We start from the raw sequence: 57,671 nt of genomic DNA, 5'->3' as shown, positions 1-57,671 counted from the left end.
CGTCGCGAAAGACCACGACACCCTCTGGACCAAAGACTCCTACGGCGACTTCATTCTCGATCTCGACTTCAAAGTCGAAAAGGAGTCCAACAGCGGCATCTTCCTCCGCTCCGGTAACATCAAGGACGTCCTCTCCGCCCTCGAAATCCAGGTCCACGACTCCGCAGACGGCAGCAAATACGGCATGGTCGCCGCCATCTATGACGCCATGCCCCCCAGCAAGAGCATGGCCAAGCCCGTCGGCGAGTGGAACCACTTCACCATCACCTGCAAAGGCCCCCTCGTCAGCGTCGTCTTCAACGGCGAAGAAGTCATCAACGCCAACCTCGACAAATGGTCCGAAGCCGGCAAAAACCCCGACGGCACCCCCAACAAATTCAAAAAAGCCCTCAAAGACTACGCCCGCACCGGCCCCATCGGCCTCCAAGGCCTCCACGGCAAAGCCCAGGCCCCCGTCTACTACCGCAACATGAAGATCAAGGTGCTGGAGTAAAACCTCGCGCACTTCCCGACCACTCGGTCAAAGCCATGACAGCACTGCTTTCCGAGTGGTCCCCCAGCCGCCCCGACTGGTTCCGGGACGAGCATCAGCTTGAGCGGGTCCTGGGCGCTCTTCACTCAAGATTCGCGGACGTTCGTGATCAGGAGGAATGTCGTTACCTCATGCGGCTCTGGTGGCACCTGGACTCTCTGTGTCAGCAAGTCTCTTATAAAGAGTTGCATGAGTTTGTGTCGGCACAAAAAATGCGAAGACTCGACCAGCTCTTCGACCTGATGGCCGCAAGAAACTATGACGCCATCGACAGTTGGGTTGCCCGGTCAACCCGGGAAATGATCGAGACACTCGATCGATAAATCCGAAATCCGGCTGTCTCCGCATTATCAATGCCGGCCCAAAGCTGGCCGCCCCGTGTTCGGTGCTCTCCAGCGTTCCAGCCTGCCACACAAATCTCCGGCCATTCCCTTGCTAATACCGGTGCCTCCTTTTTCTCCAAAGGCTCACCCCCCGCACGCCGCCTTGATCTCCTCCAGCTCCGCCCACCGCGCAAACTTCCCCTCCAGTTCATGCTTCTTCGCATCGAGCTTCGCGATGTAGTCATTCGTCCCCGCCCCCAGCTTCACAAACGTCTCCGGGTTGCTCAGCTCGGCCTCCATCGCCGCGATCTCGCTCTCCAGCGTCGCCATCGCCGCCTCCACCTCCGCCAGCTCACGCTGCTCCTTTTGCGACATCTTCTTCGGCTTCGCGTTTCCGCCCGCCGCAGCAGCCGCAGGCTTCTCCTTCTTCACCGCCGCGTTCACCAGCGCCAGCTCCGCCGCCGCTTTCGCCGCACGCTTCTCCTGGTAGTAGCTGTAGTTCCCCGCGCATTCATGGATGCGCCCCTGGCCCTCAAACGCGATCAACCGGTCGCACACACGGTCCAGGAAATACCGGTCATGGCTCACCACCAGCACGCATCCTTTAAAGGATAAGATCGCCTCCTCCAGCACCCGCATCGTCTGCAGATCCAGATCATTTGTCGGCTCATCGAGAATCAAAAAGTTGCCTCCGCGTCGCAGGATCTTCGCCAGCAGCACCCGGCTCTGCTCCCCGCCGCTCAGCTCCTTCACCCGCATCGTCACCCGTTCATCCGTGAAAAGGAAGCGCCGCAGGTACGTCCGCACATGCAGCTTCTCCGGACCAAACTGCACAAACTCAGACATCGGCCCCGCCACCTCCTCCATCACGCTGTTCTCCGGATTCAAAAGCAGCCGCTGCTGGTCCACGTAGTTAAACACCGTCCGCTTGCCGATCGTGACCTTCCCCTCGTTCGGCTCCTGCTGCCCCATCAGCATCCGCAGCAGCGTCGTCTTGCCCAGTCCGTTCCGGCCGATGATCCCCGTGCAAGTCCCCGCTTCAAAGCTCAGGTTCAGATGGCTGAACAACCACCGGTCGTTGATGTGCGCGCCGATCTCCACCGCATCGATGATCGTGTTCGCCAGCGGCGCAGCCGGCGGGATGATCAAATCCATCACCAGCTCCGCTTCCGGCGCATCCATCGCCGCCACCCGCGCATACTCATCCAGTCGTGATCTCTGCTTCGTCCGCCGCGCGCTCACACCGGCCCGTACAAACTCCAGCTCATGCTTCAGAAAGCTCTGGCGTCGTCTCTCCGAGTTCGCCTCCACACTCTCCCGGATCGCCTTGCTCTCCAAAAAGTCACTGTAGTTCCCCGGATGGCTGTAGATCCGGCTGTCATCGATCTCGATGATCCGCGTCGCCACCCGGTCCAAAAAGTACCGGTCATGCGTCACAAACAGCACCGCACCCGTGAAGTCCCGCAGGAAAATCTCCAGCCACTCGATCGACTCCGCATCCAGATGGTTCGTCGGTTCGTCCAGCAGCAGCAGATCCGGCTGCGACACCAGCGCACGCGCCAGCGCCACACGCCGCTTCTCACCCCCGGAGAGTCCTTTCACAATGCGATCCGCCGCCGGCAGCCCCAGCTCATTCATCGCCGTGCTGATCCGCGTCTCCACCCCCCAGCCATCATGCAGTTGGATCTGGTGCAGCAGCTCCTCCTCCTGGTCCCCCTTGTAGTCGCCAGTCTCGTAGCGCTCCACCATCTCCAGCAGCGCCGCAGCACCCGCACGCACGTTGTCCATCACGCTCGCCTCCTCATCCAGTACAAACTCCTGCGCCAGATGGCTCACAATAATCCCGTTCCGCCGCGAGATCGTCCCGCTGTCCGGCTTCTCCGTCCCCACCAGGATGCGCATCAGACTCGTCTTTCCCGAGCCATTCCGCCCCACCAGCCCCAGCTTCTCCCCTTCATGGATGCTCATCGTCGCATCATTAAACACCTGCTGCAGCCCAAATTGCAGGCGCAGGTCTTTGGCAGAAATAACAGCAGGAGTGATCGGAGACATAATGGGGCCGTTGAGATAGCACCATCTCCTCTGCACTGCGAAAGATTAGACTTTAAATCCCCCACTTTCCCCCCTCCGCATCAGATCACCAATTCACACGACATCTCATTCCATTGAGGAATCCAGGCCGCATCGCCTCCACCTCACCCGATCCCGGAGAGCCGTAGCGAAGCGGAGACAGCCGAAGGCAAATCATCGAGGGTAGCCAGGGGGCGCAGACCCCTGGAAAACAATCCCTCCCCCACGCTTTCTAAAAGGTCGCATCCCGGAGGGATGCTAGCACCTGGCATCTTCTAGACGTCCGCCTTTGCCACCCCCGAATACAGGTCTTTCACCATCTCCCACCCCCCTCCGACCAATTTAAAATTCTCAGTTTTCAGTTCCCAGTTTTCAATCCCCACACACCACGCCGCCACTTCCCCAGACACACCGCAAATCCACTCCGGCTTCCGTGCATTCCGCGTATTCCGTAGGCCCATTCAGCCCCTCTCTGCGTTCTCCAAATCTCTGCGGTGCAAAATCATTGTCCCCACATCCTCACTTCCCCAGCGCCTCTCTCACCATCACCGGATCATCCGTCGTGATCCCATCCACCCCCAGCGCCGCAAACCGCTTCACATCCGCCGCCTTGTTCACCGTCCACACATACAGCCCAAAGCCCGCGTCACGCACCTGCTTCACCATCGCCGCATCCCACGGAAAATCCGTCATCCCCAGGTCCAGCCCGTCCAGCTTGTCCGCCTTCGTGTCCGCAATCAGCTGCGTCAGATCCGTCAGCTTCTTCTCCTTCGTCTTCCCAGACGCCAGCCGGTAAACTTTCATCCACGGCATCGCCTTCTTCGACTCCGCCGCCGCCCCGCGATTGAACGCGATGATCACCAGCTGCGCCGCGCGATCCTTCATCGGCTCCAAAATCCGCTTCAGCTCCGGCACGATCTCCGCCCCGCACTTCACCTCGATGAAAAAGCGCTGCTTCCCCTTCGGCATCGTCGCCAGCGCCTGTTCCAGCGTCGGGATCTTCTCATTCGCCCACTCCTTGCCCTTCCACGATCCCGCATCCAGCGCCGTCAGCTCCGCCTGTTTCGCCGTCGCCACATCCAGCTTCACGCCCGTCGTCCGCTTCGCATCCTTGTCATGGATCACCGCCGTCTTGCCGTCTGCCGTCAGGTACACATCCAGTTCGCACGCATCCGTCTGATTCTTCCACGCCAGCTCAAACGCGCCCAGCGTGTTCTCCGGTGCACGCGCGGAAAACCCGCGATGCGCGACGATTTCGACAGCATTGGCGGACATGGCGGTGAGGAGAAAAAATGCGGCGAACTTCATGGGGGAGAAAGCAAACGCCGCAAGCGCTCGTAACCATTCGCCCCAAATGAAATTTTGTTTCCTGCTCGTCATCAGCATCATCATCGTTCGCACGCTGACTTCCTGCTCCAAGTCGCCGTCCGCCGACCCCAAAGACCAGCACGTCATCCTCATCAGCATCGATGGCTTCCCCGCCTGGCTCTGGAATGACGAATCTCTCCAGATCCCCAATCTCCGCAAGCTCGCCGCCGAAGGTGCCAGCACCAAGGCCATGACCGTCAGCAATCCCTCCATCACCTGGATCAATCACACCACCCTCGTCACCGGTGTCGAGCCCCGCAAGCACGGCGTCCTCTTCAATGGCCTCCTCGTCCGCCAGGGAGACAACAAGCCCCCCAAGATCGAGCAGTGGGCAGATAAAACCAGGCTCGTCCATGCCCCCACCCTCTACGACGTCGCCCACGACGCCGGCCTCACCACCGCCGAGTCCGACTGGGTCGCCGTCACCAAGGCCAAGACCATCGACTGGAGCTTCGCCGAGCTCCCCGAAGCCGAAGGCAAAGTCGAAAAAGAAATGATCGCCGCAGGCCAGATCAAGCCCCAGGACATCACCTGGATGCAGCTCGGCCCCCAGCGCAAAAGCGTCACCTTCCTCGACAACATGTGGACCAAGGCCGCCATCCACATCTTCAAGGCTCACAAGCCCAATCTTCTCCTCTATCACACGCTCAATACCGACTCCACCCACCACACCTACGGCCCCGGCTCCATGGCCAGCTACACCGCGCTCGCCTACGCCGACCGCCTCGTGGGAGATCTCGTCAAAGCCGTCGAAGACAGCGGCCTGCGCGACAGCACCACCTTCGTCATCGCCACCGATCACGGCTTCAAAAAAGTCACCAAGATCATCCTCCCCAACGTCGAGCTCAAGAAAGCCGGACTCGCTCAAGGCCTCGGCCCCACCATCAACACCTGCGACGCCTACTCCATGACCCAGGGCGGCATGGCCTTCGTCTACGTCACCAATCCCGCCCGCAAAGCCGAGCTCATCCCGCAGCTCAAAGAAAAGTTTGCCAAAACCGAAGGCGTGGACCGCGTCATCGAAGGCAAAGACGGCCACACCCTCGGCATGCCCACTCCCGAAGAAAACCAGGGCATGGGAGATCTCGTCCTCTATGCCAAGCCCGGCTACGCCTTCAAAAACGACGCCGGCGGAGACTCCACCGTCACCCCCTCCGTCAACTACGCCGGCACCCACGGCTATTTCAATGGCGACCCCGAACTCGACGGCATCTTCATCGCCAGCGGCCGCGGCATCAAAAAAGGCGTCGTCCTCGATCGCATGGCCAATCTCGACGTCGCCCCCACCATCGCCAAACTCATGAGCCTCCAGCTCCCCCAGCCCGACGGCCGCGTCCTCGAAGAGATCCTCATCTCCGCAGAGAAGAATTAGATTCCTGCATGGGCCATAGCCGCGGCTCCTCATCAGGTTGTTCTCGAATAAAGGAGCACACATAGGGAGCGGTCTGCGCGCTCGTAGGATGGGTGTGGCGACAGCCCGCCCGTCCATCAGCGCATGGCAACGTCCATGTCGCTCAGCCTCCCAGAGCCGGTCCGTTCGGCGCAACAATCCATGGATGATAAGAAATCTCCAGACCGCCAAATACCAAACCCACATTTAGAGCAGGCTCGCTATCACCGAACCAGTCTATTCCAAGACAGCAGGTCATATCAGGTATGGGCTCCCGGAGGGAGCAGAGAAATTAGCCGGTGGTGAAGCGAGGCTCGGCGAGCGAGAACCACCGGACCAGCCCCACGACGTTATTTCCTTCTAGGTGCGCATGCCGAAGGTATGCGAGAAGCATTCTTCGTCCCACCGCTCACCTTGGAGTTTACGCACGCTTCATGCTGCTTCTCATAGCGCCTCCCCAGCCGCTCATTGCTGGGAGCGCCGATGTCCACATCGGCTCCGGCCGCACGTCCCACCAGCACCCCACGCGACGCAACGGCCTGCCTCCGCACCCCGTTCATTTCTCCCATCCCCCCGGGTGCATTTTGGATACATCATGGTGCGCGCTGAATCATCATGCGCAGACAGATTCAAAAGGCAGGCCTTGTAACCTTCGTGGTCACACGCAAGAAACCCGTCTGCCACCACGTTTCTATCCCTGCAAACACTTTAGCATATAGAAAATGCCTGCCACTCGCTCACCCCGCCGCCAGCCCAGGACAAAACCAAAACCCAAGGCCCCCGTCCAAGACTCCGGCTTCAGCACCCCCAGTCTCGACCGCGCCCTGGCCGTGCTCCAATGCCTCGGCGGAAACCCTCACGGCCTCACGCTCTCCGAAATCGCCGAGTCCCTCACCCTCTCCGTCAACTTCGTCTATCGCGTCACCCAGTCCCTCGTCTCTCACGGCTACCTCGTGCGCGATGCCGAAAAACGCTTCAGCGTCGGCTCCGCCATGCTCAAACTCTGCCAGCCCGTCATCGATGACGTCCCCCTCACCGAGGCCGCCCTTCCCGCCATGCGCTGGCTCAGCGATCAAACCGGCGAAGCCGCCCACCTTGGCATCCTCAGCGGCTCCGAAGGCATCGTGCTCGAGCGTGTCATCGGCCGCGCCATGATCAAATTCTACGTCGAACGCGGCACCCGCTTCCCCCTCCACACCAGCGGCCCCGGCAAAGTGATGCTCGCATTCAAACCCGAATCCGAGCGTGACGACATCATCGCCGGCATGAAGTTCGAACGCTTCCATCCCTGGACCATTTCGAACCGCAAAGACTTCCTCCAGTGCCTCGACCAGGTTCGCAACACCGGCTTTGCCACCGACGTCGGCGAACACCTCGAAGGCCACCACTGCCTCGCCGCCCCCATCTTCGATGCCGAAGGAAACGCCATCGCCTCCCTCTGGATCACCGGACCCAGCCAGCGCTTGAGCGAAGAGCGCATGCTCAAACTCGCCGCAGTGGTGAAAAAAGCCGGTGCCATGGCCACCGCAGCCCTGCGTGGAGGCGCCCTCGCCGCATGAAGCACAATCACCTCATCTCCATCCTGAGCCTCAGTGCTCTTCCCATCCTGGCGCACGCGCAAAGCGCACCGCCCCAGATCCAGCAAAGCTGCATCGAATGCCACGACAAGGACACCACCAAAGGCGGCCTCGACCTCACCTCACTCACCTTCGATCTCACCAACCCCGCCACCCGCGACCGCTGGATCCGCATCTACGACCGCGTCGAAAAAGGCGAGATGCCACCCAAGCCCGAAGACCTCCCGCAGCCTGAGCGCACCGCCCTCGTTCAATCTCTCGCCACCTCCATCCTCACCGCCGATCGCGCCGACATCCTCGCCCACGGTCGCGGCCCCCTCCGCCGCCTCAATCGCGACGAGTACGAACAGAACCTCCGCGACATCCTTCAGCTCCCCGATCTCGACATCCGCGACATCCTTCCCGAGGACCGCGAAGGCCACCGCTTCAATAAAACCACCGACATGCTCGACATGTCCCGCGTCCAGCTCGTCGCCTACTTGGACGCCGCAGAGGCCGCGTTGCACACGGCCATGACCACCGAACCAGCGCCACCGACGATGGTCAAATACCGCGCCGTCGGCACCGACCTCTTCCCCGGTACCGGCACCTTCGGCAATCGCGAGGCCATGTTCTTCACTCGCGACAGCAAGGCTATCGAGTTCCGAAGGAAAAACGACAAAGGTAAAGACGAATCCACCGAAAAGGACTTCGCCAAAGATGACACCATCGAGATGGCTCTCTTCCGCGCAGCCAGCTGGCCCTACCTCGGCACACCCAAACACTTCACCGCCAAACGCACCGGCAGCTACAAAGTCCGCTTCTCCGCCCGCGCGGTGCTTCAGCAGCCCGGCTACGTGATCACCCCGGCCACGAAGCCCCTGCCCATGACCTTCCGCACCCGCAAGCCCGCCGGCGTTGACATCATCAATGAAGTCCATGACACAGGCGGCATCATCGACATCCAGCCCGAAAAGCGCGTCTATGAAACCACAGTGCGTCTGCGCGCAGGCGAGGCCATCGAGTACAGCCTTCTCGGCCTGCCCATGCCGCTCGCCATGAACCCCAACGGCTCCGCTCCCTCCTACCGCTACCCGCCGTTCCCTGAGGGCGGTCAGCCCGGCCTCGCCGTGCAGTGGCTCGAAATCGAAGGCCCCATCGAATCACAAACCTGGCCCCCAGCCTCCCACCGCGTCCTCTTTGACGACCTCGGCATCGAGGTCAAACCCAAGGACCCACAGCAAGAATCAAAGCGCCTCCTCCGCCGCTTCGTCAAACTCGCCGCACGCGAGCCCATCCCCGAAGAAGACCTCAAAAAATTCGACGACCTGATCCAGCAACGCCTGTCCAAAAACGCCTCCTTCGCCGAGGCCATGCTCGCAGGTTACAAAGCCTTCCTCGCCTCCGGCGACTTCATCTACGTCCGCGAGCCCATCCAGGCAGACGACCACTTTGCCATCGCCTCCCGCCTCTCCCACTTCCTCACCAACTCCCGACCCGATGCGCAGCTCATGCAGCTCGCGCAAAACAAGCAGCTCCGCGATCCCCAGACTCTCCGCGCCGAAACAGACCGCCTCATCGCCAGCGCAGGCTTTGATCGATTCGTCAAAAACTTCACCGACTGCTGGCTCGGCCTCCGCCACATCCGCCGCGACGACCCCGACATCCGCCTCTTCCCCGAATACCGCTTCGACGAGTACCTCGTCGAAAGCATGGAGCGCGAAACCCGCACCTTCTTCACGTCGATGATCCGCGAGAACCTGCCCGCCAGCGTGCTGGTCAAAACAGATTTCGTCTTCGCCAACGACCGCCTCTCCAAGCACTACCAGCTTCCACCACTCACCGGTTCCGCCATGCGCAAGGTCAGCCTGCCCAAAGACAGCCCGCATGGCGGCCTGCTCACTCAGGCGGCCATTCTCAAAGTCAGCTCCAATGGCACCACCACCTCCCCCGTCGTTCGCGGCGCCTGGGTCATGGAGCGCCTCATCGGCCAGCCGCCTCCACCACCACCCGCCAGCGTCCCCGCCGTCGAGCCCGACATCCGCGGCGCCAAAACCATCCGCGATCTCCTCGCCCTCCACACCAAATCCAAATCCTGCGCCGCCTGCCACGCCCGCTTCGATCCCGTCGGCCTCGCCCTCGAAAACTTCGACATCCTCGGCGGCTGGCGCACCCACTATCGCGGCCTTGAAGAAGGCCAGCGCATCACCGGCATCGACCGCGCCGGACACAGCTTCAGCTACACCATCGCCTCCCCCGTGGACACCAATGGCAAACTCCTCGACGGCCGCACCTTCGCCAACATCAACGACCTCAAAACCCTCCTTGCCGCCAATCCCCGCCAGCTCGCCCGCAATCTCCTCCACCAGTTCACCATCTACGCCACCGGCACCCCCGTCCGCTTCTCCGACCGCCCCGAAATCGAATCCCTCCTCAACTCCTCCGCCAAAAACAACTACCCCATCCGCGACCTCCTCCACGCCCTCATCCAAAGCCCCATCTTTTTGGGACAACCATGAACTCCCCTTACATCGCCAAATCTCATTCTCGTCGCCGCTTTCTTCATGGAGCCGGCGTGACGCTTGCCCTCCCAATGCTGGAGTGTTTGAAACCCGTTTTTGGCAGAGCGGCTCAAGTGAAGTCTCCTCAGAGACTACTCATCATCTCCAACAACCTCGGCTTTTTGCCGAAACCCTTCTTCCCGAAGAACGCCGGACGCGACTACGAACTGTCGCCAACGCTTTCGCCGCTCAATGAGGTGAAGAACGAGTTCACCCTCTTCAGCGGCCTGTCCCACCCCGACGTCAACGGCGGCCACAGCGCCGAAAACTGCTTCCTCACCGCCGCACGCGGCCCCACCAAAAGCGGCTTCCGCAATCAAATCTCCCTCGATCAATACATCGCCGAAAAACTCGGCCAGCAGACACGCTACCCAACACTCAACCTCGGCGTCAACATCGACAAGGCCAACCGCAGCCTCTCCTGGACCCGTGACGGCGTTCTCCTCCCCGCCGAAGACAGCGCACCCGCCCTCTTCCGCCGCATGTTCGTTCAGGGCGATCCCGCCGCCGTGAAAAAACAGCTCCAGCAGCTCGACGAGCGCGGCAGCATCCTCGACACCCTCCTCGATCAAACCAAGCGCCTCAGCCGCGACCTCGGCAGCACTGATCGCGCTCGCCTCGACCAATACCTCACCTCCGTCCGCGAAGTCGAAGAACGCCTGCTCACCGCCCGCGAATGGGAGCTCAAACCCAAGCCAGTCGCCACCCAGCCCGAGCCCAAAGACATTCAGGACAAAAAACTCATCTTCGAAAAGCTCGACCTCATGCTCTCCATGGCGCAGCTCGCATTCGAGTCCGACTCCACCCGCATCGTCACCCTCATGGTCGATGCCTTCGCCACTCCCGCCTTTCATCTTCACGGCGATGAAAACACCACCGAAGGCTACCACGGCCTCAGCCATCATGGTCAGGCCGAGGAAAAAGTACGCCAGCTTGCCGAAGCCGACCTCGAGCAGATGCGCCTCTTCAAAAAGCTCATCCAAACCCTCGCCTCAAAACGCGAGGACGACGCCCGCCTCCTCGACCGCACCATGGTCCTCTTCGGCAGCAACATGGGAGACGCCAACACCCACGACAACACCAACCTCCCCATCCTCCTCGCCGGTGGCGGTTTCAAACACGGCCAGCACCTCGCCTTCAAGCGCGACACCAACCTCCCCCTCAGCAACCTCTTCCTCTCCCTCCTCCACCGCCTCGGCGTCGACTCCGACCAATTCGGCTCCAGCACCGGCACGGTTACGGGTCTCGCATAGCGGCCCTGTCCCGCCTTCACGTGGGTTGCACTCATTCCATTGTCGGGAATGGTTCCCTCTTTGAAACCAGCCCTGCTCATCCTCGCATCCATCCTCGCCACCGGTGCTCCATGGTCATGGCTGAACTCCCAGCTCTCCACCCTGGACCACCGCCATTACGAGCTCCAGACCGCGCTATCAAAACTCCCCGCCCAGCCCGCTCCCCAGCCCCTGGAGCACGCCGGCTTTCACAGCGGACTGGCCCCACAAGCCGATTCCGTCCGCTGGGTCCAGATCGACCTCGGTGCCGAGTACCCGCTCGACTCAGTCGTCGTCATCCCCGCCATGCTCGGCGTGGTCGAGGCCTACGGCTTCCCCAGTCATTTCCGCATCGACGCCTCAAACGCCCCCCTTTTTGCCGAATCCGACACACTTTTAGACCATTTCTCCGGCAATAATCCGCCCTCATCCGCACCATGGTTCGTGGCAGGAAATAGAATCAAAGCACGCCACATCCGCTTCACCGCCACCACCCTCGCCGCCCAGCCCCACGGCACCCGCCGCTTCATCTTCTGCCTCGGCGAGCTCCTCGTCTTCAGCCAGGGCCGAAACGTCGCACTCCACGCCCAGGTCCTCGCCCCCAACTCCGTCGAAACCCTCCCCACCTGGTCCCCCCGTCACCTCGTCGATGGCGCTTACTCTCTCGGTCTTCCGGTGCATCCAGATGAAATCAATGGCAACGGCTGGCACAGCGGCATCTCCACCACCGCCGAAACCACCAAATGGGTGCAGGCCGATCTGGGTGCTCCACACTCCATCGACGAGATCCGCCTCATCCCCGCCCACCCCCGCGACTACCCCGAGCGCTCCGGCTTCGGCTTTCCCCGCCGCTTCAAAGTAGAAGCGGATGGCAAAGTAATCTTCGACACCACCTCCGCCGACTTCCCCAATCCCGCCGACACCCCCGTTGCCTTCCCGTGCCCCGGCCTGCGCGCTCAGACCATCCGCGTCACCGCCACGCATCTCTGGGAACGCAGCGGCGACTTCGTCTTCGCACTCGCAGAACTGCAGGCCTTTGAACACGGTCGCAACATCGCGCTCAACTCCGCCGTCACGAGTTCCGACGACACCATCACCGCATCCTGGACCCGCGCAGGTCTCATCGACGCACGCAGCAGCACCGGCGCGCTTGTGGATGAATCCAACTGGCTCGCAGCCCTGTCCCAGCGCCGTCAGATCACCGACGAACTCACCGCCTTGGAAGCTCAGCGCACCCAGGCGCTTGCCATCGCCTACCAGCGCACCGCATGGCTTGGCGGCAGCGTCTTAGGCCTCGCCATCCTCACCGCCTGGCTGGCATGGTTGCGTTCCCGCCGCTCCCGTCAGCAGGAGATGGAATCTCTCCGCCATCGCATCTCCCGCGATCTCCATGACGAAATCGGCAGCCACCTCGGCAGCATCCGCCTCATGTCCGAACTGGCCTTGCGCGACGGCTCCGCGTCGGACTCACTCGAAGAAATCCACCGCCTCGCCGGTGAGGCCGCCGAGTCCATGCGCGGCATCATCTGGCTCGTACGTGAGGGCGATGCGCCTCCTTTGACCAGTCTCGTCGAAGCCATGCGCCAGAGTGCGGCTGCTTTGCTGCAAGGCATCGAATGGAAAATGGAGGCAACGGACTGCCATTTCGCCACCGCTTCGCTTGAATTTCATCGGCAGGTCTTCCTGCTCTTCCGCGAAGCTGCACACAACATCGCCCGGCATGCAAAAGCTGCACAGGTTTGCATCGAAGTGAACTGGAAGGCAAAACACTTCCATCTTCGCATTGAGGACAACGGCTGTGGCTTTGATGTCGCCGCCATCAGCGCTGGCAATGGCCTCGCCAATCTCAGGCACCGCGCCACCGTTCTTGGCGGCACCCTACACATCACTAGCAGCCCCGGTAACGGCACCTGCATCACCTTGGAGGCCGATTTCTCATGAACACACTCTGGATCGTTGAAGACCACGCCGCCTTCCGCCGCACCCTCGTCCGCGTCTTGAATGCCGAGGCTGACTTGAAATGCTCACGCGATTTCGATTCCTGCGAAAAACTGCTCGCCGCACTCGGGCAGCCTGAGGTGCCTGATTTGATTCTTCTCGATGTCGGCCTGCCCGGCATGAGCGGCCTCGATGGCATCCGCCTGATCAAAGAGCGCGCACCCAAGGCGCTCGTTGTCATCCTCACCGTCTTCGAGGACGATGATAAAGTCTTCCAGGCCATCTGCGCCGGGGCCGCAGGCTACCTGCTCAAGACCGGCAGCGGAGCCGACATCACGCAGGCCGTGCGGGATGCCTTGGCCGGGGGATCGCCGATGAATCCGCGCATCGCCCGCCGTGTGCTGGAGATGTTTTCCAAGCTGGCCCCGAAGCAGAACGACTACGGCCTCAGTGAACGGGAGAAGGAGATCTTGCAGCTCATGACCACCGGCCTCATCAAAAAGGAGATTGCCGAAAGACTCACACTCAGCGTCCACACCGTGGACACCTACCTGCGCCGCATCTACGAAAAGCTGGAGGTCAATACCCGCACCGGCGCCGTGGCCAAGGCGCTCAAGGAAGGGCTGGTGTGACTGTCCCGCGCTTGCGTGGCATGAAATGTCCTGTTGAGCGTCGTATCAATCATCCATGCGCCTTCCCGTTCTCCTCATCTTTGCCGCCGTGCCTGCCTTCGCGGTCGATTTTGTGCGGGAGGTTCAGCCGATTTTTGCCAAGCATTGCTATGAATGTCATGGCAGCAAAAAACAGAAGAACGACTACCGGCTCGACATCAAGACGATCGCTCTAACGGGTGGCGAGGATCATGCGCCGAACATTGTTCCGGGCAAGAGCGCGGAGAGCCCGTTGTTTCGTTTCGTGAGCGGTGCGGATGCGAAGATCGCGATGCCGCCGAAATCCAAGCTCAGCACTGATGAGATGGATGTGCTGAAACGCTGGATTGATGAAGGGGCGGTGTGGCCGGAGGGCGTGGATGTGGCCAAGGTGGAGGACCGGCTGGATTGGTGGAGTTTCAAGCCTCTGGCGAAAAAGGATGGAAACATTGACGGCTTTATTCGTGCGAAACTCGCGGAGCACGGCCTCAAGCCAGCGCCCGCGGCCGATGCCCGCACGTTGATTCGTCGGCTGTACTTTGACCTCACCGGCCTGCCGCCTTCTCCTGCGGAGGTGGAGCGCTATGCGGCGCTGCCGTATGAAAAGCTGGTGGATGATCTGCTGGCATCTCCGCGCTATGGGGAGCGGTGGGCGCGTCATTGGCTCGATCTGGTGCACTACGGTGAAACGCATGGCTACGACAAGGACAAGCCGCGCATGAACGCCTGGCCCTACCGTGACTACGTCATTCGTGCGCTGAACAGCGACAAGCCCTATGCACGTTTCGTTGAAGAACAGATTGCGGGGGATGTGCTGCATCCCGGCACCACAGACGGCATCACGGCGCTCGGATTCATCTCGGCCGGACCGTGGGATTTCATTGGGCATGCGGAGGTGCCAGAGTCGAAGCTGGATGGCAAAATCGCGCGGCATCTGGACCGCGATGACATGGTGCAAAACACGATGGGTGCGTTTTGCTCGCTCACCGTCGGTTGCGCGCAATGCCACTACCACAAGTTCGATCCCATCTCACAGGAGGACTATTATTCGCTGCAGGCGGTGTTTGCCGCAATTGACCGCACGGATGTGAATTATTATCCGGATGATGCTTCGATGCAGCGGTTTGTGGATTTGGAGCAGCAACACAAGAAAATCGCCGCCAGCATCAAGGTGGTGGAGGAGCCGCTGAAGGAGAAAGCCGGTGAAGCCTACAAGGCACTCAGCAAGCGCATCGACGGTGCCGCCGACAAGGAGTCCAAGACGAATCCGAATGTGAAGCCGGACTTTGGTTATCACAGCGCCATCGCCATGGATCAAAACACGGTGAAGTGGGTGCAGGTGGATCTCGGCAGGAGCGTGGAGATCCAGCGGATCGTGCTGAAGCCCTGCTACGATGACTTTGGCGGCATCGGCGGTGGCTTTGGTTTCCCTGTGCGTTTCAAGGTCGAGGCGAGTGATGATCCTTCGTTTAAAACCGGCGTGAACCTCATCTGGCGGAAGCATGACGCGACGTTCATGAACGACTTCAAAAATCCCGGTCTTGTGCCGTTTGAAACGGGCACGGCAGAAGATGACGGCGCGCGGGGCCGGTACGTGCGCGTCACGGCGGTGAAGCTGGCGGAACGCAAGAACGACTACATCTTTGCGCTGGCCGAGATGGAAGTCTTTGCGGACAAAAATGGGGTGAATCTGGCGGCAGGGAGGCCGGTGACAGCGCTCGACAGCATTGAGGCCGCGCCACGATGGCAGAAAGACAATCTCACGGACGGCATCGCGCCTGAGGCACGCACGCAGGAGGACAAGCAGCGACTCATCAAAGAACGTGATGCCCTCATGCTCGCCCAGGCGGATGCTGCGACGCGCAAGCAGCTCAACGAGCTACGCAACAAGCGCGGCGTCATTGATGCCGAAATCGCGAAGCTGCCGAAGCCTGGCAAGGTGTATGCGGGAGCCATTCACACGGGAACAGGAGCCTTCCGGGGAACGGGCAACGAAGGCGGGAAGCCACGGGTGATCCAGGTGCTCAAACGTGGCGACATCAAACAGCCGGCGAAGGAAGTGGGGCCGCAGAGCATCGTGGCGCTCAGTGAAGCTTTTCATGATGAGTACCAGCTTGCTGGCGAGGGTGAATCCGCCCGCCGTGCGGACTTGGCACGCTGGATTACTGACAAGAACAATGTGCTCACGTGGCGAAGCATTGTGAACCGCGTGTGGCAGCATCATTTTGGGCGTGGGCTGGTCGATACCGCCAATGACTTTGGCCGCATGGGCGGAAGGCCGAGTCATCCTGAACTGCTCGACTGGCTGGCGGTCACGTTTCGTGATGACCTCGGCGGCAGCTTGAAACGGTTGCACAAACTGATCGTGATGAGCAGCACGTACCGGCAGTCGTCAGACAAAGCGGAGCCGGCGGATGCGAACAACGTCTTCCTCTCCCACCAAAACCGCCGCAAGCTGGACGCGGAATCCATTCGCGATTCCATCCTCGCCGTGAGCGGCAAGTTGGATTTCACCATGGGCGGGCCGAGCTTTCAGGATTTCGTCATCGAGAAGCCGCAGCACAGTCCGCACTACGAGTATCAGCTCCATGATCCGGAAGACCCGAAGTCATGGCGGCGCAGTGTTTACCGTTTTATTGTGCGTTCACAGCAGCAGCCTTTCATGACCACGCTTGATTGCGCCGATCCCTCCATGCGGGTGGAAAAGCGCAATGAATCGCTTAGCCCGCTGCAAGCCTTGGCCATGATGAACAACGGACTCGTCGTCGCCATGGCAAAGCATTTTGCAGAGCGTGTGACGCGGGAAGCGCAAGGGCTTGAGGCTCAGATTGGGCATGCCTTTGTGCTGGCGCTCTCACGTAGTCCGACTGCGGATGAAATGATGCCGCTGCTTGAATACGCGCAACGCGAAGGTTTGGAAAACACCTGCCGGGTGATTTTGAACCTGAATGAATTCAGTTTTGTGAACTGATAGCCTGCGAAGGTGCGAGAGGGCAGTCCCGTGCTGTTGAAAATGCTTGGTTCTGGCACTGAGGTGAAACATATGATGGGGATTTTCCGTGATGCACATCCCTTAACTCCATGACCTGGTCCCAAAACTACGATCCACTCGGCAATCTTGTTCTCTCCTCCTGCATCGCCGCAGTGCCTGTGGTGGTGCTGCTGGGGTTGCTGGCCTTCTGGCATGTGCGGGCTCAGCTTGCGGCGGGTGCCGGACTTCTGACGGCGCTGGGGATCGCGGTGCTTGTTTATGGCATGCCGGCGGGGCTTGCAGGAATGGCGGCGGTGAACGGGGCCGTGTTCGGGCTGTTTCCCATCGGGTGGATCGTGCTGAACGCGATGTTTGTTTACAACCTGAGCGTGGAGACGGGACAGTTCGCCGTGCTGCAGCGGCAGATCGCCAGCGTGTCGGGGGACCGACGCATTCAGGCGCTCCTGATAGCGTTCAGCTTTGGCGCATTCATCGAAGGTGCGGCGGGTTTTGGTGCGCCGGTGGCGATTACAGGGGCACTCATGATCGGACTTGGCTTCAAACCGCTTGAAGCCGCGAAGCTGGCGCTGATCGGCAACACGGCGCCGGTGGCGTTTGGATCACTCGGCACGCCCTTGACGACGCTGGCGGACATCACCCACCTCGATTTGCATCAGCTCAGCGCGATGGTCGGCAGGCAGCTGCCGATTTTCTCGCTGGCGGTGCCGTTCTGGCTGGTGGCGGCCCAGGTCGGCTGGCGAGGCATGCTGGCTGTGTGGCCGGCGTGTTTCGTGACAGGCCTGAGCTTTGGCGTGATGCAGTTTCTCGTGAGCAACTATCACGGCCCGTGGCTGGTGGACATCATCAGCGCCGTGGTGGCGATGGTGGTGCTGGTGCTGTTCATGAAGGTGTGGAAGCCCAAAGATGCGGTGGAGAAGCCCGAGGTGGAGGCAATACCAGCAGGTGCTTCGCAGGCACCCTGGAAGGCGTGGCTGCCGTGGGTGTTTCTGACGGCGCTGGTGTTTGCCTGGGGCATGCCGGCGGTGAAAAACGGGCTGAACGCTGTGTTCAACGCAGAGATCAAGGTGCCGATGCTGCATCTGGCGGTGGAGCGTGTGCCGCCCGTGGTGGAGCATGCAGAGATGGAGAAGGCGGTGTTTAAATTCAATGCGCTCTCGGCCACCGGCACGGCAGCGATGCTGGCGGGGATGCTGGCCGGGCTTTGTCTCGGACTGTCGCCGATGCGCATCGTAAAACTGTATGGCACGACGATCTGGAAACTGCGCGTGCCGTTGCTGACGATCGCGCTGATGCTCGCGCTGGGGTATGTGACACGCTACAGCGGCACGGACACAACGATGGGCCTCATGATGGCCGGTACAGGCATGCTGTTCCCGTTTTTCTCCCCCTTGATCGGCTGGCTCGGGGTGACGCTCACGGGTAGTGACACGGCTTCGAATGTGCTGTTTGGCAATCTGCAGCAGGTCACGGCGAACCAGCTGCATCTCTCGCCCATTCACATGGCGGCTTCGAACAGCTCTGGCGGGGTGATGGGCAAGATGATCGACGCGCAGAGTATTGTCGTGGCTGCGGTGGCAACAGGCGGTCAGGCAGACAGTCCGGACGCTGGCACGGTGCTGCGAAGTGTCTTCTGGCACAGCATCGCGCTGGCGCTGCTCATGGGTGTGCTGGTGATGGTGCAGGCGTACTGGATGCCGTGGATTATCGTCGGCGTGAAATGAGCCGCAGGTTCAGGGCTTCACATCACGCAGATTCACCATGAGCAGGTGCCGCACGCGGGGTGGTTCGGCACCGCGATGAAAATTTTGCACAGCGAGCTCGATGCGCTGGTCCTCCATGGTGGCGCGTTCATGCTGCCGCAGATGCTCGGCCCAGGAGCCGACGAGAAAGGTCTCACGGTAGTGGGTGGGATCTTCGAGATCCGCGAAGAGTGAGCAGCGGAAGGCACCATCACGCAGGCGGACCTCGCGCAGGTGCAGCATGGCGGCGCGGAATGCGGGGGCTTCTTTGGGATCGATGTGATACTCGATGGTGATGAGGACCGGGCCGTCGCTGGGGGCGGGTTCGGTGGTCATCGCGCTGTGAGGCAGCATGTGGCCGGAGGGGGAGAGGTCCAGCTTTTCCACATGGCTGATGGGCAGCAGACGTGCGAGCACGGCGCTGATGAGAAGGCAGCCGGCCGCGATGCCGAGTGTGATAGGCGCATTGAGATGGCTGGTGAGCTGCCCCCAGGTGAGAGCGCCGATGGCAAATGCGCCCTGCATCACGACAAGGTAGATGGCGGAGCTGCGGGCGCGCACCCAGTTGGGGAACACGCTTTGGGAGGCGACGCTGAAGGTGTTCATGCCGCTGATCCACGCCGCGCCTGTGACCATGAGGACGAGTCCCATGGCGAACTTTCCAGGCACCAGCGCGAGGATGGCCGTCATGGCTGCTGAGACCACGCTGGCCCCGAACAGCACGTGATCGAAGGTGAAGCGCTCGCGCAGGCGTGGCAGCCACACGAGAGCCATGAGGATGGCGCCGCCGCCGTAGCAGCCCATGAGGATGCCGAAATCTGCGGCGGCCCATTGGCGTGAATGAACGATGATGGGCAGCAGCACCACGGGAGCCACGGCGGCAAACATGTGGATGCCCCCGCGGTAGAGGACGGCCTGCATGGCGCGGGCATGGCGTGCGTAGCGGATGGCGGCAGCCATGGCGCCCAGCATCTGCTCCTGCTGCGCGCTGCGTGGCGTGGCGATGTAGCTGCCGGTGCACATGACAGCGATCACGGCGACAAAGGAAAGCGCGTTCAGCGCAAACACCGGCGCTGGCCCGAGCGCCGCAAGCAGCAGGCCGCCGAGGATGGGGCCGAGTGAGCGGGCGATGTTGAAGCCCACGCCATTGAGCGCGATGGCGTGGGGGAGCTGCTCGCGGCCCACCACCTCTGGAATCAAGGCCTGCCAGGCTGGCATGGTGAAGGCTGCGGCGACGCCGAGCTGAAAGGTGGCGAGCAGCAGCAGCGTCTGCGTCAGAGCGCCATACCATGCCAGCAGCGCCATGCCCGCCGCGGTGAGGAGGGCGCCTGTTTGGGCGATCAGGATCAAGCGCCGCCGGTCCACCAGATCTGCCAGCGCTCCGGCGGGCAGGGCCAGGAGGAAGAGAGGCAGGCTGGACATCGTCTGCATGAGCGACACGAGGTAGGGCGAACTCGTCATCGTGGTCATCGTCCAGACGGCCGCCGTGTCATTCATCGTGGTGCCGATGTTTGACCCGATGCTGCCCAGCCACATGGCACGATAGACAGAATTGCGGAGCGGTGACCAGGCTGACATGTGTAGGTAGCATAACGTTTTTGCACGGCTGCGCGACTGTGCAATTCACTTCCTCTGAGAACTCGCGCGAATGCGTGACAAGGGATGGCTCGCCAGTGGCGTATGATTGCTTACTGTTCTGCCATGTTTACCCGCCGCCAGCTTTTGCAAACCGCCGGACAAGGCTTTGGCGCGCTCGCGTTTCATTCGCTGGCCAGCGCGGAGACGGCGCATCGTTCCCAAGTCGTGGTGCCCAAGGCGAAGCGCGTGGTGCAGCTCTTCATGGGCGGTGCAGCGAGCCACATCGATCTGTTTGATTACAAGCCGGCGCTGATCAAGCATCACGGGGAGGACGCTGACTTTGGCGAGAAAGTGGAGGCGTTTCAAAACGGGCTCGGGCCTTGGAAGAAACCGGTGTGGGACTTCAAGCCCTACGGCCAGAGCGGCCGCATGCTGAGCGATGCTGTCGCGCCGCTCGGTGCCTGTGCCGACGACATGGCCTTTGTACACAACATGGTGGGCAAGACCGGTGTGCATTCGCAGGGCACGCTGCTGCAGGCCACGGGATTCAATCTGCCGGGCTTTCCGGGCGTGGGCTGCTGGGTGAGCTACGCACTGGGCTCCATCAGCGACAATCTGCCGACGTTTGTCGTGCTGCCGGATCATCGCGGCTTTGCCTCGAACGGGCCCAAGAACTGGGACAGCGCCTTTCTGCCCTCGCAGCATGCGGGGACGATCATTTATCCCGGAGCGGAGACACCCATCGCGGATTTGTTTCCGCACAAGGCCGGGCGCTACATCAGCGCGAAGTCGGATCGTGAAGGATTCGCGCTGCTGGAGCAGCTCAATCGCAAACACATGGCCGCGCATCCGGAAGACTCTCGTCTGGAAAGCCGCATTCAGAGCTACGAACTCGCCGCGAAGATGCAGCTCGCCGCACCGGAGGCACTGGACATTTCGAAGGAGTCCGATGCCATGAAAGCGATGTACGGCATCCAGGAACATCGCAAAGTCTGGCCCACCGAAATCAATCCTGAAGAAGAGGCCGACTACATGGGCCGCAAGTGCCTGGCTGCGCGCCGCCTGCTGGAGCGTGGCGTGCGCTTCGTGCAAATCTGGAGCGGCAATGACAACGGCTTCCCGCGCCGCAACTGGGACAGCCACGAAGACGTCGAGCGCGATCACGGCCCGCTGGCCTGGGGCATGGCGAAGGCGGTTTCAGCGCTGATTCTTGATTTGAAACAGCGCGGGCTGCTCGATGACACCATCATCCTCTGGACCACCGAATTTGGCCGCATGCCAAGCACGCAGGGCGGCAAGGGGCGCGATCACAACCCTTACGTCTTCACCAACTGGCTCTGCGGCGGTGGCATTCAGGGCGGCGTCACTGCCGGCGAGAGTGACCAGTGGGGGTACAAGCCGCTGGATCGCGCGAATCCTACCACCTGCTACGACATTCATGCGACGATGATGCATCTGCTGGGCATTGATCACACGCAGCTCACCGTCCGCCATAATGGCATTGATCGGCGGCTGACGGATGTGCATGGGCAGGTGATCCGGGGGCTGGTGGGGTGAGAAAAGCAGTCCCGTGCTGTAGCTCGTCGGATTGAGCCGCTCATCGAAGAACAAGCTAAAGACCCTGAGTGCTTTTTAACGAAGAACTTGCGCATGCTGTTGCGTAGTGACGTCATGAACAAGTTCCTGATCCTCCTTTCAATGCTGGCACTTCCAGCCTTCGGCGAACCCCTGCGGCTCGCGACGTTTCGTGCGGACATCACGCCGCAGGTTGGCGCGCCTTTGTGCGGTGGGTTGGTGAAACCGGTGGCGGGGGTGAGCGAGCCGCTGCTGGCGCTGGGCGTGGTGATTTTGAGCGATGACAAGCCGGTGGTGCTGTGTGCGGTGGACTGGTGTGAGATTCGTGCGGGGGATCATGTGCACTGGCGGGAGGTGCTGGCGCAGGCGGCGGGAACGACGCCGGAACGCGTGGCGGTGCAGAGTCTGCACCAGCACAATGCGCCGATCGGAGACGCGGCATCGCACCGGCTGCTGGCGGGTTTTGCTTCGCCGCCGAGTGTGATGGATCCTGAGTGGGCGGAACGTGCGCTGAAGGGCGTGGCGGCAAGCCTTGAGGCCGCGGTGAAGAAGGCTGAGCCTCTGACGCACATCGCGTATGGCGAGGCGGGGGTGGAGCATGTGGCCTCGAATCGTCGCATTATGGGTGACGATGGGAAGGTGGCGAAGATGAGGCTGAGCTCCACGAAGGATGCGGCGCTGCAGGCGCTGCCGGAAGGGCTGGTGGATCCGCAGCTGAAGACGGTCAGTTTTTGGAACGGAGAGAAGAAGCTGGCGGTGCTGCACTATTACGCGACGCACCCCATGAGCTACTATGGCGATGGCATGGTGACGTATGACTTCGTGGGCACCGCGCGTGAGCGGCGCACGCAGGACGATGGTGTGCCGCATCTGTACTTCACCGGCTGCGGAGGCAACATTGGGGCGGGGAAATACAATGATGCCAGCAAGGAGGCGCGGGTGCGGCTGGGTGAGAACATTCATGCAGCGATGGTGGCTTCCGAGCAGCAGATGAAACGGGTGCCGCTGACGAAGATGGAATGGCGCGCGCGTCCTGTGGTGTTGAAATCGAATCCTGAGTTTCCCGAGGAGCGCATGCTGAAAGTGTGTGAGAACGCCACGGCTGCGGCCGCGACGCGCATCAGCGCGGCGTTTCGTGTGGGCTTCGCCCGGCAGAGCGCTGCGGGCGTGCCGATCCAGTTCACCAGCCTGCATTTGGGAGATGAGGTGTGCCTCCTGCATCTGCCGGGGGAGACCTTCATCGAGTATCAACTCTTTGCGCAGAAGCAGCGCCCGGGTGGATTCGTCGCCACGGCGAGCTATGGCGATGGCGGGCCGGGGTACATCCCGCTGGAAAAATCTTTCGCCGAAGGCGGGTATGAGCCGACGCAGGCCTTTGCCGCACCGGAGTCCGAAAAGGTGATGCGGGAGACGATTGTCGAACTGCTCCGCGCGAAGTGAGGGGTGGCGATGAGCTTCAGCCTTGAAGCGTCCAGCGACCGAGCTCCTGGAAAGTCTTTCGGTTCTTGATCGCCTTGAGGAGGACGATTTCGCGCACCGTCCAGATCACGGGTTCCACATATTCTTCTTTAACGATGGTATCATCGTACAGCAGCGTGACATGCGGCGTGAAGTGGCCGGCTGGCTTGCCCATTTCGCGTTTCAAGCGTGAGGCGAAAGCTCGCAGGGCTTCATTGCCTTCGCGGTCTGCGAGGACACAGGGAAAATTGGATTTCTTCTCCGAGAAGCTTTTCACCCGGTCAAAGAGCACCTCAAAAGGACTGACACCTTTCACCACTTTGGCCGCGACCATTTGAGCCATTTGAACCGACCTCTCCAACGCATGTGGGGCATGATCGAAAGTATGCAGGGTGACATGGAAGCGACCCGTGGGGCGGGGAACACCCTTCAGCCCGTGTCTGGCCCTCACCTCGCATGCGCAGCGGGCGATCTGCTCTGCAGCCACCTGATCAGGAAGGATGGCTAGAAAGACGCTGGTGACCGGCTGCTCTTCAAGGGCGGCGGGCATGTCGGAAAATAGGAACTGGTCGTTCATGGACAGGTCGGACGAAGGGGCGGAACACTCAGCGGGACTGATGACAATTCAATGCGCGATGAGGCTCTCGGTTCACCTTTGTGCGTTGCACACGGCTCAAGCATGGTGTCGATTTAATGCCTTCTTCTCATGATCCTCGACACTCTTGAAAATTCCGCCCGCTACGAGTCTTTCAATTCGCGTTTCGCGAAGGCCTTTGCCTATCTCCGCACGGTGGACGGCACGCAGCCGCTGGGGCGGTTTGATCTGGACGGGGACCACTGCTTTGCGCTGGTGCAGACCTATGAGACGAAACCGATGGAGAAGGCGAAGTTTGAGGCGCATCGGAAGTACATCGACGTGCAGTTCATCTACAGCGGGCGTGAAACAATCCTCTGGGCGCCGCTGGCGGCGATGAAAGAGGAGACGATGGCCTACAACGAGGAAAAAGAGGCCGCGCTGTGGAAGCTCATCCCTGATGTGACGCCGCTGCACCTGAGCGGCGGGCACTTCGCCGTTCTTTACCCGCAGGATGCGCATGCGCCCTGCATTGAGTGGGAAAAGCCGGAACAGGTGTTCAAAGTGGTCGTCAAAGTGGCGGTGGAGTAATCCGCCGCAAAAACGGGCGTACTGGGGGCGTAGGTTTATTCCCCCCCCCTGATGAAGCTGACGCCTGCTGTTCTCTTTTGTTCCCTCGCCGTGACCGTTCGCGGCGCGGACCGCATGCTCACGTTTGAGAAAGACGTGCGCCCCATCGTGAAGGCCCATTGCACGCACTGCCATGGGGAGGAGGAGAAGCCCGAGGGCGGCGTGGATCTGCGGCTGCGGCGCTTTATGGACCTGAAGCTGGAAAGCGGCAGCCATGTCGTGGTGGCGGGACAACCGGCGCAGAGCGAGCTGGTGCGGCAGATCAAAAGCGGGGAGATGCCGAAGAAGGGCAAGCAGGTGTCCGAGGCGGAACTGGCGATCATTGAGCAATGGATCGCGCAGGGAGCCAAGACCGCGCGGCCTGAGCCGCTGGCACTGGCCCCAGGGCCGATGATTTCAGATGATGACCGCGAGTACTGGGCTTTTCAGCCGGTGAAACGTCCTGCGGTGCCTGCCAATGTGGATGTCAAGAAGGTGCGGACCCCGGTGGATGCCTTCCTGCTCAAATCGATGGCGGACAAGGGTCTCGCTTTTGCGCCCGAGGCTGATAGGCGGACACTGATTCGCCGCGTGACGCTGGATCTCACCGGACTGCTGCCGACGCCGGAGGCGGTGGAGGCCTTTGTGAGTGACAAATCACCGCTGGCCTATGAGCAGCTGGTGGAGCGCCTGCTGGCCTCGAAAAACTATGGCGAGCGCTGGGCGCGGCACTGGCTGGATGTGGTGGGTTACGCGGATTCGAACGGCTATTCAGAGGCTGACTCGGTGCGGCCTCAGGCGTGGCGTTATCGGGATTACGTGATCCGTGCGATGAACGCGGACAAACCTTGGGATGAATTCATTCAGGAGCAGCTGGCGGGGGACGAGCTTGCCGGGGCGACGCATGGAGACTTCCAGCAGGCGGTGCTGGATCCGCATCGGACAGATCAGCTCATCGCCACCGCCTTCCTGCGCATGGCTCCCGATGGCACGGGCGATGCGCCGGATGATGCAAAACTCGCGAAGAACCAGGTGATCGCCGAGCAGATGAAGGTCACGACCTCGTCGCTCATGGGCATGACGGTGGCGTGTGCGCAGTGCCACGATCATCGCTACGATCCGATCACACAGGCCGACTACTACCGGCTGCGTGCTGTGTTTGATCCGGCCTACAACTGGGAGGCCTGGCGCGCGCCGGCGCAGAGGCTGTACTCGCTTTACACTCCTGAGGAGCGCGCGAAAGCGGCTGCGATCGAAGTCAAAGCCAAGGAGATCGAGGCCGAAGCGCGGGCGATGAGCAAAAAATTCCTCGATGAGATTTTTGAGGTCGAGATCAAAAAGGTGCCCGAGGCGGAGCAGGCGGCCTTCCGTGTCGCCCGTGACACGCCGGTGGCCAAACAGACACCGGAGCAGAAGGCGCTCATCAAAAAATATCCTTCCGCGCTCGCGACCTACTCGCTCGATCTCTACGACAAGAAGAAGCAGGACATCGTAGATGCGAAGATGGCCGAGGCTAAAAAGCTGCGGGAAACCAAGCCGGTGGAAGGCTTTGTGATGGCGCTGACGGAAGTGAAGGGCCAGGTGCCGGTGACCAAGCTTTTCAATCGCGGCGACCACGATCAGCCCAAGCAGGCTTTGACCCCCGGTGAACTGAGCATCCTCGCCAGCCCGCAGATCGAGCCCTTCAAACCGGTGCCGGTGAGCAGCGGCTCCAGTGGTCGCCGCCTCGCTTATGCGCAGTGGCTGACCAGCGGCAAACATCCGCTGACGGCGCGAGTGCTGGTGAACCGCTTCTGGATGAACCACATGGGACGTGGCATCGTGAACACGCCGGGTGATTTTGGCCGCCAGGGCGAGCTGCCCACGCATCCCGAACTGCTCGACTACCTCGCCGACGAGTTCGTGAAGAGCGGCTGGAAGCTGAAATCACTGCATCGTCTCATCATGCTGAGCAGTGCCTACCGGCAGTCGTCGGTGAACAACGCTTCGTTGCACAACGATCCTGAAAACAAGCTCTATGCGCGTTTCAAACTGCGCCGTCTGGATGCCGAGACGCTGCGTGACTCCCTGCTGTCGGTTACCGGCACGCTGGTGCAGTCGAGTTACGGCCCGCCGAGTGGCATTGGTCGTGATCCGCAGGGCCGCGTCATCACCGGCATCGACAAAGGAACGATCACGCTGAACAAGGTCGATCCCGGTGGTGCGGACGATTTCCGCCGCTCCATCTATGTGCAGGTGCGCCGCAGCAAGCCCGTCACCGTGCTCGACACCTTTGACGCCCCCGTCATGACGCCGAACTGCGAGTTGCGTGCGCAGACCACTGTGGCTCCGCAATCGCTGCTGCTCATGAACGACACCTTCGTGCTCGACAGCTCGCTCCGCCTCGCAGGCCGCCTGGAGGCTGCGGCCCCTGGGAATCGCACGGAGCAGATCAAGCGCGCCTGGGAACTGCTCTTTGGCAAACCGGCGACGCAGGCTGACGTCACACGCGGCATCGCCTATCTCGATGAGCAGACCAAGGCGCTCGCCCAGTATCACCACGACATCCAGCATCCGAAAGGGGTCGTGCCCAATCCGCCGCAGGAAGCCATGGCCAGTCTTTGCCAGATCCTTTGCAGCTCAAACCGTTTCCTCTACGTCGAATAATGAACCGCCCCAAGCTTTGCTCCCGCCGTCACTTCCTGCACGCCAATGGCTACAGCCTTGGCACGCTGGCCCTTGCCTCGTTGCTTGAGAAGGATGGCCTGCTCGCCGCCCCCGTGAAGCCGGAGAGCTTCACCGGCGAGATACGCTACGATCTGCATCCGAAGAAGCCGCACTTTGAGCCGCAGGCGAAGGCGATGATCTCCATGTTCATGATGGGCGGGCCGTCGCAGATGGACCTGTTTGATCCGAAGCCGATGCTCACGAAGTACGACGGGCAGAAATTTCCTGGTGAGATCAAGTATGACAATCTCGCGCAGGCGTCATCGAAGTGCTTTGGCTCGCCGTGGAAGTTCCAGAAGCACGGTGAGTGCGGCATGGAGATCAGCGAACTGCTGCCGAACCTGAGCAAGGTGGTGGATGAGATCACGCTGATCCGCTCGATGACTTCCGGCGTGAGCAATCACGCGCAGGGTCTGTATGCGATGAACGGGGGGCGTATCACCGCGGGTCGTCCGGCGCTGGGTTCATGGCTGACCTACGGTCTCGGCAGTGAGACGGATGAACTGCCCGCCTACATGGTGCTCTCGCACCCCAACGGTCTGCCCACCTTCAGTGGTGAGCACTTCACCAATGGCTGGCTGCCTTCGCTGTTTCAGGGCACGCTCGTGCGCGCCACTGAGCCGCGCATTCTGAATCTGGATCCGCCACCGTCTCTGGCCGGTGCGCCGCAGCAGCGCCAGCTTGATTTGCTGAAAGCCTTCAACGAGGACCATCTGGCCCTGCACCCTGGCGAGCTTGATCTGCAGGCGCGTATTTCCAGCTATGAGCTCGCGGCCAAAATGCAGGTGGCTGCCAAGGAGGCGCTCGATATTTCGAAGGAGCCTGAGTACGTCAAAAAACTCTACGGTGTCGACAACCCGATCACCAAGGATTACGCCACGCGCTGCATCATCGCGCGTCGCCTCGTCGAGCGCGGTGTGCGCTACGTGCAGGTGCTCAATGCGGGCCAGTCATGGGATCAGCACGGATCGCTCATCACCGCGCTGCCCAAGAACTGCCAGGCCACCGACCAGCCGAGTGCTGCGCTTCTCATTGACCTCAAGCAGCGCGGTCTGCTGGACAGCACCGTCGTCCACTGGGGCGGAGAAATGGGCCGTCTGCCGGTGCTGCAAAACGATGCGGGCCGTGAGAAGTGGGGCCGCGACCACAACACCTACGGCTTCAGCATGTGGATGGCTGGCGGCGGCTTCAAGAAGGGCTACGTGCACGGCGAAACGGATGAATTTGGCCATAAAGCCGTGATCGACGAAGTGAAGCATTACGACTACCACGCCACGCTGCTGAAGACCTTCGGCCTCGATCACACCAAGCTGACCTACAAGCGCAACGGCCTCGCCGCATCGCTCACGGACAACCAGGGTGCGAAAGTGGTGGATGAACTGCTGGCCTAACATTTGACCAGCGATCATCCGACATGACTGCCGCCGCTGATCCCAATCCACTTCATCGTTCGGCGGCTTGGAAGTGGACGATCTGCGGCCTGCTGCTGCTCGCTTCGGCGATCAACTACATGGACCGCCAGACGCTGGCGAATGCGGCGGTGCGCATCACCAAGGAGTTTCGGCTCTCGCAGGAGCAGTATGGCCACATCGAGGCGGTGTTTGCTTACGCTTTCGCAGCGGGTTCCATCGTCTTTGGCTGGGCGGCGGATCGCTTTTCCGTGCGCTGGCTTTATGCCATTGTGTTGACGATGTGGTCGCTGGCCGGACTGGCCACGGGCTTTGTGCACAACGAGCAGGAGCTGCTCTGGTGCCGCATGGCGCTCGGATTTTTCGAGGCCGGTCACTGGCCCTGCGGCATCCGCACCACGCGGGCGCTGCTGGATGCGCGTGAGCGTTCCTTTGGCAACAGCGTGCTGCAAAGCGGCACCTCCGTGGGCGCGATCATCACGCCGCTGATCATGAGCGGGCTCATGACGGCCGAACTGGGAAGCTGGCGCACGGCGTTTCAAGTGGTGGGCATCACCGGCTTTGGCTGGCTGGTGCTGTGGTTTGCACTCGTGCGCAAGGCGGACCTTCCTGCGCCGGTTCGTTTGAGCGAGACCTCGGACAAAGGGGATGGTGCCAGCCTGTGGAGCGTCATTTTCAGCCGGCGCATGCTCATCATTTTTGTGGTCATCGCGGGGATCAACACGACGTGGCAGATCCTGCGTGCATGGCTGCCCAAGATTTTGCAGGAAGGGCGTGGATACACGGAAGCGGAGACACTGTGGTTTACCTCGGCCTGGTATCTCGCCACGGACGTCGGCTGCCTCGGGGCAGGAGCGCTCGCGGTGTGGCTGGGGCGGCGCAAACTTTCGGTGCATGCGGCGCGTGTGATTGTCTTTGCGGGGTGCGGGGCTTTGTGCGCCTCCTGCGCGTTCACCCCGTGGCTGGAGCATGGATGGGTGCTGCTCGCGGTCTTCATGCTCGCGGGCGCCGGAGCGCTGGGTGTGTTTCCGCTGTATCATGCCTTCACGCAGGATCTGTCGGGGCGGCATCAGGGCAAGATCACGGGCATCGCCGGAGTCGTCGCGTGGGTGCTGCCGGCGCAGGCGCAGCAGTTTTTTGGCAGGCTGGCGGATCGCACGCATTCGTTTGATCAGGGGCTGATCTTGGCCTCCTGCCTGCCACTCATCGCGGTGCTGCCGCTGTGGTTGTTTTGGGAAAACAAATCGGACCGTTCTTCATCATCATGAGCTCATCATCCTGGACCCGCCGCTCCTTCCTCCTGGCCGGTGCTGCCGCAGCAGCCACGGCCCATGCCGCCCCCACGCCCGCACGTAAAAAAGTCGCGCTCATCGCCACGGTGATGTTCAAGAACGCGCATGCGATGCATTTCGTGGACCGGCTTGCCATGGGCCACGCGTGGGCCGGGCAGTGGCTGCCGCCGCAGACGGATCTGGTGTCGATGTACGTCGCGCAGTTTCCTAAAACCGATCTCGCGCGCGGTCGTTCGGAGCGCTATCACATCCCGATCTATTCCAGCATCGCCGAGGCGCTCACACTGGGCACGGGGAAGCTCGCGGTGGATGGGGTCGTCCTCATTGGTGAACACGGCGACTACCCTGAAAATGAAAAGGGGCAGACGCTCTACCCGCGCTACGAATTCTTCAAAGAGGTCGTCAAAGTCTTCGAAGCCAGCGGCCGCAGCGTGCCCGTCTTTAACGACAAGCATCTCTCCACCGAGTGGAGCAAGTGTGCCGAGATGGTGGCTGATGCCAAACGCCTCGGTTTTCCCTTTCTCGCCGGGTCCTCATTGCCCGTGACACGCCGTCTGCCTGCGGTGGACCTGCCGTGGGGCACGCCGCTGGCGGAGAGCGTGGCCGTCGGCTACGGCGGTGTCGAAAAATACGACTTCCACGGCCTCGAAACCGCGCAGTGCATGTCCGAGCGCCGTCGTGGTGGTGAGGTCGGCATCAAAAGCGTGCGCGCTCTGCGTGGCGAAAAAATGTGGGAGCATGCCGCCACACGGAAGAACACGCAGCGCCTGCTCGCCGCCGCACTCACCCGCAGCCACACCTGGCCGGTGGAAGGGTATCCCCTGGAGCCGGTCAGCTTTGAGTGGGCGCGCAAGATCTTCCCTGATGCCTTCGCGTATTTCATCGAACATCGCGACGGCTTCCACACCACGCTCTTCATGCTGCCGGTGCGGGATTTCAACTATGCGGGCCTGAACAGCGAAACTGGCGAGATCACCTCCTGCCAGATGTTTCTGCCCATGCCGGGCTCCAGCTCGACCACCGCCGACTTTTTCAATCCGCTCGTCCATCACATTGAGGACATGATCCTGCACAATCGTGCGCCCTATCCTGTGGAGCGCACGCTGCTCACCTCCGGCATGCTGATTGCGGCGGTCGAATCGCTGTATCGCAAGGGGGAGGTCATTCAAACGCCGGAGCTGGGGGTGGCCTACACCGTGCCGAAAGAGTCGCTGTACTGGCGCAGCTAAGCCAGCGCTTCTGGCAGCGCCAGTGCCCGCTCTCTTCGTGCTTGATGCTCGCGCCGATACTTCAGCGGTGTGCTGCCGGTAAATTTCTTGAAGCGCTTCACGAAGGAGCTTGGGTCATAAAAGCCACAGTCCGCAGCTATTGTTGCCACGCTTGCGGCGGTGTGTCGGATGGCGTCGATGGCGTGAAACATGCGGACTTGTTCGACGAAAGCGTAGGCAGTCATCTTCATGCGTTGCTTGAAGATGCGGGCAAAGTGGCTCTCGGAGAAGCTGCAGCGTGTGGCGAGTTGGGCGATGGTGATGCTCTCGGCGTAATGTTTGGCGATGTGCTCGATGGCGGGCAGAAGGCGGTTTAGCTCGGCCTCCTGGCCCATCACATCCTTGTATTCCTCGTTGATGGTGATAAGGCCGATTACTTTGCCCTTGTGATCTCGCAGTGGGAACTTGCTGGAATAAGCCCATTTCATCGCATGAGCGAAAAAGCCCACGGCATGGACTTCGTTGAGGAGCGGCCTGCCGTGCTTGAAGACTTGCAGGTCATTCTGGCGGAAGCTTTGTGCGATGATCTTTGGAAACAGGTCAAAATCCGTCTTGCCAATGATTTCGAGGTTGTCCGGCAGGTGGATCACGCGGCGCAGAGCCTGGCTCATGTACAGGTAGCGGGAATCGAGATCCTTGATCATGAACATCGCGCCCGGAATGCGCTCCAGGGGATCGAGAAGCTGGCCCAGGTCTGCCAACTCGGTGAGAAATGCTTTTTGCAGAGGTTTCATTTCGAATGATCGGATATTACCATTTTTTGCGGGTATGACCACAGAGAAATGGCTTCCTGCCGGCGTTGGTTCATTTGCATAATTACATAAGACCGATGAAGCCGTTCGCCACCATGGCATGTTTGCTGACCGCCTCGTTCACGAGTGCGGAGGACATCTTTGTCTCCAAGGTGGAGCCCCTGCTGAAACAGCGCTGCTTTGAGTGCCATTCGCATGAGAGAAAAATCAAAGGCGGCCTCGCTCTTGACTCGAAGTCTGGCTGGGAAAAAGGAGGCGAGAGCGGCCCCGCCCTTGTTCCAGGGAAGCCGGAAGCCAGCCTGCTGATGCAGGCGCTGAGTCATGCGGAAAAGGATGTCAAAATGCCGCCGAAGAAGATGCTTCCTGCTGCGGAGATTGCCGTGTTTGCGGAATGGATCCGGCTGGGGGCTCCCGATCCGCGGGTGTCAGTGACAAAGAGCAGCCAGGATCTGGCAGCAGGCGACACCTGGGACGTCGAGTTTCACAAACGCCTCGACTGGTGGAGCCTCAGGCCCATGCGCAACAACGAGCCGCCGAAGGTGGATGATGAGGCATGGTCAAAAGAGCCGGTGGATCGTTTCGTGCGTGCGGCGTTGTTTTCCGCCAAACTCCAGCCTGCGCCCCCGGCTGAGCCTGGTGTGCTGAGGCGGCGGCTTTCCTTTGTGCTGACGGGGCTGCCGCCATCAGCGGCTTCAGCCTCTTTGTCTGACGAGGCTTATGTGGACATGCTGCTGCAAAGTCCCCGCTTTGGGGAGCACTTCGCACGGCACTGGATGGACGTCGTGCGCTACACAGACACCTACGGCTACGAATGGGACAATCCCGCCAAGGGTGCCTACGAGTATCGTGACTACCTCATCCGCGCCTTCAATGACGACATCAGTTTCGCTCAGTTCCTGCGCGAGCAGATCGCGGGAGATCTGCTGCCGAGGCCGCGAATCAACACCGCTTCACAAACCAACGAGAGCCTCATCGGTCCCATGTTCTATCATCTGGGGGAGCACCGACACGGCAGCAGCCTGATGTTCAACGGCATTCACCAGGAGATGGTGAACAACAAGATCGACGCCTTTTCCAAAGCCTTTCTCGCCACCACCGTGGCTTGCGCACGCTGCCACGATCACAAGCTCGAAGCCGTCTCGCAGCACGACTACTATGCTCTTGCCGCCATCTTCACCACACCACGATGGACCTCCCGTGTGATCGATGCGCCGAATAAAAACGATGCGGTCATCGCGAAGCTCAAAGAGCTGCGCGCGGCGATTCGCGCCGAAGTGGCAGTTGCGTGGAAAAAGCCGTTGGAGGCGGTCTTCCTCAAACAGTGGGCGGAAACGCACGGCGCCGCATTGAAGGGCATTGGTGCACCGCTTGCCGCGCCAGATCAGCTCACACAAAAAGCAGCCGAGTGGCGCAAGGCCCGCATGGCCGCGCAAAACGCCAACGCCACGTTCAAACTCCTGGCTGATCCTGCCAGGGCTCAGTTTCCCCACGGCTGGGTGATGGAGGGCGATGGGATGAAACACGGCTTTGTCGAGGAAGGCACACCGCTCATCGCGCTCGAAGGCGATGCCGTCATTGCGCGTCTTCTGCCGCGTGGCTGGCACACGCACGCCTTGTCCTCCAAGTTGCCCGGAGCGTTGCGCATGCCGCCTGAGCATCTCATCCCGGGCAGGTTCGTGAGCCTTGACCTCGCAGGCGGGGAATTTGGCGGCCAACTTGTGATTGATGACCATGCGTTTCAAAATGAAACCATCGCTTTCTACACCAACACCCTTGCCGAGTGGAAGACCTTCGGGGATGCCGAGCTGAAGAATGGAGTTCAGCAGGTCACGGTGGAGTTTGCCACCTCGTCTTTAAACCCGAATTTCCCACCACGCACCGGTCTGGCAAAGGGGCTCAAGAATGACGACTTCGGCTACGATAAACGCAGCTGGCTGAGCGTCTGCGGCCTTGTCTCGCATGACAAGGCTGGTGCACCGCAGGATGAACAGGAAGAGTTTGCTGGTTTGTATGAAGCTGCGGGTTCACCGGACTCATGGCAGCGCATCGCGGACTGGTTCAACTCTGCTGTCACGCGGTGGCGCGAGGGCAAAACGCAGCCGGGAGATCAGCCTGTTTTAGACTGGCTGCTCAGCAGCGGGTTGCTGCCAAACAAGGCGGAACCCGGAAGCAGGCTCGCGACACTGGTGGCCGGATATCGGAGCGCCGAGGCAGGCATCGATTTTCCGCGCACGGTCAACAGCATGGACCAGCGGGAAACGGCCCCGGCCAGCTACCCGCTCAACGTGCGCGGAAACGTGGATGTGCCCGGCACGCTGGTGCAGCCGGGATTTTTGAAAATGCTGGACCCCAAGGTGCGAGTGTCGGACCGGCTGACGCTCGCCGATTCGCTGCTGGATCCCGAGCATCCGCTGACGGCTCGTGTCTATGTGAACCGAGTATGGCAGTGGCTCTTTGGCACCGGACTTGTGGCCACCCCGGATGATTTCGGACGGCTCGGAGTCATGCCTTCGCATCCCGAACTGCTCGACTGGCTGGCGCGCGAGTTTATCCGCGAAGGCTGGTCCACCAAGAAGCTGGTGCGGCGTCTCGTCTTAAGCCAGACCTTCAGGCAGTCCGGGCTCGTGGCCGATGCCGCGCGCGAACGTGATCCGGAGAACCGCCTGCTGCATCACTACCCTACGCGGCGTTTGGAGGCGGAGGCCATTCGCGATTCACTACTCGCGATCTCTGGTCGTCTCGACCCGCAGCTTTATGGTCGGCCTGTCCTGCCGTTTCGCAGTGCCGAGGACGCGGCCAAGCGCCTTTTCAGCGGTCCGCTCGATGGCCATGGTCGCCGCTCGATCTACCTGCAGATGTCCATCATGGATCCGCCGAAATTTCTCGTCGGCTTCAATCTTCCAGATCTGAAACTGCCTGCTGGCAGACGAGACGTGACGAATGTTCCCTCCCAGGCTCTGATCATGCTGAATGATCCGTTTGTGAACGAGATGGCCAAAGGCTGGGCGGCTGGTTTGTTCAAAAACAAGGACGTGAACCGCGAAGACCGCGTGCGTCAGATGTTTGAGCAGGCCTTGGCTCGTGCGCCGAATGCAGCCGAGTTGAAACGCTGGACAGCCGCCTTGCAGGATTTTGGCGGAGACACGCCGGATGCATGGGAACGCCTTGCCCATGCGTTATTCAACACCAAGGAGTTTCTCTACTTCCGCTGAAATGTTGCCGCATAATCATCGATTTTGCTCGCGCCGCCAGATTCTGGCAGGTGCTGCCACGGGCTTTGGCATGCTGGCGCTGCGTGCCATGGCGGGTGTGCCGCTGCACCGGCGTGCACGGGCGAAGAACATCATTTTCTGCTTCATGGACGGCGGTCCCAGTCATGTGGACACCTTTGATCCCAAGCCCATGCTCAAAAAGTTCGAGGGCAAAGCCATCGGCAGTGGTGCGGTATCAAAGCGCTCGCAGTCAAATGCGGGCCGCGTCTGGTTTGGCAGTCCGTGGGAGTTCAAGCAGCGCGGGCAAAGCGGCTTGTGGGTGAGCGAGCTTTTTCCGCACATCGCTCAAGTAGCGGACAAGCTTTGCGTTGTTCGCTCGATGGTTGGCGAACTGCCGCTGCATGGTCAGCAGAACTTGCTGCTGCACACCGGCCGCATCCTCGGCCAGGCGCCGAGCATCGGCTCCTGGGTGTCCTATGGACTGGGCACGGAAAATCACAATCTGCCGGGCTATGTCGTGCTCAACAACGACTGGGTGCCAAACGGCGGGCTCGAAAACTTTGGCAGTTCTTTCCTGCCCGCGAGTCATCAGGCCACGATGGTTCGCGCCAAGGGCGTGCCGGTTGATAATATTGCTCCGCATGATGAGGCGGTCATCCAGCGGCGCAAACTTGCGCTGCTGGCACAGCAGGATGCTGAGTTCGCGGCGCGCACTTCGGACGCACCAATCATTGAAGGAGCCATTGCGAACTATGAGACGGCGTTTCGCATGCAAAGCGCGGTTCCTGGCATTGCGGACATCGCCGGAGAACCTGAATACATTCGCAGGCTCTACGGTGTGGATTCCACCGATGAACATCAGCGCTTTTATGCCACCCAGGCCCTGCGTGCGCGGCGCCTGGTGGAAGCAGGGGTGCGGTTTGTCGAAATCACCTGTCCGAGTTTTGACGGCAACAATTCGCCCTGGGATCAGCACGGACAGATTCGCCAAAACCACGCCAAAAATGCGCGCATCACCGATCAATCCGTCGCCGCTCTCATCAGCGATCTCGATCAGCGTGGCCTGCTTGACGAAACCATTGTGCTCTGGGCCGGCGAGATGGGCCGCACACCGCATACGCCCAAAATCAGCGAGACTTGTGGCCGTGATCACCATGTGAACGGCTACAGCATCTTCATGGCCGGTGGTGGTTTCAAAGGCGGAATGGCCTTCGGTGAAACGGATGAGTTTGGCAACTCCGTCGCCAGCGATCCCGTGGACATCCATGACATCCACGCCACGCTTCTGCATCAAATGGGGGTGGATCACGAAAAACTCATCTTCCGCCACGGCGGTCGCGATCAGCGCCTCACCGACGTGCATGGGCGCGTGCTGCGTGATTTGACAGCCTGAATTGAGACGCTGTAGTCATTCGAAGCATCATGAAATCCATCGTTTCATTTCTTCTATTGATGAGTTTCCACGGCCTTGCGGCCGATCCTGTCGCGGCCTGGTCCACGGGTGTCGCCATCAAGCCGGTTTCAGCCATCGAAGGGCGGCACACCACGCACAGCTATTACCTGACCAATCCCGAAAGTCCGGATGGCAAGCGTGTGCTGTTTTTCACTTCGACCGATCCGCTGGGGCAGTTTGGCGAAGTTCGCATGATCGAGCGTGCCACGGGAAAAGAAACCGTGCTGGCTGACAACGTGCACACGGAGGATGCCCACCGCGTGGCCTGCCAGCAGTGGCTTTCCGGTGGCAAACGCGTGGCGTTTCATGAAGTGATCGACAAGAAATGGCGCGTGGTCGTGGTGGAGGTAGAGACGCTGGAGAAAACGATCGTCGCTGAAGATCATCAGGTCGGATTTGGCAGGCCCGAGGGAGATCTGCTACCTATGTATGGCTGCCATTGGAATCCGGGACCGTATCGTGATCTCGAGGTGTGGGATGCAACCACGGGCAAGACCAGCACCATGGCGAAGATCAGCGAGGTGGAGGCCAAGTATGGCGACTGGCTGCAGAAGGAGTTCGCCGGCAAGCCCTGCTCCATTTTCTTTCCGGTGTTCAGTCCTGATCTGAAGCGCGTGTTTTTCAAAGTGGCCGCCGGCAATGGCGGGGACAACTACACGTCCAGCCGGGCCAGCCATCGCCAGGGCACCGTGGTCTATGATTTTGAAAAAGCCGCCTGCATCTGGCAGCGCAACCAGTGGGGCCATCCGGCGTGGACACCGGACTCACAGCACATTTTTGAAGCGGGCAATATCAGATTCGACATCCATGACAACCCGGCCAGATACACCAGGCTTAAAGATGTGCCTGTGCTCAGTGGCACACATCCGTCCGTGAGTCCGGACGGCACCCTCATGGTCACCGATGGCATGAGCAAAAGCGTCGGCGGAAAAGGCGATGAATGGGGCATTCAGGTGGCGGACATGAATGGCGGCAAATGGGTGCTGCTGCACAGCTTTGCCCAAAACGGCGGCGCCAAATCCTGGCGGCGCAATCATCCGCATCCGGTCTTCAGCGCCGACGGCAAACGCATCTACTACAATGTCAACGATGGTCCGTTCACACGCCTGATGGTGGCGGAACGTCCGTAATGTGAGCCCTGCTTGCAGCGTTGATTGCGCATGAAAATCATCGCAGCCTCTCTGTTCGCACTGTCGTTGTCCGGGTTAGTCGCGCAGGAGGTTGAGCCCAAAAGCCTGCAACGCATCGTCGCCATTGAGAATGTATGCGCCTGGCCCAATCTCACGCTGCTGCCGGATGGCACCCTCATCGCCATCCTCTTCAATCAGCCCGGCCACGGCACGATGCAGGGAGACGTGGACTGCTACGCCAGTCCCGACGGCGTGAAATGGGAGAAGCGCAGCACGGTCACGCAGCATGAGCCTGACACGATCCGCATGAACCACGCCGCCGGCCTCGCGAAGAATGGCGATCTCCTCGTGCTCTGCTCCGGCTGGACCAATGTGAAGCAGCCGCAGCGACCCAAGCAGGCTGATTTCCGCGATGCTGTGCTGCGCAGCTGGGTATTGCGCTCGAAGGACTCAGGCCGCACCTGGAGCAAAAGCGCTGCTTTTCCCGCCGCCGAGTCCGACGAATGGACCGAGCACATCCCCTTTGGCGACATCTGGACAGCGCAGGACGGCACGCTGCGCACCTCATGCTATCAGGGCCAGATCACCGATCCCACGAAATCGTCCAAGGCCAAAAGCTGGCGCTCCTGGTGTTTCCGCAGCGATGACGACGGCCTCACCTGGAAGCCGCAGTCCATCATCGGCCCCACCCATAACGAAACCGACATCTTCCCTCTCGGCGGCAAAAGCTGGCTCGCCGCCGCACGCACCACGCAGATGGAACTGTTTCGCAGCGATGACGATGGCGCGACCTGGGGCGCTCCTCACAAGGTGACAGGCCGCAACGAAATCAACGGCCACCTCACCCGCCTTGCCGACAAACGCCTCCTGCTCAGCTATGGCGTTCGCGTTGCCGGGCAGCACGGCGTCTGCGCAAAGTTCAGCAGCGACGATGGCAAGACCTGGAGTGCTCCCATCCGACTCGCCCGCAGCGAGGTGAGCGACTGCGGCTACCCCTCCAGCGTGCAGCTCGCGAACGGAAAAATCGTCACCGCCTACTACTCCAAAGCCGCGCCCGAATGTGATCATTATCACATGGGCGTGGCGATTTGGGAGACTCCGGCACCCTGAGTTAGCGGGCTCCGGGAAAGGCGTTGGCATTTTCACGGGCAAGCTGCTCACGTTGCAGCTCCGCTTTGGCTCTGGCTTCATCTTCTTCAAAGACCGCCAGCCCGATGACACCCACATTGCTTGCTCCTCCAGTGGAGGCAGCTTTGGACCGTGCCACACTGCCAAACACAAACGATTTCACGGTCGTTCTGTCTTTGCGGAAGCCGTCCACATCATATCTTTCTTTGGGTTCCAGCACGAATCCACGCTGCTTAGGGCTGGCCGCCATCCCGGTGAGGACGTTCAGACCATCCACGCTGACAACGACTTCGATGCGTTTCTTGGAGCGATTTTCCAGCCTGACTTCGTAGTGGCCGCCGTTCTCTCCGATCACGATGCGCTTGCCGTTGACATCATAGTGTGGGTAGGCATCCCCGTAGCGCACCAGTCCTACTTTCAAACGTTCGCCTGCAGCTGGGAACAAACCGCTGTGTTTGGTCATGCTGCCTCCCATGACTCCCGCCATGGCCCTTGCACCCGCTTCATCATTGTAATGAAATGACTCCACCGCATCCGGTGCGTCCGATTTCCGAAGCATGCGGGTAGTTTCCAGTTGCGAATACCTCTCCTGACCTGCGGAGGTGCCAAGACCGGGACGTTCATCGATCCGAGTTTTCGAAGCGTAGGCGTCTGATCGGCTGCTGCCTGAACCCGCATGCATGGGCGCAGGCGGTGGTGGCGGAGGAGCTGGAGAATACATTGTACTGCATGACGCCATCAGAGTGACGATGAGAGATGCGGAGCAAACAACAATCGAACGGCGGATTTGGGCTGGGTTCATAAATGCAGAAATATCAGCATTTGGAATTCTGGCAAGATTAAATGCTGAAAAATATGCATTTAAACTGAGCGCCTGCGAATACATCCTGCGTGGAGGCCTGTAGCAATCCGCACTTGCCATCCCGCCCAAATGCAGCATTTTCAGCACATGGCAGTCAAAGATGATCAACTTTCCAAACGCGAGCGGCAGGCGATGGACATTGTCTATCGGCTGGGCAAGGCGACGGCGGAGGAGATTCAGGAGGAAATGCCGGACAGCCCGTCCTACTCGGCGGTGCGTGCGCTCTTGAGCATTCTGGTGGGCAAGAAGCTGCTCAAGCACACACGCGAGTCCCGCCGCTATGTGTATGAGCTGGCCATCTCCCGCGAAAAGGCGCGTGACACGGCGCTGCGAAAAATCATGCGCACTTTTTTTGACGGCTCTCCCGGCAAGCTGATGGCCTCCCTGCTGGAGACGAAGGACCGCAAACTGCCGCCGGAGGAAGTCGCAGCGATCCGGAAATTGCTCGACGAGCAATCGCCTTCCTGATCCACTCCACCCACACGTCATGACTGCCTGCTGGATCGCCATCGCTCTCAAAGCCACGCTGTGGGCTGCGCTCATGAGTGCTGCTGCATTGGTGGTGCCGATGCAGCATCCGCAGGTGCGGCGTCGATTTGCCCTGCTCGGCATGTGGGGCTTGTGGGTGCTTCCCTGGCTGCCTTTGCCATGGCAGGGGCTTCCGGCTGCTTCGATGGCTGTGGCGGGTGACATCACCTCCCAAGCAGGTCGCTGGTGGCCGCTGCTGACAGCGGTCTGGGCATTGGGCAGCTTGATTCTGCTGCTGCGGGTGGTGAACGACGTTGCGGGCATTCTGCGGCTGGTGCGTCAGGCTAAGAAGTCCACATTGAATCCAGATGGCGCTGTCGAAGTACGCTTCACTTCAGAAATCGAAGGTCCCTGCATGACGGGCTGGCTGCGGCCCTGCGTGCTGCTGCCGCTGGCTGCGGTCTCCTGGCCCGAGGGCACGCTGCGTGCCACTCTGCGGCATGAGTGCCAGCATGCGCGGCAGAGAGACGGGCTGCACCGCTTCTGTGCAGCACTCGTCCGTGCCTGCTTCTGGTGGAATCCAGCCATGCATGTGCTGTGCGGGATCTACGAGGCGGAGTCCGAAGTCTGCTGTGATGAGGCGGCTGCCACAGCATGCAGTCGTCGGGAGTATGGAGAAATGCTGCTGGCCCATGCCACGCAGATGCCCCTGCCGGCATTCGCCCTGTCCTTTGCCCGTCGTTCGGGCCTGCGCGCCCGCATGCAACGCCTGTTTGAAACCCGCCGGGATTCCGGCTGGATGCTCTCTGCGCGCTGGCTGACGGCACTGACGCTCATCATCGGTGCCGCTGTTCTCATGGCCTCGATCCGGGTGATGCCGCCCGAAATGGCCCAAGGAAACTCGCTCAAAAGCGAAGCTCGGCTCCGTTTGAATGCAGATCCCTTTCCCGGCGCACCGTAGCCAGCATTGCTGCTGATGTTTTCACTGGGGGAGAGGTCTCCTGTCCCATGAAAACACTCTGCCTCCTTCTGCTGCTCTCCGTCAGCGCCTTCGCCGCGAAGCCGAACATCATCGTCATTTTTGTGGATAACTTCGGGAATGGCGACCTCGGCTGTTTCGGTTCAAAACTGCACCGCACGCCCAATGTGGACCGGCTGGCGGCGGAGGGAACGAAGTTCACCAGTTTCTATGTCGCCAGCGGGGTCTGCACACCCAGCCGTGCGGCCTTGATGACCGGCTGCTATCCACGCCGGGTGGGCATGCATGTGAGCGATACGGGCGGCGCGGTGCTGCAGCCGGTGGCGCGCAAGGGGCTCAATCCCTCCGAGGTCACGATGGCGGAGGTTTTGAAAAGCGCGGGCTATGCCACGATGTGCATCGGCAAATGGCATCTCGGGGATCAGCCGGGGTTTCTGCCGACGAAGCAGGGGTTTGATGATTTTTTTGGCCTTCCCTACAGCGATGACATGACGAAGGACAAAAAACCGGATGTGTGGCCGGAGCTGCCGCTGATGCGTGGAGAAAAGGTCATCGATGCACCTGCGGATCGAGATCATCTGGTAAAGCGCTGCACGGAGGAGGCGGTACGCTTTATTGAAAAGCATGCGGCGGAGCCTTTCATTCTCTACCTGCCGCACACGATGCCTGGCTCCACCGCGCATCCGTTTTCAAGCGAGAACTTCCGCGGCAAAAGCGCGAACGGTGAGTACGGCGACTCGGTGGAGGAACTGGACTGGAGCACCGGGGAGATCATGGCGGCTTTGCAGCGGTTGAAGCTCGCGGACAACACGCTCGTCGTGTGGACCTCCGACAACGGCGCGGTGAAGCGCAATCCGCCGCAGGGCAGCAATGCGCCCTATCGCGGCTCAGGCTATGACACGTCCGAGGGAGCGATGCGCATGCCCTGCGTGATGCGCTGGCCGGGCAAGATCGCCGCTGGAGCGGTGAATGACGCGCTGTGCTCGACGCTGGACCTGCTGCCGACCTTTGCCAGCCTTACTGGAGCCAGTATGCCGCCGCATAAGATAGACGGGCATGACATCACCTCGATTCTCTTCGGTGCAGGGAACACCGCCTCGCCGTGGGATGATGATGGCTTCTTTTACTATCGCATGGAGCAGCTTCAGGCGGTGCGTGCGGGAGACTGGAAACTTTACCTGCCGCTCGAGGGCAAATTTAAAACGCTGGGCAGCAGGCGTGAACCCTCCAAACTGGAGCTGTTTGATGTTCGTCACGATGTCAGTGAGGAACACGAAGTCTCCGCGCAGCATCCCGAAGTGGTTCAGCGCCTCGCCCAGTTGGCGGAAAAAGCCCGCGAGGACATCGGTGATTTCAACCACCCGGGCACCGGCCAGCGGAAAGCGGGCCTAGTGGAGAATGCGGTGCCGCTCTTGCCCTGAGGCGCATTGCCTGCTGTGTTGTGGAATGACTCGTGGCAGCCGTTCGCTTCTCCTTTTGATTCTCGTGATCCTCGCGGGGATCATCGTGCCGTTTGTGATCTGGGGAGCGCAGTTTGACCAGACCCTGAGCCTCGCGGGTGCGCGAAAGTGGATGGAAGGCTATGGCGCATGGGCCTGGGCGGCGGGGATCGCGCTGCTTGTGGCTGACATTGTGCTGCCGGTGCCTTCGACGGTGGTCATGTCGGCGCTGGGGTGGATGTATGGCTGGTGGCTGGGCGGGCTGATTTGTGCGGCCGGGTCGATGCTTTCCGGCATCATCGCCTATGCGGCATGCCGCTGGCTGGGGCGTGGGGCGGCGCGCAGGATTGCGGGTGAGGAGGGGCTGCGCAAAGGTGAGGAGGTGTTCGAGAAACGCGGTGGCTGGCTGGTGGCGCTGTCGCGCTGGATGCCGGTGCTGCCGGAGGCGGTGGCCTGCCTCGCGGGACTTTCCAGCATGCGCTGGCGGGTGTTTTTGCCGGCGCTGGCCTGCGGCTCAGTGCCCACGGGGTTTGTGTTCGCGGGGATCGGTCACCTTGGGCAGAGCGAGCCTGGCTGGGCTTTTGCTTTGAGCGCCATCGTTCCCGTCCTGCTGTGGCTGGGCGCGGCGCGTGTGCTGAAGCGCTAACGCATCTCGATCAATCCGGCGCTGCTGGCCGCGGAACGCGCGAGCCTGCGCATTTCGCGGCGGATGAACCACACGCCGAGCGGGAGCAGCAGGACGATGGCGATGACTGCCACCAGGCCCAGCACGAGCAGCATGTGCAAACCGGCCGCCATCAAAATCGAGGTGACGATGAGCCACAGCAGCATGTTCCACCCGAAGCTGCGGCGGATGCGCAGGAGCAGCTTCACGCGTGTGAGGCAGCGGCCGTTGGCATGAAACTCCGTCACAGTCAAAAAGGCGCGGGAAACCTCCGACCAGGGCCAGGCCTCGATGTCAAACCAGCGCCAGCCGTCGTCTTCACGAAAGATGATGTGCGCGGATCGGAGCGCTTTGCGCAGTTCCTGCAGCCAGGCGTCACGGGTGATGCCGGTTTCGCTCCAGAAGCACAGCGTTCCCAGGCTGAGGGTGATTTTGTGCGGCCGCGTAGGCGGAACGATGTCTGGCAGCAGCGGATGACGGCTGGGCCTTGCGCCCAAGGCCAGCATGCCACGCAGCCGCGCCCACTCGCGCACCACGGGCTGCAGGAAGCTCAGCGACCAGAGCAGCAGGCGGTCCAGCGGGCCATGGATGCTGGTTGCTGCGGCATTGCGAGCACTGACCTGCCAGGCAGACCAGCCGGCAAAGCCCAGCAGGCCCACGGCCAGCCACGGCTGCTGACAAATCAGCGCAAGCAGCAGCAGTGCGAGCCACAGCAGACCGGTGAACCACTCCCACCAGCGAAAGCTGGAGGAGGAATAGATCACCTGGAAAGCGCCGAGCCCCAGGGGACCGTGAAAGATGCTGCCTTCGACGGGATAATCCGCCGGATGCTGATCCCCATAGATGCCGCCATGCCAGCGCGCGCCACCCAGAAAACCGAAGCGCTCGGGATGCGTCTTCATCAGGAGCGCTTCCGCGCAGCCATAGCCAAACTGCTGCGTCAAGTAGGCCCGAATGGTGAAGCGCCGATGATGCCAGACCATCGCTCCGGGCACGAAGAGCAGCCGCCTGCCGGTTTCACGCAGCCTCCAGCAGATGTCCACATCATCACCCGCTGTTTTGAATTCAACCCGAAAGCCGCCGATGCGTGCGAGCACATCCTTCCGAATGGCCAGATTGCAGCCCGGCAGGTGCTCGGCCTCGGTATCATTGAGCAGCACATGCGCTGGCGCCCCCGGGGCTGCGGCGACAATGTGCTCGGTGCGATTGCGCGGGGGCGGCGGGATGTTGGGACCTCCAGCGGCGGCGACGCTGTCATCCGCAAAGGCATGACTCAGATGCAGCAGCCAGACTGGGTGCGCGATGCAGTCATCATCGGTGTAGGCAATGATGGAGCCGGTGGCGAGCTGCATGCCGAGATTGCGGGCCGCACTGAGTCCGGCGTGCTGCTGAAACTGGTAGCGCACCTGCGGATGGCCTTTCGCGATCTCGGCGATGTGCTGGCGGGAACCGTCGTCGATGAGCAGGATTTCGAAGTCGGGATAGCGCAGCGCCACCAAGGAGTCCAGACATCGGCTCAGCGTGGCGGCGCCATTGTGGGTGCAGACCACGACGGAAATGCGTGGCGCTGCAGCAGGCGGCAGGTAGGTGGGTTGCAGCTTGCGCTGCAGGGCGCAGGCAGGGCGTTCCTTTCTCTCGCGATCCACGAGGCCAAACTGCCAGCCGGTGATTTCTCTGCCGCCCCGGAACCATTCATCCGTGTAGGCAAACCAGACTCCGCCTGCACAGCCGCCGCTCAGCAGGCAGTCATGCTGCCAGCGCATCACCTCCGCCTGCCGCTCGGGCCCGTGAGAGGCGACATCCAGCCCGAATTCCGTGATGAGCAGCGGCTGGTTGCCCGCGAGATTCTGCCACCGCGCGAGGCACGCACTGAAAGCGGCCGCTGACTCCAGATACACGTTCACCGCGATGAAGTCGGCATTGCGGGGCACGAGATAGCCGGTGGACGGATACGTGGCGTAGCTGATGAGCGTCTGCGGCGCATGGCGGCGGGCGATCTCGATCAGTTTTTCGATGAATCCGCGCACGCGCCCGGGCTTCATCCAGCGCACCAGCGTTTTCTCGATTTCATTACCGACAAGGAATGCGGTGATGCAGGAATGATGACCCAGTCTGGCGCATGTGGTGGCGACCTGGGTTTCGATCTCACGGCAGAGAGAGCGGCTGGCGAGGAAATCGACATGCTCACTCCAGGGGATGCCAACGATCAGGCGCAGGCCCAAGTCTTCGACTTCGCGCAGTACGACTGCCGTCGGCGGCTCATACAGCCGCACGGTATTGAATCCCAGCGCCGCGATGTGCCGGAGGTCGGCGGCCAGCTGGTCGTCTTCCGGGAAAGGCTCTCCGCGCGAGTTCGGTTTGAACGGGCCATAGGTGACGCCGCGCATGTAATGGGGGGTGCCATCAGCGAGTTGCAGGAACTTTCCGGCCGCCACCACGCGCTGCCCGTGGCGCGTGGGCGCATGGGGGGCAGAAGGGGTGGCGGAAGTCATGCAGGCGTCAGGTTCACATTCGGCGGGTCCGAAGGGTGAAACAGGTACGTGCCGAAGGCCAGTCAGACTTCAGATCTTGGAAGCTTTGTCAGTGGGCGTTGGAACTGCCACGAGATCTTCCGGCGCGGCAGGGTCTTTGATCTCCATTTCCACCCAGCCGTCTCCTTCGCGTTCGATGCGACGGGCGTTGATGAACATCACGATGCAGAAGCCGACAAATGCCGTGCTGGTCTCCAGCACAAACGGAGTGGAGAAGAAGGTGAAGAAATAGGCCAGCCCCTGCGTCACGATCTCACGCGCGGTTTCATTCACATAAGCCGCAATGCCCACGCCAGTGATGATGGCGGCAGACCACAGCACGGATTCGAGCCACCAGAGGGATTTTGTGGAATGGGGGGCAGGCGCAGGCATCTTTGTTGGCTCAGTTGACAGGGGTAGCTTTAGGCGTGCTCGGCGGAAAATCCACCTGTTTTGTCTTCACGTTCGCCGCGCTGACCGTGCCAGGAGTGACTGCTACAGAAGCAGTGGAGGAGACATCATCGTCCTCCACTGGCAGCGCCTTCAGCGCGGCGGGTTCCACCTGGCTGTGCAGGTCCGCCACGTGCATCCCCCACATGGCGGTGGCGGCTAGAACTAACACAAAGACGGCGAGGGCTGCCGGCAGCGGGGACTGGATGGACTGGACCTGACTTTCAACGGGTGGGGAAAGACGCTCAGGATGCGTGGCCCGCTCGCGCAGCCATGGCCCCTGCGATTGCGTCAGGTAACGATAATCACGCTCCCCCCCCAGGGCTCCTTCGGGCAGTTCCTCCAGAATGGAAGAGGCATCCACTTCAAGGAAGTCGCTGTACTGGCGCATGAATGAACGTGCATACGTCAGGCTGCCAAATGCGGCGATGTTGCCGGACTCCAGATAGCGCAGTCGCTGCGCCGGAATGCGTGTTTCATGCGCCGCGTCCTCGATGGACAAGCCGCGCTTTTCACGCGCTGCACTGAGCATCTGGCCGAATGGGGCAGTCATGATTTAATTGGAATACGTCAAATGTGACACCACCGGACGTGGAAGCGATGATTTTTTTCAAAATGGCATCTGGAAAATGTAGAAAATGACAGCGGCGATATCCCCGGTGCTCTTGTAATCCCAGCGAGGAATACTAAAATCACGCCATGAAATCTCTCCATGAGGCTCGTCTGAAGATTCGCCGTGAACTGGAGGCACCACCTGCTCTGAGAAAGTTCGGCAGCGGCTGGATCAGCGGCGTCCTGGGCATGATGTTCGGTCTGGCGGCGCTCGGCTGCGTGCTGATGATGCGTTTTCCGGGAGTGTTCACCATGAAGGAGAACGCGGCATTGATCGGGCATCCAGCCTTCCGCACCGGCATGCTCGTCCTGCTGGTGCTGGCGTTTGGGTTTTCAATGCTCAATCTCCTGTTGCGTCCGGGCAAGGCTCTGGGCCTCACCGGCATGGTGGCCACGCTGCTGGCGGTGACGTTTGGCGGCACTTCAGCGTCTGCGGTGGCCTCCGATTTGACGCCGTTGTATTTCGGCCTCGATTTCTTCATCCTGCGCCTGCTCTTCACCGGCTTTCTCTTCATCCCGCTGGAGACCATCGTCCCGCACCGGGCGGAGCAGGGCATCTTCCGCCAGGAATGGCGGGAGGATCTGTTCTACTACCTCGTCAGCAGCATGATGGTCCAGGTGCTCACATGGCTGAGCTTCATGCCCGCGCAGACGTTGTTCAAACACACCTCCTGGACGGAGATGCGCGCCTGGGTGGCGGCGCTGCCTTTTCTTGTGCAGCTCATCGCCATCATGTTCCTCACGGATCTGGTGCAGTACTGGGTGCACCGGCTGTTTCACCGCATTCCGGCCCTGTGGCGCTTTCATGCGGTGCACCACTCGGCACAGAGCATGGACTGGATGGCCGGAGCGCGGATGCACTTCTTCGAAATCCTCGTGCTGCGCGGCACCACCGTCTTTCCAATGATCCTGCTCGGCTTCAGCCAGACGGCGGTGAACGCGTATGTGCTGGTGGTCTATCTCTTCGCCACCTTCGCGCACTCCAATCTCGGCTGGAAGCTAGGCATCTTCGAGAAATTTCTCGTCACCCCACGCTTCCATCACTGGCACCACGGCATTGAGAAGGAAGCCATCGATGTGAACTTCGCCATCCACTTTCCGCTGTTCGACAAGCTCTTCGGCACCCACCACATGCCGGAAAACGGCCGCTGGCCCGAAGGCTACGGCATTGGCGGCCATCCCGTGCCCCACGGCTACTGGCAGCAGTTTCTCCATCCGTTCCGGAAGAAGAAGTAGTCACTCATACTTCAACTGCGCCGTCGCGGTGCATGCGGCGTCTGCCGTGACGCGGAGCCAGCGCGCCTGCACCGCAGGTTCGAACTCGATGCTGAGCTGGGCGCCTGCTTTCAGGCTGGCTTCCTGGTAGGTCACCCACAGGCCGGTGCCGGTGAGATCCAGCTCCACCTTCAGGTTCACCGCCTGCTTCGCATCATGGCTCAGCGTCAGCGTACGCTTGTCATACCCCCACATCAGGTACGGATCGCTCGACTGCCCGGCTTTGACCTTCGTGCCCCTCCATGGGCCGCCTTCACCGCGTGGCTTGCCGAGTTTCCACAGATCATCAATCGCTCCCGCCCAGAGGGCCGCTTTGCCATCAGTGCTGCGGATGATGTGCTCACCGGCAGGCGCATCCGGCTGGATGCCGCTCATGAGAAACAGGCCGCGATAGCCGCCGAAATCGGTTACGCGCAGGTTGTGCGAGGCAATGGGCCGGATCTTCGCAAATCCATCCGCATTTTCGGCGGGCAGTTCGAAGAACGTCCCGCAGGCGCTCAGCATGTCGCGCTCCGTCGCCACCTCACGGCACACTCGCAGCTCGCCGGCGTTTGTGGCGGCATCAAAAGCCGCGCTCGCACGTGGCAGACGCCAGCGGCGGCCGCGATCATCGACCACGAGGACGCTCGCTTCATCCAGCGTGATCACTTGCTTTGGAATCGCCACCTTCGCCTTCACAAATTTCTCCGCCTGGGCATCTTCCACCCGTTGCAGTTTCAAGTCCGCATCAAGCTCATAGTATCCCGCATCAGACGCAAAACTCAGCGTGCGCTTGTTTTCACCCCGCGCACGAAAAACACCCGTCTGCATCTTTGTGTCTCCCACTCGCGCCACGCCATCGAACATCGCATCGGCTTCCGTGCCGCGTGATTCGCCATTCGTGAGGGTGATGATCACACTCACATCTTTGCCAGCCTGGTCGGCCTGCACTGTCAGCCACTCTGAGTCACCACTGATGTCCTCACGCTTGGCGGTGCCTGCGGTGTGGTCAATCCGCCACAGGCTGCGGTGTTTCCATCCTGCCACAAGGAATGGCTCTGCCACATCGCCCGCCTTCACGCTCTCATGCAGCCATACCGCACCGCTGGCGTGTGCGGGGCCGAGTTTGTCAGGCGTCTCGGGACTCGTGAACCACAGATTGGACTGCGACTGCCCCACGCTGTCGATCCCGCCTTTGACTTGGCGTTTGTTGAGAAACTCCGACTTCGCCGAATCATCGCAGCCGAAAACCAGGCGGTCGTTCCAGCGGCTGAAATCCCCGATCACCTTCATGTAGGCGCTGCGGACACGGATGCCGTTCATGTTGGCTGCGGAGAAGGTGCGTGGGAAGCGCCAGAACGCGCCGTGCATCGTCATGAGCAGATCGTCTTCGCCGATGTCCCGGATGCGCGGCCATTCGGTGTTCCAGCCATGCGCGCCGTCGTAGCTGTGGCTGACTTTGGGCAGACGAAACGACAGCCATTTTCCACCATCAAGCAGCATCAAAATGAGAGATTTTGCATCCCAGCCGATGCTCCACGCCGGCGCGTCTGCCGCGCTGCCCTGAATGCCGCCGGGGCCGGTGACTTCGGTGAATTGATTGCGGCGCACGAGCTGCCAGTCGTCACCGGGCTTGCGCCATTCACCCAGAGCGCCGCTTGGGGTGGTGGGGTCTGTGAGCACGCGTTTGTCGCGGTCGCCGTTGTTGGCGTAAATCAAGCGGCCTTGGGTCGAATAGAGTCCTTTGCCGTGATAGCCGGGCAGTTTTGACTCCAGTTTGGTGAGGGGTGTCGAAACATTGAAGTCTTTCTTCAAAGGATTGCCGTCACGGATCAGCGAGGTGACGGCCAACGATTTTACATCCACCTCATAGAGCCCCTCCTCCATTGTGGCATAATAGATTTTCCCCGTGGGATCGGTCAGATGTCGCGCATTGCCCGTGAGCCGGCCCGGCATCTTGTTGGGTGGAATCACCCGCACGTGGCGATCGGCGTCGATCACATAAGGCCCGATGAAAAGCTGCTGGGACTCGGGATGAATCATGCGGTTCGCGGGCGTGCCGCCCACGCTCTCGGGGCGCACGATCTGTTTTAAATCTGAAGTGATCTCATAGAGCTTGTCGCTTGAGCCAAAAGGCAGATGCGGCCCATACGTGATGACCCAAAGCCGGTCCGCCCAGGGCACCACCGCACCCGTGCCGCATTCTCCCTCGTTGTTGAACATGGCCAGGGCAGGGTAGATGCCGCTGACATGGCGGGGTTCCTCGGCGGCGAGAAAGCCTGTGAATGCCGCGAGCAGCAGGAGGTTGGATTTCATGCACGGATCAAAGCCACGCACGGGCCGCTGGCAACCCGGGTGAATTATGCCGGATTGAAATCGCTTACATTCCCCGCATAGCTGGGTGATGCCAAAAAAGCCGGTCACCCAGCTTTCAGCCGATGTCTGGCGCAGTCTGCGCCATGAGTGGCTGTGGGTGTATCGCGGCCCCGTACCGCAAAGCGGGGTATGGTCCGCCGAGATCCCTGTGCCTGCGGGCGTCTTCTTTGTGGAGCGCGGGGAAGTGCGCATCCAGGCGGATGGCAGGGAGACCCTCGTGCCACGTGGTCAGGCGTTTTTCTCTTCGCCCCGGCTTCGGCGTCACTGGTTTGCCGCAAACACCCGCCTGCTCTCCGTGGGCTTCCGCTGCCAGTGGCCCGATGGCTCCTCGTTGTTCCGCGATGCGCTCAATTTCGCCGCTGAGGCTCCTGCATTGCGAAAAGCCACAGAGCAGCTTTTTGCCAGCATTCACGGCGCGCAGAAAGTTGTCACCTATCGTCAGGGCATTGAGGCAAAAAAGTATTCGGCGAGTGAGTGGGCCGCACGAGAGGCCGCCTTCGCCGCCTGGTTTGCCGTGTGGATGGAAACACTGCAAGAACTTGGCGTGCAGCCTGAACCCCAGACGCGGGCGCGCCGACGCCGTGTGGATCAAATCGTTGCGTGGCTGCAGGCGCTGCCGCTGGGTCAAACGACGCCGAGTCTGCCCCCGGATTTCCCGATCGGCAGCCGCCGTGCGGAACAGTTGATGCAGCAGCAGTTTGGCATCGGCCTGCGCATGTTCATGGAGCGGAGGCGGCTTGACGTCGCACGCGAACGCATTGTGGCGGATCAGGCCACGCTCAAGGAAATCGCGTTTGCGCTGGGCTTTCGCCATGCGTCCCATTTCACGGCTTGGTTCCGCCGTCATACGAAAATGTCTCCTTCCGAGTATCGCCTGAGCGGGGTGGGGCAGGCGGCGTGAACAGGAAAGTCGATTGCTGGATGGGTGCTCTTGGACTCTTTTAGCGCCCCATCCTTCATGCAACCTGACGTCTCACTCATCATTCCTGTTTTCAACAACGAGCCGTATCTGGATGAATCCCTCTCGGCGGCGTGTGCGCAGGTGGAGCTGTCGCTGGAGATCATCGTCATTGATGACGGCTCCACGGACGGTTCGCTGAGCAAGATCAAAGCCCACGCGGAGCGTGATCCCAGAATCATCGTGATCGAGCAGGCCAACCAGGGCGTCTCGGCTGCCCGGAATACCGGGCTGACCCGTGCCTCAGGCAAATGGCTGGCCTTTCTGGATGGGGATGACTGGATCGCTCCCGGCTCTCTGACGGCGTGGCATCAGCAGGCTGAGCAGGGAGAGCTGGACTGCCTGTTGTGCAATGGTTTCAGCTTCAGGGCAGAGCCGCAGGCGTTCCTTGATTCGAAGCCGCCGGCCATTCTCAACCGGCAGCCATGGGATTCCATCGTGACCGGAGCCGACTGGCTGGTGCAGGGGGTCATACAGCGCGAATGGCCCCATTATGTGTGGATGCAGTTCTGCCGGCGCAGTGTGATCGAAGCAGTACAGATGCGGTTCCGGCGTGACATGATTCATGAAGACATTCCGTGGACGGTGCAGCTGGCGCTGGCTGTCAAACGCATGGGGTTTTCACAGCCGCCGCGCTATGGCTACCGGAGCAATCCAAGCTCGCTGACACAGTCACGCGATGCTGACAAAGTGCATCATCGCATCGCCAGCTATCTCAAAGTCGCGGCGCTGTTGAAGGATTTTGCCAAGGGGAGCCCGGCTGCTCTGCGCGGGGCTTTGCACAAGCAGATAATGCGTGAGATGGGGCACTTCCTTGGCAAGATGCGCAAGGGGAACGTCTCACGTGCCCACCGCAGCGAGTTTGCCGCTGAGTTTTTGGCCGCTGGTTTTGCCGGGACGATGCTGAAAGGCTGTTCCAACTACCGGGAGCTCGCGGCCACCTTCAAGGCCTGGTACATGTGCCAGATCTGGAAACGGCAAAAGGCTTAGCGGCTACTTCTTTCCACCCTTGATGAACTCGTCGCGGCTCAGCGTGCCATTGCCGTCGGTGTCAAATTTTGGGAAACGTTTGGGCGCCTCGTCGGGGTCGGGCTGGTTGAGCAGAAACTCTTCCTTCGTAAGCTGGCCGTCCTTGTCCTTGTCGCGTTGGTCAAACATCTTGCCACGATCCGGCGCGGGCTTTTTCGGCGCAGCCTCCGGCTTGCTGGCGATCTGTGGTTTGGCCTCGGGATGCTGTACAAGGAACTGGCGGAGCACCGCGACGACGGCCGGCTGCTCGGCAGCGAGGTTCTTCGTCTCGGCCGGATCGGCTTCATAGTCATACAGTTCCAGAATCGCGGTGTCTGGCGCGGCGCCGGGCTTTTTCCATTCCACGAGGCGATGGCGCTGGGTGCGGATGGCACGGCCGATCAAACCTGCCCCACGTGGATAAACGTGAATGGCATGATCGCGCACGGTGGTGGCGGGATCTTTCAGTACGCTGGCAAAGCTGCGGCCATCACCCTGTGGCGGAGCGGGGAGCTGAGCGAGCTCCGCCAGCGTGGGGTAGATGTCGCAGGATTCAATGAGCGCCTGCGTGCGCGCTGGCTGGATGCCGGGTGCCACCACGAGGACGGGAATGCGCGCGGCCTGCTCGTAGTTCGTGTGTTTGCACCACATGCCGTGGTCGCCGAGGTGCCAGCCGTGATCACCCCAGAAGACGATGATGGTGTTGCCAGCCAGACCGCTCGCGTCGAGGGCATCGAGCACTTTGCCCAGCTGCGCGTCCATGTAGCTCGTGGCGGCATGGTAGCCGTGGATGAGGTGAATGGACTGTTCCTGTGTCAGCGGGCCTTGCTCCGGCATGTCACGGTACTGGCGCAGTTCTCCCCAGGTCGATGGCGCAAATTCCGGCGCGCCTGCCGGGGCGGTTTGCAGCGCCGGCAGCTTGAAGGACTTCGGATCATACAGGTCCCAGTACTTCTTCGGTGCGACAAACGGCAGGTGGGGCTTCAAAAAGCCGACGGCGAGGAAAAAGGGCTCGTCAGGTTTTTGTTTCGCGGCTTCGAGACGCTTCACGGCCTCGTCGGCGATCATGCCGTCGCCATAGCGGTTGTCAGCCACATCGGCGGACTCCGTGGGAGCTCCACGCGGCAGCTTCCAGGCCTCCGTCTTGTTTTCAAACAGCGCCTGTTCGCGCGTGGATTCCGGCGGGTTGTTTTCCTTCAACGCGTAGCTGATCGTCTTCGGTGTGAAGTGAGGCACGCTCCAGGAGGCTGTGTCGTTCACGTTGCCATGACCCACGTGGAAGATCTTGCCCAAACCTTCCGCCCGGTAACCGTTGTTCATAAAATGCTGCGGCAGTGTCACGGCATCTGGCACGGCTTTGCGGAAATTCGTCGCGAGTTCATAAATCCCCAGCGACTGAGGCCGCAATCCGGTCAGCAGCGCATTGCGCGAAGGCGAGCACACCGCCTGATTGCAGAACGCCTTTTCAAACAGCACCCCGCGCGCGGCGAGCCGGTCGATGTTGGGTGATTTGACCAAGGTGTCGCCATAGCAGCCAAGCAGCGGCTTCAGGTCATCCACGCAGATGAGCAGGACGTTGGGTTTTGCGGCGGCAAAAAGCGAAGGGCAAAGAACGCAGAGGAGAAGGGCGAGGCGAAGCATGGATGGTGAGAACGCCAGCAGCCTCCCGTGCTTTCGCTGAATTGCGCCTACTCCGGCAGCTTGTCGAAATGAAACTGGCAGCAGCCCAGGTCGAGGGTGTTGGAGTTCTTCGCGAGTTTTTCGCTGAATGCTTCCGCGAGCGCGTAGATGCGCTGCTGACCGTGCTTCTCGACTTCGAGCAGCCCGGCCTCCTTAAGGACCCGCAGGTGCTTGGAGACGTTGTAGGGCGTGACGTTCAGGGTTTCACACAGTTCGGTCACTGGCTTCGCGCCACCAATGAGGAGGCGCACCAGCCGGAGACGCGTCGGCTCGCCCAGCGCACGCATGGCGGTGAGGCAGTCGAATGAACGTGTCACGGTGCGTGAGGGCATGGGGAGGATCTTTAGCAGATCGCCTTGTCCTCGCAAGAATCCCGAAGCGCGCAGGGTGAAATAATAATTGCCAAGGGGTGCAAGTAAGATAAGACGCACCGCCGTTTATTGCATTCTTGCCGCCGCTTGCAGTAGCGCCCAAGTTTCCAAACAATCCCATGTCCACCAAAGCACGTTACATCATGATCGGCGGTTTCCTCGGCGCCGGAAAAACGACCACGGTCGGCCGTCTGGCCAAACATCTCAGTGATCAGGGACTCCGCGTGGGACTCATCACCAATGATCAGGCGGGTGGTCTGGTGGACACCAAGCTGCTGCGGGGGCAGGGTTATGCGACGGAAGAGATCGCGGGCGGCTGTTTCTGCTGCCGTTTCAACACGCTCGTCGATGCCGCCAGCAAGCTGGCGAATGAAGCGAAGCCGGATGTCTTCATCGCTGAGCCCGTGGGAAGCTGCACCGATCTCGTCGCCACGGTCACTTATCCGCTGCGCCGCATGTATGGGGATGCCTTCACGGTCGCGCCGCTCAGCGTGTTGGTGGATCCGATTCGTGCGCGCCGTGTCTTTGGTCTGGATCAAGGCGGCACCTTCTCTGCCAAGGTGGCCTACATCTTCAAGAAGCAGCTTGAAGAGGCGGACATCATCGTCATCAGCAAGAGCGACCTCATTGAGGATGCGCAGCGCGAGGAACTGCGCGCGGTGCTGGCGCAGGAATTTCCGCTGGCCAAGATCGTCACGGCTTCACCCCGGCAGGAGACAGGGCTGGATGAACTCTTCGCAGGCCTCATGACAGGCGAGCAGGCGCGGCGCAACCCGATGGCGGTCGATTACGAAGTCTATGCGGATGGCGAGGCGCTGCTGGGCTGGCTGAATGCCACGGTGACGCTGAAAGCGGATGATGAGTTTGATGCCAACGCCTTCCTCAAACAGCTCGCCAAGATCGTGCAGGCACGTTTGCAGCGTGATGGCGCCGAGATCGCCCATTTCAAGATGACCTTCAGCCCTGACGACGGCATCGCAGGAGAGCTGGCCAGCATCAATCTCGTCCGCAGTGACTATGTGGCTGAGCTCGGCATGGAGCTGGATGAGCCGACCACGGGTGGGCAGTTGATCGTGAACCTGCGTGCCGAAGCCGATCCCGCCTCGCTGATGGAAGCGGTGAAGGATGGGCTGGCAGAAGCCTCGCTGAATTTCTTCGGCCTGAAGGCCACGCTGGATCACGAAGAACATTTCCGCCCCGGCAAACCCACACCGACCCATCGCGACGGCGAAGTGGTGATGGAAACCAAGGGCGGCTGCCAGCCGGGCAGCGGCTGCTGCTGAGGTGCGGGCTAGGGCTTCCAGGCCTTGCTCCACACCACGTAGATTTCGTGTATGGCGCGCTGCTCCAGCGGAGTCCACTCCAGGGTGCGCTCCAGCAGCGTCTTGTAGCTGCCGAGGCGCGGGTCTTTTTCCACGGCCAGCTGGTAGTTCTCCAGCGCCTTTTGCATGTCTCCGGTGCCCCAGTAGCCGAGGACGAGGGAGTAGTAGTCGTAGTGGGCCTGATGATCGCTGAGCTTCGCCGCCAGCTCAAACTCCCGCACCGCATCCGCGTAGTCGCCCAGGTTGAAATACGCCCATCCCGCACGGTTGTGCATGTTGGGCTTGTCACTCAGAGACAAGGCCTTTTTCAGATCGGCACGCGCTTCTTCCTTCCGTCCGAGCAGCGTCAGCACATACCCACGATTGGAATAGGCTTGGGCGTTTTCTGCGTTTTCGGCAATCTGCTTGTTCAGGATCTCCAGCTTGGGTGTGGTCTTTGCGGGAACCGGTGCATCTGCGGCAGCGGCGGACAGTGCCAGGGCGAGGTAGAGGAAGGCAAGGCGGGGGTGAGTCATGGGAGGGCGTGTAAAGGGTGGAGTCAAAGAACGCTCGAGAAGCCGGATACATTCCAGCGAACGAATCAGGCGGGCGGGTGCGTTCTGGCTGAAGTGGCTGTTGTCACAGTGAACATTCATCTGCACGTATCCCCATGAGCTGGTTCCAACTCGATCCCCCAAGCATCGCCAAACGCGCCCGTGCAGCAGGCTCTCCTGTGCCTTCACTCGGGGCTTCGCTCAGGCGCGGCATGCTTGGCTTCACGGTGGTCAGCGTGGCGGGTTTCGTGCCTTGGGCAGTGTTCGGGAAATGGTTCCACCAGCAGGTAGGGGAGGCGGGGATGTATGCGGTTTGTGCAGTGGTCTTCCTTGCCCTGACATCGCCGCTGCTGCATCGGCTCATCATCGGGCCGGGTTCAGTCTCAAGATTTTACAAGGTCTTTGGCATTTCCTTCACTGCGTATTCGGTGGCGTGGATCGCGGGCTGGATGGCGCTGCGGGGGCACCCAGGCAGCATCGCGGGTTTGGCCGCAGGCACGATGGTGATGGCCTGCATGCTGGTGGCCGCCTTTGACGCGTTGCGGGTGGTGGTCAAAGTTTTCTTCGCGCTGTTCGTGTTGAATTCGATCGGCTACTTCGTCGGCGGCATTTCGGAGGCCGCGTTCATCAAACAGTATCCGTTGTTCGCGAAGCTGAGCTGGGGTGTCTTTTACGGCCTCGGGTTTGGTGCCGGCCTGGGGCTTGCCTTTCACATCTGCCAGGAGCGAGCGCGGAAGCTGCTGGCGGGCGGCTGATGGCAACGGTTTTTCTTCGCGCCTGGAAAAGGTGCTGAAAGGTCGCTGCTTTGGAATATGTATTTGCTAATATGCGCAAATAGACTCAAAAACATCCCCTTAATGCTGCTTCTCATCACCATCGCCGTCGTCGTCGTGGCTTATGCCAACGGGGCAAACGCCAATTTCAAAGGCGTGGCATCGTTGTTTGGCAGCGGGACGACGAGCTATCGCACGGCGGTGAACTGGGCGGCAGTCACCACCGCCGCAGGGTGTGTGCTGGCGCTGTTTCTGTCTGCTGGCATGCTGAAGACCTTTTCTGGCAAGGGCCTGGTGCCAGACGCGCTGATCGCTCAGCCGCTGTTTTTGCTGTCAGTGGCGGCAGCAGCAGGCGTCACGGGTTTGCTGGCGACCCGATTTGGTTTTCCAGTTTCGACCACCCACATGCTCACCGGCGCTCTGCTGGGGGCGGGCTGGGTCGAGGGTGAGGTCAATGTGGTGAAGCTGTGGGAGAGTTTTATCAAACCCCTGCTGTTCAGTCCGGTGCTCGCTGTGGTGGCGGGCGCGGTGATTTATCTTGTTTTGAAAACCCTGCGCCTCGCGCCGGATCACCGCACGCGCACGCTTGATGCGCTGCATTTCCTGAGTGCAGGTGCGGTGTGCTTTGCACGTGCGGTGAATGATACTCCCAAGATGGCGGCGCTGCTGCTCGGCGTGGGCTGGCTGCACGGCAGCGCTGGCATGATCTTGATCGCCGTGGCGATGGCGGCGGGCGGATTGATCAGCGCGAAGCAGGTCGCCGAGACGCTGGCGCACAAAATCACCGACATGAATCCCGGACAGGGCTTCGCGGCAAATCTCGCCACCGCGCTGCTCGTGACGACGGCCAGTGTGAGCGGCCTGCCAGTTTCGACCAC

44 protein-coding genes (2 of these 44 cut by a window edge) are annotated in these 57,671 nt (G+C 61.0%); 31 read left to right on the top strand and 13 right to left on the bottom strand.

The genetic code is table 11. The features are described from left to right. Positions 1-493: the 3' portion of a DUF1080 domain-containing protein gene (locus ACILSL_RS02105; RefSeq protein WP_395730341.1), read on the top strand. Its footprint begins 149 nt before the window's first position; the window shows 493 of its 642 coding nt (coding positions 150-642); its start codon lies off the left edge, out of view; the stop codon is at positions 491-493. 35 nt (positions 494-528) lie between these two features. Then, entirely contained in the window at positions 529-855 is a 327-nt protein-coding gene (locus tag ACILSL_RS02100) for a hypothetical protein (RefSeq protein WP_395730340.1), read from the top strand. 144 nt (positions 856-999) lie between these two features. On the opposite strand, the gene ACILSL_RS02095 is transcribed toward ACILSL_RS02100, so the two are convergent. Together ACILSL_RS02095 and ACILSL_RS02090 are read right to left on the bottom strand one after the other, a co-directional pair. Beyond that, positions 1,000-2,907, bottom strand: coding sequence for an ABC-F family ATP-binding cassette domain-containing protein (locus ACILSL_RS02095; RefSeq protein ID WP_395730339.1), 1,908 nt, complete (start codon positions 2,905-2,907; stop codon positions 1,000-1,002). A 537-nt stretch (positions 2,908-3,444) separates the two neighbouring features. Then, positions 3,445-4,233 carry a glycerophosphodiester phosphodiesterase gene (locus tag ACILSL_RS02090; protein WP_395730338.1) on the bottom strand — a complete coding sequence of 263 codons (789 nt, stop codon included), beginning with the start codon at positions 4,231-4,233 and terminating at the stop codon, positions 3,445-3,447. 46 nt (positions 4,234-4,279) lie between these two features. Between ACILSL_RS02090 and ACILSL_RS02085 the strand changes: the two genes are divergently transcribed. The 8 genes from ACILSL_RS02085 (at position 4,280) to ACILSL_RS02050 (ending at position 18,372) form a co-directional block, all read left to right on the top strand. Beyond that, positions 4,280-5,665 (top strand): alkaline phosphatase family protein, encoded by a 1,386-nt coding sequence (locus tag ACILSL_RS02085; RefSeq protein ID WP_395730337.1) that lies wholly within the window; start codon positions 4,280-4,282, stop codon positions 5,663-5,665. A gap of 740 nt (positions 5,666-6,405) precedes the next feature. Next, on the top strand, positions 6,406-7,242 hold the full coding sequence (locus tag ACILSL_RS02080; protein ID WP_395730336.1) for an IclR family transcriptional regulator: 837 nt from the start codon (positions 6,406-6,408) through the stop codon (positions 7,240-7,242). After that, the gene (locus ACILSL_RS02075; protein WP_395730335.1) at positions 7,239-9,758 is read left to right on the top strand and encodes a DUF1592 domain-containing protein; all 2,520 of its coding nucleotides are present in this window, start codon (positions 7,239-7,241) and stop codon (positions 9,756-9,758) included. The genes ACILSL_RS02080 and ACILSL_RS02075 overlap by 4 nt, the downstream gene beginning before the upstream one ends. A gap of 116 nt (positions 9,759-9,874) precedes the next feature. Next, the gene (locus ACILSL_RS02070) at positions 9,875-11,053 is read left to right on the top strand and encodes a DUF1552 domain-containing protein (RefSeq protein ID WP_395730334.1); all 1,179 of its coding nucleotides are present in this window, start codon (positions 9,875-9,877) and stop codon (positions 11,051-11,053) included. A gap of 60 nt (positions 11,054-11,113) precedes the next feature. Beyond that, on the top strand, positions 11,114-13,012 hold the full coding sequence (locus ACILSL_RS02065; RefSeq protein WP_395730333.1) for a histidine kinase: 1,899 nt from the start codon (positions 11,114-11,116) through the stop codon (positions 13,010-13,012). Beyond that, on the top strand, positions 13,009-13,641 hold the full coding sequence (locus ACILSL_RS02060) for a response regulator (RefSeq protein WP_395730332.1): 633 nt from the start codon (positions 13,009-13,011) through the stop codon (positions 13,639-13,641). The genes ACILSL_RS02065 and ACILSL_RS02060 overlap by 4 nt, the downstream gene beginning before the upstream one ends. Positions 13,642-13,696: 55 nt before the next feature. Next, complete coding sequence (locus ACILSL_RS02055) at positions 13,697-16,630, top strand: DUF1553 domain-containing protein (RefSeq protein ID WP_395730331.1); 2,934 nt, start codon at positions 13,697-13,699, stop codon at positions 16,628-16,630. Positions 16,631-16,740: 110 nt separating this feature from the next. Continuing rightward, positions 16,741-18,372: an L-lactate permease gene (locus ACILSL_RS02050; RefSeq protein WP_395730330.1), complete on the top strand. Its 1,632-nt coding sequence runs from the start codon at positions 16,741-16,743 to the stop codon at positions 18,370-18,372. Positions 18,373-18,381: 9 nt separating this feature from the next. Here the strand turns inward: ACILSL_RS02050 and ACILSL_RS02045 are convergent, their stop codons facing one another. After that, a complete protein-coding gene (locus ACILSL_RS02045) occupies positions 18,382-19,968 on the bottom strand; it encodes an MFS transporter (protein WP_395730329.1) in 1,587 nt (528 codons plus the stop codon). 249 nt (positions 19,969-20,217) lie between these two features. Here ACILSL_RS02045 and ACILSL_RS02040 point away from each other — a divergent pair, with 249 nt between their 5' ends. Then, a complete protein-coding gene (locus ACILSL_RS02040) occupies positions 20,218-21,525 on the top strand; it encodes a DUF1501 domain-containing protein (RefSeq protein WP_395730454.1) in 1,308 nt (435 codons plus the stop codon). Positions 21,526-21,639: 114 nt separating this feature from the next. Then, positions 21,640-22,983: a hypothetical protein gene (locus tag ACILSL_RS02035; RefSeq protein WP_395730328.1), complete on the top strand. Its 1,344-nt coding sequence runs from the start codon at positions 21,640-21,642 to the stop codon at positions 22,981-22,983. A 16-nt stretch (positions 22,984-22,999) separates the two neighbouring features. On the opposite strand, the gene ACILSL_RS02030 is transcribed toward ACILSL_RS02035, so the two are convergent. Beyond that, positions 23,000-23,578 (bottom strand): 2'-5' RNA ligase family protein, encoded by a 579-nt coding sequence (locus ACILSL_RS02030; RefSeq protein WP_395730327.1) that lies wholly within the window; start codon positions 23,576-23,578, stop codon positions 23,000-23,002. 129 nt (positions 23,579-23,707) lie between these two features. On the opposite strand from ACILSL_RS02030, the gene ACILSL_RS02025 reads away from it, so the two are divergent. The 5 genes from ACILSL_RS02025 (at position 23,708) to ACILSL_RS02005 (ending at position 30,820) form a co-directional block, all read left to right on the top strand. Beyond that, the gene (locus ACILSL_RS02025; RefSeq protein WP_395730326.1) at positions 23,708-24,166 is read left to right on the top strand and encodes a YhcH/YjgK/YiaL family protein; all 459 of its coding nucleotides are present in this window, start codon (positions 23,708-23,710) and stop codon (positions 24,164-24,166) included. 90 nt (positions 24,167-24,256) lie between these two features. Next, on the top strand, positions 24,257-26,830 hold the full coding sequence (locus ACILSL_RS02020) for a PSD1 and planctomycete cytochrome C domain-containing protein (protein ID WP_395730325.1): 2,574 nt from the start codon (positions 24,257-24,259) through the stop codon (positions 26,828-26,830). Beyond that, a complete protein-coding gene (locus ACILSL_RS02015) occupies positions 26,830-28,281 on the top strand; it encodes a DUF1501 domain-containing protein (protein WP_395730324.1) in 1,452 nt (483 codons plus the stop codon). The genes ACILSL_RS02020 and ACILSL_RS02015 overlap by 1 nt, the downstream gene beginning before the upstream one ends. A gap of 23 nt (positions 28,282-28,304) precedes the next feature. After that, positions 28,305-29,567, top strand: coding sequence for an MFS transporter (locus ACILSL_RS02010; protein WP_395730323.1), 1,263 nt, complete (start codon positions 28,305-28,307; stop codon positions 29,565-29,567). Further along, the gene (locus tag ACILSL_RS02005; RefSeq protein ID WP_395730322.1) at positions 29,564-30,820 is read left to right on the top strand and encodes a hypothetical protein; all 1,257 of its coding nucleotides are present in this window, start codon (positions 29,564-29,566) and stop codon (positions 30,818-30,820) included. The genes ACILSL_RS02010 and ACILSL_RS02005 overlap by 4 nt, the downstream gene beginning before the upstream one ends. Here ACILSL_RS02005 and ACILSL_RS02000 read toward each other — a convergent pair. Further along, positions 30,817-31,593 carry a helix-turn-helix domain-containing protein gene (locus tag ACILSL_RS02000; protein ID WP_395730321.1) on the bottom strand — a complete coding sequence of 259 codons (777 nt, stop codon included), beginning with the start codon at positions 31,591-31,593 and terminating at the stop codon, positions 30,817-30,819. The two genes, ACILSL_RS02005 and ACILSL_RS02000, sit on opposite strands and share 4 nt — an antisense overlap. A gap of 113 nt (positions 31,594-31,706) precedes the next feature. Between ACILSL_RS02000 and ACILSL_RS01995 the strand changes: the two genes are divergently transcribed. Genes ACILSL_RS01995 through ACILSL_RS01980 form a run of 4 tightly spaced genes read left to right on the top strand, consistent with a single transcriptional unit; the run spans position 31,707 to position 38,516 of the window. Beyond that, complete coding sequence (locus tag ACILSL_RS01995) at positions 31,707-34,823, top strand: PSD1 and planctomycete cytochrome C domain-containing protein (protein WP_395730320.1); 3,117 nt, start codon at positions 31,707-31,709, stop codon at positions 34,821-34,823. Between the two features lies 1 nt (position 34,824). Further along, positions 34,825-36,216, top strand: coding sequence for a DUF1501 domain-containing protein (locus ACILSL_RS01990; RefSeq protein WP_395730319.1), 1,392 nt, complete (start codon positions 34,825-34,827; stop codon positions 36,214-36,216). A 29-nt stretch (positions 36,217-36,245) separates the two neighbouring features. Further along, positions 36,246-37,406 carry a TolB family protein gene (locus ACILSL_RS01985; RefSeq protein ID WP_395730318.1) on the top strand — a complete coding sequence of 387 codons (1,161 nt, stop codon included), beginning with the start codon at positions 36,246-36,248 and terminating at the stop codon, positions 37,404-37,406. A gap of 30 nt (positions 37,407-37,436) precedes the next feature. Further along, positions 37,437-38,516: a sialidase family protein gene (locus ACILSL_RS01980; RefSeq protein WP_395730317.1), complete on the top strand. Its 1,080-nt coding sequence runs from the start codon at positions 37,437-37,439 to the stop codon at positions 38,514-38,516. A 1-nt stretch (position 38,517) separates the two neighbouring features. On the opposite strand, the gene ACILSL_RS01975 is transcribed toward ACILSL_RS01980, so the two are convergent. Beyond that, positions 38,518-39,504, bottom strand: a complete 987-nt coding sequence (locus ACILSL_RS01975) for a hypothetical protein (RefSeq protein WP_395730316.1) — start codon at positions 39,502-39,504, stop codon at positions 38,518-38,520. Here ACILSL_RS01975 and ACILSL_RS01970 point away from each other — a divergent pair. From ACILSL_RS01970 to ACILSL_RS01955, 4 genes are read left to right on the top strand one after another with little or no spacing between them, the layout of a single operon-like run. Beyond that, positions 39,484-39,864: a BlaI/MecI/CopY family transcriptional regulator gene (locus ACILSL_RS01970; protein WP_395730315.1), complete on the top strand. Its 381-nt coding sequence runs from the start codon at positions 39,484-39,486 to the stop codon at positions 39,862-39,864. The two genes, ACILSL_RS01975 and ACILSL_RS01970, sit on opposite strands and share 21 nt — an antisense overlap. Positions 39,865-39,883: 19 nt before the next feature. Further along, positions 39,884-40,825 carry a M56 family metallopeptidase gene (locus ACILSL_RS01965; protein ID WP_395730314.1) on the top strand — a complete coding sequence of 314 codons (942 nt, stop codon included), beginning with the start codon at positions 39,884-39,886 and terminating at the stop codon, positions 40,823-40,825. A 47-nt stretch (positions 40,826-40,872) separates the two neighbouring features. Continuing rightward, a complete protein-coding gene (locus tag ACILSL_RS01960; RefSeq protein ID WP_395730313.1) occupies positions 40,873-42,264 on the top strand; it encodes a sulfatase in 1,392 nt (463 codons plus the stop codon). 25 nt (positions 42,265-42,289) lie between these two features. Continuing rightward, positions 42,290-42,928: a TVP38/TMEM64 family protein gene (locus tag ACILSL_RS01955; RefSeq protein ID WP_395730312.1), complete on the top strand. Its 639-nt coding sequence runs from the start codon at positions 42,290-42,292 to the stop codon at positions 42,926-42,928. Here the strand turns inward: ACILSL_RS01955 and ACILSL_RS01950 are convergent. From ACILSL_RS01950 to ACILSL_RS01940, 3 genes are all read right to left on the bottom strand, one after another. Beyond that, complete coding sequence (locus ACILSL_RS01950) at positions 42,925-45,438, bottom strand: glycosyltransferase (RefSeq protein WP_395730311.1); 2,514 nt, start codon at positions 45,436-45,438, stop codon at positions 42,925-42,927. The two genes, ACILSL_RS01955 and ACILSL_RS01950, sit on opposite strands and share 4 nt — an antisense overlap. Before the next feature lie 69 nt (positions 45,439-45,507). After that, complete coding sequence (locus tag ACILSL_RS01945) at positions 45,508-45,849, bottom strand: hypothetical protein (RefSeq protein WP_395730310.1); 342 nt, start codon at positions 45,847-45,849, stop codon at positions 45,508-45,510. A gap of 10 nt (positions 45,850-45,859) precedes the next feature. Further along, positions 45,860-46,459 (bottom strand): helix-turn-helix domain-containing protein, encoded by a 600-nt coding sequence (locus tag ACILSL_RS01940; protein ID WP_395730309.1) that lies wholly within the window; start codon positions 46,457-46,459, stop codon positions 45,860-45,862. A gap of 146 nt (positions 46,460-46,605) precedes the next feature. Between ACILSL_RS01940 and ACILSL_RS01935 the strand changes: the two genes are divergently transcribed. After that, on the top strand, positions 46,606-47,754 hold the full coding sequence (locus ACILSL_RS01935) for a sterol desaturase family protein (protein ID WP_395730308.1): 1,149 nt from the start codon (positions 46,606-46,608) through the stop codon (positions 47,752-47,754). Here ACILSL_RS01935 and ACILSL_RS01930 read toward each other — a convergent pair whose 3' ends face one another. After that, positions 47,755-50,088, bottom strand: coding sequence for a hypothetical protein (locus ACILSL_RS01930; RefSeq protein ID WP_395730307.1), 2,334 nt, complete (start codon positions 50,086-50,088; stop codon positions 47,755-47,757). It abuts the gene before it with no gap. A gap of 88 nt (positions 50,089-50,176) precedes the next feature. Here ACILSL_RS01930 and ACILSL_RS01925 point away from each other — a divergent pair, with 88 nt between their 5' ends. After that, positions 50,177-51,049, top strand: coding sequence for a helix-turn-helix domain-containing protein (locus ACILSL_RS01925; RefSeq protein ID WP_395730306.1), 873 nt, complete (start codon positions 50,177-50,179; stop codon positions 51,047-51,049). A 57-nt stretch (positions 51,050-51,106) separates the two neighbouring features. Next, positions 51,107-52,096: a glycosyltransferase gene (locus ACILSL_RS01920; RefSeq protein WP_395730305.1), complete on the top strand. Its 990-nt coding sequence runs from the start codon at positions 51,107-51,109 to the stop codon at positions 52,094-52,096. Between the two features lie 3 nt (positions 52,097-52,099). On the opposite strand, the gene ACILSL_RS01915 is transcribed toward ACILSL_RS01920, so the two are convergent. Together ACILSL_RS01915 and ACILSL_RS01910 are read right to left on the bottom strand one after the other, a co-directional pair. Next, positions 52,100-53,755 carry a sulfatase-like hydrolase/transferase gene (locus tag ACILSL_RS01915; protein WP_395730304.1) on the bottom strand — a complete coding sequence of 552 codons (1,656 nt, stop codon included), beginning with the start codon at positions 53,753-53,755 and terminating at the stop codon, positions 52,100-52,102. A gap of 47 nt (positions 53,756-53,802) precedes the next feature. Continuing rightward, on the bottom strand, positions 53,803-54,126 hold the full coding sequence (locus ACILSL_RS01910; protein ID WP_395730303.1) for an ArsR/SmtB family transcription factor: 324 nt from the start codon (positions 54,124-54,126) through the stop codon (positions 53,803-53,805). 158 nt (positions 54,127-54,284) lie between these two features. Here ACILSL_RS01910 and ACILSL_RS01905 point away from each other — a divergent pair, with 158 nt between their 5' ends. Beyond that, complete coding sequence (locus ACILSL_RS01905) at positions 54,285-55,448, top strand: GTP-binding protein (RefSeq protein ID WP_395730302.1); 1,164 nt, start codon at positions 54,285-54,287, stop codon at positions 55,446-55,448. Positions 55,449-55,456: 8 nt separating this feature from the next. Here ACILSL_RS01905 and ACILSL_RS01900 read toward each other — a convergent pair whose 3' ends face one another. Continuing rightward, entirely contained in the window at positions 55,457-56,002 is a 546-nt protein-coding gene (locus ACILSL_RS01900) for a tetratricopeptide repeat protein (protein WP_395730301.1), read from the bottom strand. A 230-nt stretch (positions 56,003-56,232) separates the two neighbouring features. On the opposite strand from ACILSL_RS01900, the gene ACILSL_RS01895 reads away from it, so the two are divergent. After that, the gene (locus ACILSL_RS01895) at positions 56,233-56,775 is read left to right on the top strand and encodes a hypothetical protein (RefSeq protein WP_395730300.1); all 543 of its coding nucleotides are present in this window, start codon (positions 56,233-56,235) and stop codon (positions 56,773-56,775) included. Positions 56,776-56,877: 102 nt separating this feature from the next. Continuing rightward, positions 56,878-57,671, top strand: partial view of an anion permease gene (locus ACILSL_RS01890; protein WP_395730299.1) — the 5' portion only. It continues 160 nt past the right edge of the window; only the first 794 of its 954 coding nucleotides appear in the window; the start codon lies at positions 56,878-56,880; its stop codon lies beyond the right edge, outside the window.

The sequence above is a fragment of the Prosthecobacter sp. genome, from assembly GCF_044222345.1.
GTDB lineage: Bacteria > Verrucomicrobiota > Verrucomicrobiia > Verrucomicrobiales > Verrucomicrobiaceae > Prosthecobacter.
This window is presented reverse-complemented; position numbering and strand designations above follow the sequence as displayed.

Bases quoted from the DNA above. Each gene is read 5' to 3' on its own strand.
- ACILSL_RS02050 (WP_395730330.1), top strand. From the start codon at position 16,741: ATGACCTGGTCCCAAAACTACGATCCACTCGGCAATCTTGTTCTCTCC.
- ACILSL_RS01910 (WP_395730303.1), bottom strand. From the start codon at position 54,126: ATGCCCTCACGCACCGTGACACGTTCATTCGACTGCCTCACCGCCATG.
- ACILSL_RS01990 (WP_395730319.1), top strand. From the start codon at position 34,825: ATGTTGCCGCATAATCATCGATTTTGCTCGCGCCGCCAGATTCTGGCA.
- ACILSL_RS01955 (WP_395730312.1), top strand. From the start codon at position 42,290: ATGACTCGTGGCAGCCGTTCGCTTCTCCTTTTGATTCTCGTGATCCTC.
- ACILSL_RS01895 (WP_395730300.1), top strand. From the start codon at position 56,233: ATGCTTGGCTTCACGGTGGTCAGCGTGGCGGGTTTCGTGCCTTGGGCA.
- ACILSL_RS02005 (WP_395730322.1), top strand. From the start codon at position 29,564: ATGAGCTCATCATCCTGGACCCGCCGCTCCTTCCTCCTGGCCGGTGCT.
- ACILSL_RS01960 (WP_395730313.1), top strand. From the start codon at position 40,873: ATGAAAACACTCTGCCTCCTTCTGCTGCTCTCCGTCAGCGCCTTCGCC.
- ACILSL_RS01985 (WP_395730318.1), top strand. From the start codon at position 36,246: ATGAAATCCATCGTTTCATTTCTTCTATTGATGAGTTTCCACGGCCTT.
- ACILSL_RS02095 (WP_395730339.1), bottom strand. From the start codon at position 2,907: ATGTCTCCGATCACTCCTGCTGTTATTTCTGCCAAAGACCTGCGCCTG.
- ACILSL_RS01920 (WP_395730305.1), top strand. From the start codon at position 51,107: ATGCAACCTGACGTCTCACTCATCATTCCTGTTTTCAACAACGAGCCG.
- ACILSL_RS02075 (WP_395730335.1), top strand. From the start codon at position 7,239: ATGAAGCACAATCACCTCATCTCCATCCTGAGCCTCAGTGCTCTTCCC.
- ACILSL_RS01925 (WP_395730306.1), top strand. From the start codon at position 50,177: ATGCCAAAAAAGCCGGTCACCCAGCTTTCAGCCGATGTCTGGCGCAGT.
- ACILSL_RS02045 (WP_395730329.1), bottom strand. From the start codon at position 19,968: ATGTCAGCCTGGTCACCGCTCCGCAATTCTGTCTATCGTGCCATGTGG.
- ACILSL_RS01905 (WP_395730302.1), top strand. From the start codon at position 54,285: ATGTCCACCAAAGCACGTTACATCATGATCGGCGGTTTCCTCGGCGCC.
- ACILSL_RS01965 (WP_395730314.1), top strand. From the start codon at position 39,884: ATGACTGCCTGCTGGATCGCCATCGCTCTCAAAGCCACGCTGTGGGCT.
- ACILSL_RS01950 (WP_395730311.1), bottom strand. From the start codon at position 45,438: ATGACTTCCGCCACCCCTTCTGCCCCCCATGCGCCCACGCGCCACGGG.
- ACILSL_RS01915 (WP_395730304.1), bottom strand. From the start codon at position 53,755: ATGCTTCGCCTCGCCCTTCTCCTCTGCGTTCTTTGCCCTTCGCTTTTT.
- ACILSL_RS02100 (WP_395730340.1), top strand. From the start codon at position 529: ATGACAGCACTGCTTTCCGAGTGGTCCCCCAGCCGCCCCGACTGGTTC.
- ACILSL_RS02035 (WP_395730328.1), top strand. From the start codon at position 21,640: ATGAACAAGTTCCTGATCCTCCTTTCAATGCTGGCACTTCCAGCCTTC.
- ACILSL_RS01980 (WP_395730317.1), top strand. From the start codon at position 37,437: ATGAAAATCATCGCAGCCTCTCTGTTCGCACTGTCGTTGTCCGGGTTA.
- ACILSL_RS01930 (WP_395730307.1), bottom strand. From the start codon at position 50,088: ATGAAATCCAACCTCCTGCTGCTCGCGGCATTCACAGGCTTTCTCGCC.
- ACILSL_RS01995 (WP_395730320.1), top strand. From the start codon at position 31,707: ATGGCATGTTTGCTGACCGCCTCGTTCACGAGTGCGGAGGACATCTTT.
- ACILSL_RS02085 (WP_395730337.1), top strand. From the start codon at position 4,280: ATGAAATTTTGTTTCCTGCTCGTCATCAGCATCATCATCGTTCGCACG.
- ACILSL_RS02055 (WP_395730331.1), top strand. From the start codon at position 13,697: ATGCGCCTTCCCGTTCTCCTCATCTTTGCCGCCGTGCCTGCCTTCGCG.
- ACILSL_RS02025 (WP_395730326.1), top strand. From the start codon at position 23,708: ATGATCCTCGACACTCTTGAAAATTCCGCCCGCTACGAGTCTTTCAAT.
- ACILSL_RS02015 (WP_395730324.1), top strand. From the start codon at position 26,830: ATGAACCGCCCCAAGCTTTGCTCCCGCCGTCACTTCCTGCACGCCAAT.
- ACILSL_RS02060 (WP_395730332.1), top strand. From the start codon at position 13,009: ATGAACACACTCTGGATCGTTGAAGACCACGCCGCCTTCCGCCGCACC.
- ACILSL_RS02000 (WP_395730321.1), bottom strand. From the start codon at position 31,593: ATGAAACCTCTGCAAAAAGCATTTCTCACCGAGTTGGCAGACCTGGGC.
- ACILSL_RS02030 (WP_395730327.1), bottom strand. From the start codon at position 23,578: ATGAACGACCAGTTCCTATTTTCCGACATGCCCGCCGCCCTTGAAGAG.
- ACILSL_RS01900 (WP_395730301.1), bottom strand. From the start codon at position 56,002: ATGACTCACCCCCGCCTTGCCTTCCTCTACCTCGCCCTGGCACTGTCC.
- ACILSL_RS01970 (WP_395730315.1), top strand. From the start codon at position 39,484: ATGGCAGTCAAAGATGATCAACTTTCCAAACGCGAGCGGCAGGCGATG.
- ACILSL_RS01935 (WP_395730308.1), top strand. From the start codon at position 46,606: ATGAAATCTCTCCATGAGGCTCGTCTGAAGATTCGCCGTGAACTGGAG.
- ACILSL_RS01945 (WP_395730310.1), bottom strand. From the start codon at position 45,849: ATGCCTGCGCCTGCCCCCCATTCCACAAAATCCCTCTGGTGGCTCGAA.
- ACILSL_RS02010 (WP_395730323.1), top strand. From the start codon at position 28,305: ATGACTGCCGCCGCTGATCCCAATCCACTTCATCGTTCGGCGGCTTGG.
- ACILSL_RS02090 (WP_395730338.1), bottom strand. From the start codon at position 4,233: ATGAAGTTCGCCGCATTTTTTCTCCTCACCGCCATGTCCGCCAATGCT.
- ACILSL_RS01940 (WP_395730309.1), bottom strand. From the start codon at position 46,459: ATGACTGCCCCATTCGGCCAGATGCTCAGTGCAGCGCGTGAAAAGCGC.
- ACILSL_RS02080 (WP_395730336.1), top strand. From the start codon at position 6,406: ATGCCTGCCACTCGCTCACCCCGCCGCCAGCCCAGGACAAAACCAAAA.